The following is a 56110-nucleotide window of genomic DNA, read 5'->3' as shown; positions in this document are numbered from 1 at the left end:
AATGTGGGTTTGAATAAGCCGAATGGGATCCTGTACCGGATGAGGGTAGAAGGCGGGATCCAGCATCGCTTGGATCAAGGGGGGCAGGTGGGTATCGACCATGAAAAACGATAGAGATGGAAAAAGGGCTTGGACGGGGATCCCTATCTTCCGCCGACAGAGCAGATTGTCCTCCACCTATTCCTTAAAGGGCAAGGCGGCTTCTTGGGGGGAAAGACGGATGAGGCTGATCCCCTGCTGAATTAGCGTATCTTGAGCAGCGCTGGAAAGGGCGTAGGGCCAGACCAGATATTTGGTGTTGATGTAGTCTTGTCCGCGCTTGGCCAGGTTTACCTGTTCCGAGAGCATGCGCACGTCTGGCCCGCGGCTGATAGTGGCTTCGGCCCGGCGAATGCGCTGCATCAGTTGGCTGAACAGCTCTTGGGGCTGCTGCACAAACACCACAATGGCCAAGTCACAGGGGTTGTAATAGTTGCCGATGCCGCAGAGGAGCAGGGCTTCACTGGAGAGAACAAGGGTTTCTTGATCCCCCAGAGCCACCACCGGATACAGAAAGGTGCGCACATCTTCCAGTTGCCAGTGGTTGAAAGAACGGCTGTCCACCTCCCCCCGCACCCAAGAGGAGATGGCAGGAAAAACCGCTTCGCTCAACAGCCGATAGGCCGTTTGCGGTCGTCCCAGCCAGCAGAGGGCATTTTCGTAGAAGCTCTCGTTCTCCAGCAGGTGGGGGGTGAGAGGAGCAACCATGGGCAGATCCTCAACGGGCTTTCTCCAGCATGCCTACTCGGGGATGGTTAAGGCAATTTTGCCCAGAACGGATCCCTGCTCCAGCAACCGGTGGGCGGCAGCCGCTTCGGCCAGAGGAAAGGTGTGGCTGAGCTGGATCCGCAGTTGGCCTTGGTCGATGAGGCGGGCACATTGCCTGAGGATTTCCGCCTGATTTTGTTGGGCGTTGGTCAGGCTTTTCAGCATCGGGGTGAGCATCAGCTCAAATCCCACCCGCAAGTTGCGGTCGCGAGCCACCCGCCAGTCGATCTCTGGGGCCGGGGCCAGCAGGGTGACGATATCTCCGTACACGCGCACTGCGGGGAAGGTCTGCTCCAATAGCTTGCCGCCCAAGGTATCTAGGGCAAGATCCACCCCCTCTCCCCCTGTCCAGTCCAAAACGGCGCGCACAAAGTCTGTCTGCCGGTAGAAGATGGGCAAGCCGGCGCCTAGGGAATGGACAAACTCTGCCTTTTCCGGGGTGCTCACGGTGGTGGCCACTTTGGATCCCCGTAGACGGGCCAGTTGAATGGCCACATGGCCAACTCCACCCGCTCCCCCGTGGATGAGCACACTTTGGCCGGCCTGGAGACGCCCCCGGTCGTAAAGCGCTTCCCAGGCGGTGATCAGCACCAGCGGGGCAGCAGCAGCCTCCGCAAAGCTCAGAGTTCTGGGCTTGGGAGCCACAAAACGCTCGTCCACCACGATCAGCTCGGCGTAATTCCCCGCCTGCCTGCCCAGACCCCCGTGGCAGAAGTACACCTCGTCTCCCACTGTAAAGTGCCTAACTCCGGATCCCACGGCTTCCACAACGCCGGCACCGTCACACCCCAAAATGGCGGGCATCTCCTCTGGATAGAAGGTGCCCCGTTGCCGCAGTTTGGTGTCGATGGGGTTGACGCCGGCTGCCCTCAGACGGATGCGCAGCTCCCGCTCGCCGCGAATTTGGGGCTCAGGTACTTCTCGGAGCTGCAGAACCTCTGGCCCGCCGGGCACACTCATGACTACGGCTTTCATGCGCTCAAGTTGTCAGCTTCAGTTGGGTTGGCCCGCTCAAAGGATGCAGGGTAGAGTTTGTTCTGGTGATGAGAAGATGGGCATCTCCCCATTGGGGTGTTGCTTTGCAACCCTGCGGAGTCTTGCAGCTGCTCTCTAGCCTATTTTAGCTAAACCGCCGGGAAGCCCCGCGCTGTATGCGCAGGGTCAACATACCCACGCAAAACCGAAGCCGTCACCCCACTCCATGAAGCAATAAAAAGGCTAGTGACTAGTGACTAGTCACTACGCACTACTCTACAGGGCGGTGGGGCATCCCGTCCTTTTCGCGTCAGCGGGACGTAGTCCTTAAGCTCAGGAAATGTCTGAAGCGATAGCAGGGGTCACTGAGAAGCCCGCGCTGTGTGCGTAGCAACCCTGCGGGAAGCTAGCTACAGCGTCGGGAGTATGTCACGCAGCCTGCGACTTCATGGGCTCCGAGCAGGCCAAAATGAACTGAATGAACTGGTCGATCTCCAGCAGAATGTGTTCCGCCTCGGCCAGAGAGGTCGGTACGGTTGCCAGCACCTGGGCATCTACTTCTGCAGCCTGCCCCGCTTCTCGCAAGAGGTTCATCGAGTTATGGCTGAGCAGGAGCTCCAGCTCGTTCAGGGTTACCATGGCCAGCTGCTCCTCGGCTTGATGGAGCTTATTTTGCAAAGTCTGAACTTGTTCGGTTTGCACCTTCAGCCTAGCTTCCGCCTGCTCAGCGCGAGATACAGCCAGTTGTGCAGCTTGCTGGGCCTCATCCCGCTGAGCTTTCAGGAAGGCCATCTCTTGCTCCAATTGTGCCAATCGCTCTTGCAGGCTGTAAATGTGCTGATCCCGGTCTCCCAAAGCTCGCTCCAGCTCGCGATTTCGAGCCTCCATCTGCTGACGAGCTTCGTTCGCTTGGGCCAGCTGTTCCGCCAAGTTTGCCATTTCCTCTTCCATGTTGGTGAGCCGACTCAAGCGTTCCAAAACCTGAGCATTTTCGGCTTCCAGTTTCTCAATCAGCGCTTGAGCGCTCAACAGTTCTGCTTTGGTAGAGTCCAGCTCGCCGCAGACTTGGTCGTAGTTGGCGATTAGCTCGCCAAGCCGGGCCTCTTTGGCTTGCAGTTCTTCTCGCAAGGAGTTCATCCAGCGGTCGCTCTGCTCAATCCGCTGTTGCAAGAGCGGCAGTTGAACCAGAGCTTGTTGGGCAGCACTGAAATAGCCAAGGAGTCGTTTGATGTAGTGCTGTAGGCGGCTGTGGGACTGATCCAATTTGTCGAAGGCTTCGTTGAGAGAGAGATAGGCCTCGCACAGTTTCATGTAGCGCCGAGCCACAGAATCAGGATGATCCATAGGGTTATAGAGTCCAGGTGGGGGTGCCGTGTCTATTTTATGCTGTTCATTCTATTGGCCAAGCCTGGAGAAGGAGGCATTTGATACAACAACTGGGGGCTTAATTTTACTTTAATATCCGGTGCCCCAATCTCTCTTGCGAGCCAAGGCCAAAGAGTCTGCCCAAATCCAGCTTCAGACATTGCCCACGGGCCATACGGAGACTAGAGCTTCTCCCCCAAGGCAATCATTCTCTTGACCGCAAAATGTTTATCTACACATTTAGTGTCTACAAGAGGATGCCCGCGAGTCCTAACGCTAGATACGCTGCAAAAGCAGGGCTCTTCATGGCTCAGACCGGCTGGGCATCGGGGATCCCTAGCTTCTCCAAATAGGCGGCTGCCCGCAGCAGTTTGGCTTCTTGATAGGGGGCGGCCACCAGTTGTACGCCAAAGGGCAGGGATCCGCTCTCGCGCAACGGCACTGAAAGCACCGGCAGGCCGATAAACGAGAGGGGCTGAGTGTAGAGGCCGAGGTTGGGCCGAGTGAGAACCTCTACCCCATCGATCACCATCTTCTCTTGGCCAAGTAAGGGGGCAGAGCAGGGGGTGGTGGGGGCAATGAACAGATCGATCTCCTGAAAAATGGTCTGCACCTGCTGGCGGTACCAGCGGCGAAAGCGCTGTGCCTGCAAGATCCAACTGGCGGGCAGCAAAGCTCCGGCCAAAAAGCGATCCCGGGTGGCCGGGTCAAAGTCGTGGGGGCGAGTTCGCAGGTTGGGCAAGTGCAGGTTGGCTCCCTCGGCAGCCGTGATCAGGAAGGCGGCGGCGCGGGCGCGCTGGGCTTCCGGGATCCGCACAGTCTGGCGGGCCCCCAGGGCTTGGGCCACCTTTTCTACCCCGGCCAAGATGGGGGGCTCTGCCCCTCGGGCAAAGTAATCATCCGCCACCGCGATGCGCAAGCCCTCGATCCCCTGCCCCAATTGCCCAAAGGTGGGATCTACAGGACGCCGGGTACAGACGGGATCTTGGGGATCCGGCCCTTGCATGACATCGAAGCTGAGGGCAATATCGGCCACCGAACGGGCCAAGGGGCCCACGTGGTCAAAGCTGGCGGCAAACAGAGCCACCCCTGCCCGCGACAGACGGCCATAGGTGGGCTTGAGGCCGTAGACGCCACACAAAGAGGCCGGTACCCGAATCGAGCCGTTGGTGTCGCTGCCCAGGGCAAGGGGCACCAAACCTCCTGCCACCGCTGCTGCCGAGCCGCCGGAGGATCCCCCCGCACTGCGGTTGAGATCGTGGGGGTTGTGGGTGGGGCCGTAGTGGCTGTTTTCGGTGACGAAGCCGTAGGCGTACTCGTCCATGTTGAGGGTGCCCACCAAGATTGCCCCTGCCTGCTTGAGACGAGCCGCCACCGTTGCATCTTGGATGGCCGGGGGATTCTCGCGGTTGATCGCCGAGCCAGCCAGGGTGGTGAGGCCGGCCACGTCAAATAAGTTCTTGACGGCAAAAGGCACCCCTGCCAACGGGCCTACAGGGATCCCTTGAGCCACCTGTCGATCCACCTGCTCCGCCGCTTGTAAGGCCGATTCCTCCAAGACAGCTGTAAAGGCATTGAGCTGGGGATCCCGCCGGCGAATCCGCTCCAGACAGGCGGCCACCACCGCTTGGGCGCTCACGGATCCCTGGCGGACAGCCCTGGCAATAGAGACCGCGTCGGCGCTGCCGAGAAGATGGGGATCCCCGGTCATGGCTGAGGGTCAAAGGTGGGATCTGGCTCAACTATCGGCGGCAACGGGAACTCCAGCACCTGTTGAGCAATGGGCAGAAAGCGGGCAAAATTTTCGATCACCCCTGCTCGGTGTTCAGGATGCAGGGGCAGTTGCAGCAGTTGGGCCATTTGATCGACGTAGGTTTCGGGATCCCAGGGCTGCATGGTTTTGGGGTCAGGGAGCCGATTGCAGCAAAAATACCACCACTAGCCTCCAACAACAAGACCGTCGTCGACTAGGGAGCGGACATTTGCACAGTGTTGCCCTGCAGCGACCAGAGACGCTCGTTGGGCAAGACAGGGCGGGTTATCGCCTGCCGTTCCAGCTCATTCAAAGCAACGCGACGGCTATGTGCAGAGCGATTGGAAGCAGCGCTGGCTTGCAGGCGTTTGCGGAACAGACGCAACTGCTGCTGCTCTGCTTCGGGAGAAACATGCTGGGCAAAGAGGGGATGCAAGATTTTCTCCTCCTGATCAAACTGAGCCCGCAATTGCCGATAGAAGTGAAGGGCAGCAGAAGGATCCACCTGCTGCGGGGTGCGCTCTGATTGGTGCAAAAAGCGCGTCAGCTCTGGAATCTGATCCCGCAGATGTTGCTCCAGCCGCTCAATTTGGTCGCTAAGGTGGGGATCCCCCTGGAGAGCCGACCTGAGCAGGGGGTAGAGAACATGGCGCTCCAGTTGAATGTGGCGGGAGAGGCGCTGTCGCAACCTTTGTACACAGAGGCGTCGCTGCTCCAGATCCAACTCCGGCGCTCGAGACAGGCGAGTCAAAAACTGCAGGATGACGCGGTGCTGTTCAGCACAGAGGGCGATCAGCGTACCGGCAGAGGTTGCTCGCGTCAGCGGGAGGGACTCCTCAGAAGACATGGCAGTTGACAGCAGAGAAGTTTCATCTCAGCTTAACTTTGTCAAGAAATGATGGCCTGCGTAAGGGTACGGGAATAGCGCAGGTGTCTTGGATACACTCGGGCAGCAATCCTGGGAAAAGTTGTCCAGATCTGAACTCCGGCAACGCCACTCTCTAGGCTTGCACAGGCCAGCGGCGTTTCCAAGCAGAAGTGGGCTCCAAAGGGGATCCCTGCTGTTCCCGTTGGCGTTGCAGACGGATTTGCGCTCTATCTCCTTTCAAGGTGGGATCCCGGTAGGGCACGGCAGCGCGAGTTTTCAGGTGCTCCCACTCCATGGGGGAAAGAGGCGGCAGGTGGTCAGGTTGGGGCGAGGCCACTGTCCCCGGCCAAGGACGACCTACCGGGGGGGTAGAGCCGATGAAAAGCCCTGCTTCCAACAGAGCCGCTCGCACCGCCGCTGCACAGGAATAGGTGGCCAAAATGCCGGTTGGTCGCATCCGTTCAGCCACGGCCCGCAGGAAATCCACCGTCCACAGCTCTGGGCAAACCGAAGGGGAGAAGGGATCCAAAAACACCGCATCTGCCCATCCCAACGGCACCTGCATTAGAGTTTGGCGGGCATCGCCCCACAGCAGCGTTCCGCGCCAGCGCTCCGATTGCCAGGATCCCTGTTCAATCCAGTGTTGCCATTCTTGCCCAAAGCTCCAGTCGGATCCCACCCCCGCCTGCCAAGCCTGGCGAGGCACTTCCGGGGATCGCTCTAGGCCGATTACTTCTACAGAACAGTGGGGCCGGATTTGCCAAATGGTTTCTAGGGCAAGGCCGGAGTTGTAGCCCAAGCCAAAGCAAATATCCAAAAGGCAAATGGGCTGGGCGGGATCCCGCTCCAAAGGCAGCCGATCCAGCCGGCAAGGGCGGACAAACTTCTCCAAAGCCTCCTGGGCGGCACCACTGACGTTGTGAAAAGCCTGTCCAAACTCTTCCGAGAAAAAGGTCAGGGATCCATCCCCTGTGGTCAGCACCTGCCACCGAGTCTCCATTGCCTGCTGTTGTCTCTATTTTCAGTTGGGCGATTCTTTGATAGCTTGAGAACGTTGAGATGTGTTTCGCAGCTCACCGGCAGGGCTCTCAACATCCCTGAGTAGGGAGGATATTTCAACAGCTATGTCTCTACTGGATTGGTTTGCGGAGCGGCGCAGACAAACCTCTCTGAACCTGACAGGTAGCAGCCCCTTCGACAAAGAGCGTCAGGTGAGAGAAATTGCCGATGGCCTCTGGCAAAAGTGTCCTGCCTGTGACACCCTGACCTACACAAAGGATCTGCAGCAAAACTGGCAAGTTTGCCCCAGCTGTGGGCATCACCACCGCATTACAGCCCCAGAGCGTCTGGAACAGCTTTTGGATCCCGGATCCTGGCAGCCCCTGGACGAACACCTGGCTCCCACGGATCCCCTGCACTTTTTCGACCAAAAGCCCTACTCCGAGCGCTTGGCCACCTACCAGGAGCGCACCCAGCTCAAGGATGCCGTCCTGACAGGGCTGGGAAGCCTGGAAGGGATCCCGGTGGCGATTGGAGTGATGGACTTTCGCTTCATGGGCGGCAGCATGGGCTCGGTGGTAGGCGAGAAGATCGCCCGCCTCACGGAACGGGCCACCTGCGATCACCTGCCCTTGATCCTCTTTTCGGCTTCGGGGGGAGCCCGCATGCAGGAAGGGATCCTCAGCCTGATGCAGATGGCCAAAACCTCAGCCGCCCTACAAAGGCACCGCGACGCCAGACAATTGTTCATCTCCGTGCTCACCCATCCCACCTATGGCGGGGTAACTGCCAGCTTTGCCATGCTGGGAGATTTGATCCTGGCCGAGCCAGGCGTGCAGGTGGGGTTTGCCGGGCCGAATGTAATCGAGCAAACCATTGGCAAGGGCAAGCTTCCCGAAGGCTTCCAAACCGCCGAATATTTGCTGGCCCAAGGGCTCATCGACGCGATTGTGCCCCGCACCGAGTTGCGCAAGCGCCTGGCCCAGTTGCTCTCCATGCACCGTCCCCGTTTGCACATGTCCCTTCCCTCCATAGACTCGGAGGCTTTAACCCTGCAGCCCATGCTGTAGGTAGATCTGGCTGGAACCTGAGATGGGTGGCCGAGGCCGGATCCCTTCCCTGCGGGGGATGGAGTTCCTGCTAAGCTCTGGGGCGGCTCTTACTTCATGGGTTTACACGGCTTCCCTCTGGCTTGTTGGGAGAGGAGCTGGGGGCGAGAGGGCAGATGTTTTTGGAGGGAGCCGCGCTGTCCCTGGGGATCTTCACAAGATTTCCTGGTGGGCGGTAGCGGATGGTGTTAAGGTGGGGCATGAGGTCTTCACTGGAAACGATGGATTTCAAGCTGCGCATCCGTACTGCTGAGACTCCGCAAGGGCAAAAACTGGCAATTGTGCCCCTGGAAGGTCGTTTTGACGCCAAGGCCGCCTCAGAAGTTCGGCAATTGCTCCAGCAGGTTTTAGATTTCGGTTACACCAATATGTTGATCGATATGTCGTCGGTCACTTTTATGGACAGCTCTGGGCTGGGGGTGTTGATCTCTGCTTTGCGCAAGTGCCGTGCTGCTGGGGGCAACCTCAGCCTCTGTTGCGTGCCGGAAAATGTGGCCCTCGTCCTCAACCTCACCTCTATGGAAAAGGTATTGACCTGCTTTAGCGACCTGGAGACCGGCATTGCCAACTTTTCCAGCGCTCCCACTGCTCGTTAGGCCGACATTAGGCCTTACTTTTGGGGATCCCCCGATGCTCTTTTCAGCCCATCAGCGAATTCTGGTGATCCCTCTAGCAATTTTCTCAACAATCTTCAGCCATGCCCCAGACCGGCCTCGATACCTTTCAGCTTCTCTACCAGCACCACCGTGGCCCCAGCTTCTGCGAGCGCATGGTGGCGACGGCTCCTGGGCGCTTTAACGAGGCGTTTTGGCAGTTCTGGCAGATGCACATCGAGCCCTGTCTGCCTCCTGCACCGCGCTTGTTGGATCTGGGAACCGGGCCGGGGTTTGCTCTAGGTCAGTGGGCGCAACGCTATCCCGGAGGACACTTCATCGGGGTGGATGTGATGCCCTACATGTTGGAGCGAGCGGCGGCAGATTTGAAGGGGATCCCTGGAATCCAGCTGCTGCAGGCCGACCTGCACGACCCTCACTTGCCGCTTGCGGCCAACAGCATCGATGCAGCTCAGGCAGTGGTGGTGTTGCACGAGATGGTGCAGCCCTTGCGCTTGTTGCAGGAGGTGTTGCGTCTACTCAAGCCGGGGGGGCGATTTTTGCTGGTGGATTGGGTGCGCGCCCCGCTCAGCCTCTACTTCGATGCCGATACAGAGGCCCAACTCTTCCAGTCGGACACGCCTTTGGAAACGCTGCTGGATCAGTTTACCCACTTCTACGAGCACAATCGCTTCAGCGCCGAAGACCTGGTGTGGTTGCTGGAGAAGGTGGGTTTCGCAGTGGTGGCTCAGCAGCTCTACAACCAAAATCGCTTTGTGCGACTTGCAGCCGAAAAGCCTATCTCCTGAATGTCCAACTGCCCATAACGAGATGTTTTGGACTACGGAGTGCAGAATAGACCAATAAACAGAACAGTGTCCAAATCAATTCAGATTACTCTCGCTATTTTCGTTCATGGCTGCAGGGATCCAATGGGCAGGCTGCGCCTGGGCAAACACCTGCACTTCAGTGCTCATCTTGCGCAGTTGGCGGGCTAACTTGATTGCCTTGTCGCGGGGAAGGGGTGGGCTCACCACCGCCGGCAGACAGCCCAATAGGGGTTTCAGGGCCGTTTTGGGCAGGCGTGCGTAGAACGATAAAGCCGAGAGGATCTCCTCTTCAAAATAGGGGTTGCGATACTCTAGGAGGCGCACCTGATACAGCTCTGGGGGAAGAGGCCGTCCTTGGGTTAAGCGAATCAGGGATTCCACCGTTCCCATCACATAGAGTTGATCGCCTTCTTTCAACAGGGTCTTGCCCTCTTTTTGCCAGATCTTGGGAAAAACACAGGGTTTCCCCGGTCGGGAGCGATGCAGCAAGATCACCAGGTCATAGTCCTGGGCCAGTTGGCGCAAGGATAGCCCCAGGTAGTGGCAATCGGCCGAGACCTCCAGCAGTGTCACCAGCAGAGTTTCCCCCTGCCAAGCCAGGGTGCCGTAGACGGATCCCACCAGTGCTGCGGTGGCAAAAGCCCGTGCCCCCAGCCCGGTAGCGCTGTAGCTGATCCCCAGGGTCTGCATGTGGCGCTGCATGCGAGCCGCCAATTCGGGATCGGTAACCCGCAAAATGGTGCGGATCCCCGGCTGCAGGCTGTGGGCCGTCAGGGCCGTCTCCAGGTTGGTGAGATCGTCAGGGGTGGTGCAGATCAGGCAGCGGCTGCCCTGAATGCGAGCCTGTTGCAGCGTGCTTGCCAGGGCGTAATCCCCACGAATCACCACTGCCCCCTCCCGTTCCGCCGCCTCCAAGAGAGGGTTCTCGCTATTGGGATCCACCACCACCACCTCGTAGCCCATCTGCCGCAACAACTGCAGCACCAAATAGCTCAGCCGCCCCAACCCTGCGATCACCACATGATCCTCTTTGGGCATACGGGCAGCCCGACCCAAGCCAAAGCGACTGCTCACCAATTTGTCGGTCACCAAGCCGTAAATCAACCCCACCAGGGCAGCCCCCACCAAGGTCATCATCACCGCCAGCACCTTCACCCCCAGCGGTGTTTCCGGCTGTTGAAAAGCCTCAATATCCCCGTAGCCCCCTGTCAGCACCACGATCGTCAGCAAAAGTCCATCGATGAGGGGTTTGCCGATCATCCTGAAGTTGATCACCCCCAGCACCAGCATGGCCCCCAAGGTGAAGGTGAGGGTGCGCACGATGGGCTTGACCTGTAGGAGTCCCTGCACTCCTCTGCGCAACCAAGACCCAAGGGATCCCCGCCCCAACGACCTGCCTTGCCGTTGTTGTCGCTTATCCTGCACCTGTTCGCTGGCCCAGCGCTGCGCCCGTGAGGAGCCCCGTCGCCCGTTGCGTTCCAGCAGTTGCAGGTAGGCTCTGGGATCGCAAATGACCAAAACGCGATCCCCCTCCAGCAGCTCTGCCTCGTGGTCAAAGTCGTCGAAAACTCGCTGTTTGGAAAAGTTAGAAAGCCCATCCACCGGGTAATGAAACAGCACCCGCGCCCCAAAAGTTTCCTCCAGCTCCGAGAGGGGCATATGCAGCAGGCGGGAGTTGTATCCGATGGTCAGCTCTACCACGTTCCAGAGGGTGGTCTCTCGGTCTGAGACAAAGTAAGCCGGATCTGCCAGCTCTGGCGGAAGCGTGGCCGGCTGGGCTTCCAGCTGGGGCAGCTCAAAGTAGCCAACAAATTCGTCGGAAACAGCCTTAAGGGCAAAAGCCGGGGCAGCCAAAGCCGCCACCGATAGGGAAAAATGCTGCGGCAAAACCGAGTCGAGATAGCGGGCAAGGCTGTGGTTGAACAGACGGGAGACGACACGCACCTGTGGATTGAGATCTCGAATCAGCAAAGCCAGCTCGAAATTGGCTTGGTCGCTGTCCTCCAGGAGCAGCGCCACCCTAATCCGCTCGATCCCAGCCCGCTGCAACACCCCCGGCTGGCGGGGATCCGCCTGTAGGTATTGCCACTGCTCTTCCAAATGAGGGGGCAGATCGGGAGCAACTACTACAGCGCGATGTCCAAAAGCTTCTAGGGCTTGGAGAGTGAGCTCCACCAAATCGTTGTAGCCGCAGACCAGGATAGAGACACCTGGATCCCTGCTATTCTCTTGCACCTGTGCATGAGGCGATCTCGAAAGGGAGCTCACCATAGCTCTGTCATCTACCCTGCTCCCTTTATACCCGAAGCCTCTTCAGCTTTCGCGAGTGCTGTCAATACCGCTGACCGCAAAGCCCTGGGTAGAGACCCGTTGCTCAACAAGACCGGCTGCGTTGCTGGCCATCTCAGGCGCTGTCGAGGACAAGGGGAAGCCACCCAGTTTCATCCCAAAGGGTGAGAAGTGAGAACAACTCCCAAGAGCTTGACCTGGTACTTGAGATCTCCTATCATTGCCTCAAGGCAAAGTTCTTGAATAAAAGTCTCAATAAGGTTGGCCCAAGATAAGAGCCAACAGAGTGAGGCTTGCGGGGACTGTCTTTGTCCTTTGGGCTTGGCTTTCCGGTGCTTTCTCAGAGAGAGCCTGGCCGGTGGAGCTGTGTCTCTTGAGATGTTTTTGAACTTAGGAGTTGGGTATGCGCTTATCGCGACGGCAATTTGTCAGTGGAGCCACGCTGGGTTCTGCGGCTCTGGCAGCAGGGTCTCTTCTGCGTCCGGCCCATGGCGCCAATCGGGAAGTGAACCTCTACACCTCGCGACACTACAGCACAGACGAGAAATTGTACGAACTTTTCCAGCAGAAAACGGGCATTACCGTGAATTGGGTGCAGGGCAAAGCCGATGAGATCATCGAGCGCATCCGCAGCGAGGGATCCAACAGCCCCGCCGACATCTTCATGACGGTGGATGTTGCCCGGTTGTGGCGGGCTCAGAACGAGGGCTGGTTTCAACCCATCCAGTCGGAGACGCTCTCCAAAAATATTCCCGAGTCTCTGCGGGATCCAGAGGGGTACTGGTTTGGCCTCACCAAGCGGGCGCGGGTGATCATGTACAACAAAGACAAGGTGGATCCCAAGGAGTTGTCCACCTATGAGGACTTGGCAAACCCCAAATGGCGGGGCAAGGTGCTCACCCGCTCCTCCAGCAACGTTTACAGCCAATCCTTGACGGCTTCGATCATCTTGGCCCACGGGATCCCGGAAACGGAGCAATGGGCCCGAGGCTTGGTGGCCAACTTTGCCCGTCCGCCGGAAGGGGGAGACATAGATCAGATCAAGGCCGTGGCCGCCGGGGTGGGAGACGTGGCTTTGGCCAACACCTACTATTTGCCGCGTTTGATCAAATCCGACAATCCAGAAGAGCGCGCCGTAGCCGAGAAAATCGGCGTCTTCTTCCCCAACCAGCAGGATCGTGGCACCCACGTCAACATCAGCGGGGCCGGCATTCTGAAAACAGCTCCCAACAAAGAAGCGGCCATCCAATTTTTGGAGTTTCTCTCCGGGCCAGAGGCGCAGGCCATTTTTGCCCAGAGCAACAATGAGTACCCGGTACTGCCTGGGGCTGAGATCGACTCGTTGGTGGCCAGCTTTGGCACCTTTAAGGAAGATACGATCAACGCTGCCAGCATTGGCCGCGTCACCCCTGATGCCCTAAAGGTAATGGATCGGGCCGGTTGGAAGTAGATCAGGCCTCCAGGACAGGCCCTGAGTGCAGCCTTTCATTGCTTGACGCCGTGAACGTTAAGCAGCTTGACGGTTCTTGGCCAAGCGTCGATACTCTAGGACGGCGTTGCTTCCGTTCGAGGCCGCTCAGGCGTCCTGTCTTTCTTTTTCAAAAGCTTCTGGAGGTTTGCCAAATGAAACAACTGCGAACAGCAGGCTTGTTCTTGCTCCTGCTTTCTTTAGCTTCTTTCTACACCAATAGCCCGGCAAAGGCAATTGAAAACCTTCCCGAAAAGGCTCCTGTTCCAAAGCGGGATCTGCTTTTGAACACAGAAAACAAAGAAGAAGTATTTGACATTATGTCGATCCCCAATTATCCCCACGACAAGCCCGAGGGGTTGGCCATTCTCAACTCAACTACCCTAGCGATAGTTAACGACGACGACTTTGGCATCGTCTCGGAAAAGGGCGCGGTTCAAGAAAAAACTATGCCTTACCTTGGTAACAAGCAAGACGAGAACATCGTTTATTTCGTTAAGCTGCCCAAGAGCTTGTTTTGAGAGAAAACTTGGTTGGGGATCCCTGGAGGATCCCCTTTTCTTCCCCAGGAGTTGCTCAAGAGGTAGCTCCCGCCTGTTGAGATGGACAAAGAGATGAGGTTGAAGTTGTTGAGCAAATCTCTGCCGGGAAGTGGCTTCTTTCCTCTGAACGGCTGGGCGCTTCTGACTCTGACCCTCAGCGGTCTCATTCTCGTTCCTGTCCTTACGGTGTTGCTCAGCCTTTTTGCGGACGAGCGGCAGGTTTGGGAGCACCTGGCCGATACGGTCTTGGGGCTTTATGTGCGCAATAGCCTGGTGATGATGGCAGGGGTGGCGGCGGGGGTCATCCTGGTGGGCAGTGGCACTGCCTGGCTGGTGACCATGTGTCAGTTTTGGGGGCGGGCCTGGCTGGAGTGGATGTTGGTGCTGCCCCTGGCGGCCCCCACCTATGTGTTGGCCTACGCCTACACCGATTTTTTGCAGGTAACCGGCGGTTTCCAGATCTGGCTGCGGCGGGTAACAGGTTGGGGGATCGGCGACTACTGGTTCCCTAACATTCGCTCGTTGTGGGGGGCGATCCTGCTGCTGATCCTCACCCTCTATCCCTATGTTTACCTCTCGGCCCGGCTGGCCTTTCAGGAGCAATCGGTGGCCTGCTTAGAGGTAAGCCGCTCCTTGGGCTACGGGCCTTGGGCCAGCTTTTTCAAGGTGGCTTTGCCGCTGGCCCGACCGGGGATCGTGGCCGGCTGTCTGCTGGCCTTGATGGAAACCCTCAACGATTTCGGCACCGTCAGCTATTTCGGGGTAGATACCTTTACAACCGGCATCTACCGCACCTGGACGGCCCTGGGCAATCTGGTGGCGGCGGCTCAGCTTTCGGCGCTGCTGTTGCTGCTGGTGTTGCTGCTGATAACGATGGAGCAGGTCTCCCGCCGGCGGGCGCGCTACTATCGCCAAGGGTTCAAACCCACCCCAACCCGTTACCGCCTACAAGGGATCCGGGCGGTGGGGGCTTGGCTAGCCTGTGGGATCCCGATTGGGCTGGGCTTCGTCGTGCCGGCCTTGATTCTGCTCAATATGACCCTGCGCCAGGGGGAGCTGGGTCGCCGCTTTTGGAGCTACGCCCAGAACAGCTTTCTGCTATCGACCATCACGGCTGTCATTGCCGTTTCCGTGTCGGTGGTGGTGCTGTACGGGCTGCGCATGCAGGGGCTAGGACGGGCGGGATCCCCGTGGGGCCTGCGGCTGGCAGTGCAGTTGTCTTCTCTGGGCTATGCGCTGCCTGGGGTGGTGATTGCAGTGGGGGTTCTGATTCCCCTAGGGTGGTTGGATCAACTGCTGAGCTACCTGCGGCAGGTGGTGCTGCAACAGCCACCTGGCCTGGTGATCAGTGGCACCCTCACGGCTTTGGTGTTCGGCTACCTGGTGCGGTTTTTGGCCGTTTCTTTGGCCACCGTTGAGGCCACGCTGCTGCGCATTCCCCCCAGTTTGGATGAGGCAGCCCGCAGCCTGGGACAGGGATCCCTGGGTACCCTCTGGCGGGTGCATTTGCCCTTGATGAGCGGTGGCCTCTTGGGGGCCATGCTGCTGGTATTTGTGGATGTGATGAAGGAGCTGCCGGCCACGATGGTGCTGCGGCCCTTCAACTTCGACACCTTGGCGGTGCAAACCTACCGCTTGGCAGCCGATGAGCGTCTCGCGGAGGCAGGGGCACCGGCTTTGGCCATTGTCTTAGTGGGGATTTTGCCGGTGGTTCTGCTCAACTCCCAGATGGCGCGGCAACGCAACCTCGGCTCCTCAGGGGATCTCCTTTGAGAACCCTACAAGGCCTCCGCTCCGGCCACCACCTCCAGGATCTCCTGGGTAATAGCCGCCTGGCGAGCTTTGTTGTAGGCAAGACCCAGCGTGCGAATGAGCTCGCTGGCATTGTCGCTGGCGTTGTTCATGGCCGTCATGCGAGCTGCCAATTCGCTGGCCGCCGCCTCCTGCAAGGCCCGTAGCAACTGGTTGTTCAGGTACAGCGGCAGCAGTGCATCCAAAATCTGCACGGGATCCTGCTCAAAGATCATGTCCTGAGGTGGGGCCGAGACCGCTGCGATGACTTTGCTGCGCTCGACAGTAAACTCTCCGCCCCGCACCAAAAGACGAAAAATTTCATCGTCTTGAGTGGCCAACCGCGACGGATCGAGGGGCAACAGGGATTGCACCACCGGACGGGAGCTGATCAAAGAGACAAAGCGGGTGTAGAGCAGCTCTACCTTGTCCACCTTCTCCGACAAGAAGGCCGCCAGGAGCTGATCCCCAATCTGGGCAGCCTCAGCCGCCGTGGGGATCTGCGACAAATTCACGTAGGTCTTGGCGATGGGAGCGGAGCGCCGCTGGAAATACTGCACCGCCTTGCGGCCCACCAGGTAAAGCTGCACCTGCTGCCCTGTCTCCTGCAGCTCGCGAACCCGCTCCTCGGTGCGCTTAATCACGTTGGCGTTGTAGGCTCCGCATAAGCCCCGATCCCCGGCCACCACCAACAGCCCCACCGTCTGGATGGGCCGCTGCTTCAGCAGAGGCAAGTTGACATCCTCCAGTCGCAGCCGCGTCTGCAGCCGATAGAAAACCTGGGCCAGTCGGTCGGCAAAGGGACGGGTGGCCATCACTTGCTCTTGGGCGCGCCGCACCCGAGCTGCTGCCACCAGCCGCATGGCCTCGGTAATTTTGCGGGTGTTTTTCACCGCCTTGATGCGATCGCGGATGCGCTTGAGGTTTGCCATAACCTACTCCCTCTATTTTGGTGGTCGACAGGGATCCGGGCCAGGAGAGATCCGCGTCACCCTAGGCCGCCTTGGCCACGAAGCTCTGCTTGAACTCTGTGATGGCCGTTTTCAAGATTTCTTCTGCCTCGTCGGTGAGCTGCTTGGTGGAGAGGACGATCTCGCCGTACTTGGGATGGGTGGTGCCCAGGTAAGCCAAAAGGCCCTGTTTGAAGCTGGAGACCTTCTCCACCGGAATGTCATCCAAATAGCCTCGCGTCCCCGCATAGATAATGGCCACCTGCTGATCCAGAGACAGGGGAGAGTACTGTGGCTGCTTCAGCAACTCCTGCAGCCGTTGGCCGCGGGCCAGTTGCTTTTGGGTAGCCTCATCCAGGTCAGAGGCAAATTGGGCAAAGGCCTCCAGATCGCGGTATTGCGCCAGTTCCACCTTGATGGAGCCAGCCACCTTTTTCATCGCCTTGGTCTGAGCTGCCGAGCCGACGCGGCTGACGGAAATCCCGACGTTGATGGCCGGGCGGATGCCAGCGTTGAACAGATCCGATTCCAAGAAGATCTGCCCATCGGTGATGGAGATAACATTGGTGGGAATGTAGGCCGACACGTCATTGGCCTGGGTTTCCACGATCGGCAGCGCCGTCATGGATCCCTCTCCCAGTTGGCTGCTCAGCTTGGCGGCTCGCTCCAATAGCCGCGAGTGCAGGTAGAACACATCCCCAGGATAAGCTTCCCGACCGGGTGGACGGCGCAGCAGCAGCGACATTTGCCGATAAGCCACCGCCTGCTTGGAGAGGTCGTCATAGACCACCAGGGTGTGTTTGCCCTGGTACATGAAGTATTCAGCAATGGTGGCGCCACAGTAGGGGGCCAGCCACTGCAACGGGGCCGGGCTATCGGCGCCGGCAGCCACCACAATGCTGTAGTCCATAGCCCCTCGCTCGGTCAGGATGCCCACCACCTGGGCGATGGTGCTCTGCTTCTGACCAATGGCCACGTAAATGCAGATCACATCCTGCCCTTTTTGGTTCAGGATCGTGTCCACCGCAACGGTGGTCTTGCCGGTTTGGCGGTCGCCGATGATCAGTTCCCGCTGCCCCCGCCCGATGGGGATCAGGGCATCGATGGCGGTAATGCCGGTTTGCAGGGGCTCGTACACAGAGCGGCGATCGACAATGCCAGGTGCCGGAGATTCGATCAGGCGAGACTCCGTACACTGGATCGGGCCTTTGCCGTCGAGGGGGTTGCACAGGGGATCCACCACGCGGCCCAAGAGGGCTTCCCCCACGGGGATGCTGGCGATTTTGCCCGTAGATTTGACGGTGGATCCCTCCTGGATATTTCGCCCGGAGCCGATCAGCACGGCACCGATGTTGTCTTCTTCCAGGTTGAGGGCAATACCGGTGGTGCCATCCTCAAATTCCAGCAGCTCGCTGGCCATCACCTTATCCAAACCGTAGATGCGGGCAATGCCATCCCCCACCTGCAGAACTGTCCCCACGTTGGAGACCTGCATTTCCTGGTTGTACTGCTCGATCTGCTGTTTGATGATGGTGCTAATCTCGTCTGGGCGAATGGTAGGCATAGCAGTCCTCTCAAGGTAACGGGAAGGGATCCTCAAAAAACAACTTAGGCCAACTGCAAGGCCAGCCGGCGCAACTGTCCACGCAAGCTGAGGTCGATCACCTGGGATCCAATCTTGATGACCACCCCTCCCAGCAGCTCCGGATCCTGAGTGGCTTGCAACTCCACACCGCTGGCCTGGGTGAAGTCCATCACCCGCTCGCGAATTGACTGCTGCTGAGCTTCCGTCAAGGGTATCGCCGTCGTCACCTCGGCCAGGACGATGTTCTGGAGCTTCCGCTGCAGATCCAAAAAGCGCCGGCAAACAGTCCCGAGAAACATGATACGGCGGCGGTCGGTCAACAACTTCAGCGCATTCAGCAGCAGAGGGTGGATCTGATCGGCAAATACTTGCTGCAGCAGGTTCTTTTTGGCCTCGGCCTTGATCACCGGGTTGGCGAGAAACTGGCCCAGCTCCGGCGTAGCCCGCAAAACCTCGGCAATAAAGCGCATATCGGCGGCAAAAGTGTCCAGCAATCCCTGGCCTGACCCAAGAGCAATGAGAGCCTCGGCATAGGGATCCACCACCTTCTCAGCCATTGTGCTGCTGATCATACCTTTCTCCTCCTTGAGAGTTAGCGGGCAATCATTTGGATCCCTTTCTCGATCAGGCTGCGGTGAACCTCTTCGTTGAGGTGCTGCGGCAACTCCTGCTCCACCTTGCTCAGGGCTTGGCGAACGATCTGCCGACGCAACTCCTGAAAAACCCGCTCCTGCTCGCTGGACAACTCTTTCTCAGCATTGGCCCGCAGCCGCTCCACTTCCCGCTCCGCCTGCTCCAACAACTCTTGCCGACGGGCTTCGGCGTTGGCTTCCGCCTGCTTGCGGATACGTTCAGCCTCCTGCTGAGCCTGGGCCAGCTTTTGCTGCTCCTCCGCCAGCCTCTCGATGGCTTCCCGCTTGCGCTGCTCCGCTTGCCGCAGTTCTTCTAGGATCCCCTCCCGCCGCTTGGCCAGGGCTTCTCCCACCACTTTGCGACCCAAGATAAACAGCAAGGTGAGAATGATCGCGATGTTGATCAGGTTGCTCTCGAGAATCTTGGCCAAGAGATCCCCCTCTCCTGCCTTGGCTTCTGGGAGTAGCTCCGTGGTCTCGGCCACAGCCAAGATCCAACCGGCCACCCAACTCCACACAGGCATCGCAAGCTCCTCCAAAAGTACTTCCAACCAGCGATCTAACGAGCACTGCCCAACAGTTTCTGGGTAATCTGGGCGGCAATGGCATCCACCTGCTGCTGCAGCTGTTCGAGGGCTGCCTGCTTCTCTTGCTCGACCTGTAGCCGCGCCGCCTCCAGCTTCTGCTGGATCTCTGCCTGCACGGCAGCCAGTTTCTCGGAACGAATGCGAGCAGCTGCAGCCTCTGCCTCAGCGATCACCTGCTGGGCTTGCAAGCGGGCCTGGCTGATCTCAGACTCATACTGTCGGGTCAACGACACCGCCTTGTCCAACCGCTCTTGGGCTTCCGCTTGAGTGGTGCGGATGTAGTCGTTGCGGCTGTCGATAGCCCGCGTAACCGGCTCATAGAAGAGGGAGTTGAGCACTGCCACCAACAGCAAAAACTGAATGGCAATCAGGGGCAGGGTGGCATCCAGATCGAAAAGACCACCTTTTTCAGCCGCTTCAACAGCCAACAAGGTTGGAAAGAACATGACGTTGCAACCCCAACAGGAACTGAGTCTGAGATGGAGCTGGGTGAGGGGGCGGGCGGATGGGTAAATCAATGCAGTCCGCCCCCAATGAGAGTTAAGCAAAGGGGTTGGCGAACAAAAGCACCAGCGCCACCACCAAGCCGTAGATGGTCAAAGCTTCCATGAAAGCCAAGCTGACCAGCAAGTTGCCGCGGATCTTATCTTCCGCTTCGGGCTGACGGGCCAGCCCCTCCATGGCGGCAGCGGCAGCATTCCCCTGACCCAGACCGGGACCCAGGGATCCCAGGCCAATGGCCAGAGCAGCAGACAAAACAGAAGCAGCAGAGGTTAACGGATCCATAATGAGATGCTCCTTGTCATTCACAAACCATCGATACAAAAGCAACAGCGCTTTTCAGCCTTGGGATGATCCGGGCTCAGTAAATCGACCTCGCTCACCCCTTTGTCGGCGGCCTTCAGCATAACTTGTCGGCCCCAACAAACCTTACCAGAGAAGGGATCCCTTGCGCTGACCCCCTTGAGATGATTTTCCCGAAAAGGGCCAAGGTGGATCGACCGAACAGCGGCCTCAATCACGGTGATCCCCTCCTCCATGACCTTCCAGCGCCTCTCCAATGTAAGCTGCCGAGAGGGTTGAGAAGATCAAAGCCTGAATTGCCCCCGTAAACAGGAACAGAACCATCACCGGCACGGGGATAAACAAGGGCACCAGCAACACCAACACCGCAATCACCAGCTCTTCTGCCAGGATGTTGCCGAATAGACGGAAACTCAGGGAAAGGGGCTTGGTGAAATCTTCTAAAACGTTGATGGGCAGCAGAATCGGGGTAGGCTCGATGTACTTTTTGAAGTAAGACAGCCCCCGCTTGCTGATGCCGGCCACGAAATACATGATGCTGGTGAGCAGCGCCAACCCGGCAGTGGTGTTGATGTCGTTGGTGGGGGAGGCCAACTCCCCTTCCGGCAGAGGAATTAACTTCCACGGGAAGAGGTTGCCCATCCAGTTGGAGACAAAGATAAACAGGAACAAGGTGCCGACATAGGGTACCCAGGGCCGGAAGTTTTTCTCGCCAATCTGGGCTCGGGCAATGCTTTGCACAAATTCCAGGGCATACTCGACAAAGTTTTGCAGGCCAGCCGGCTCCCGCTGCAGTTGACGGGTGCCCAAAATGACCACCGTCAAGATCAGGGCAATGGCGATCCAGCTGGCGATCAAAACCTGCCCGTGAACCGTGAATTTGCCCAGGTGCCAGTAAAGGTGATGGCCGACCTCGAGTTCTGCCAAAAGAGGAGGAGAGGAGAAGGACAGGTTCATGGGCATCACACAGAAGAAGATGAACGGGTCAAGGTCTGGACAAGATGAATGAGCAGGGTGACCTTGTAGGTCATGAACCCCAGGAAAATGGGCAATATCTGTAAAGACTTCACCTGAGTGGCTAAAACGATCAGCCCGACAAACAGAGCCAAACGCGTCACCCCCAAACGGTTGCGGCTTTTGCCCAGCTCCGCTACGCCGCGGCCCAGCATGCGCAGATAAACCACGCCAACAACCGCCCCCAGCAAGTAGTTGGCAGCTACCCCCAGAGAGTAAACCAGGGCCACTCCCACGGCAATGGCCAGACTTACCCCCAAGGTAACCAGCACCAGCCACAGCTGCAGCGCTTCATAGCTCCCGCTGCCAGCAACTGCTGCCCCCCTAGCTCCACCCTTCACCTTCCTCGCCAAATCGGGCCTCCCCAGGGCAAGGGGTGGCTCTGACGCAACTGGATCCCCTGTCTCTTCCTCCCGCTTCGGAGAAGGAGGTGCATTCTCCAAGGGAGGCAGTGGTCTGGGCTTCCACTGGGTCGCCTTCCAACGGGTAGAACTGTGAGAGAGGAGTCTGGAAGAACGGGCCATGGTTTCGAGGTCATGCCTCTCAAGGTTTGACCTTAACCCAAGATAACACGATTAAGTAACAATACTTAATGAGATTAAGTTGGGCCAAGGTCTGAAGGAGACTCCGCTGGTCGCTCAGACAGGCAGCTGGCCTTCCGAACGACAGGGATACTCCTCTGAGGAGCTAGCTAAGAATCTACCACTTTCGGGGATCGGTAGCGGCAAAATGGAAAACTTTCTGAAAGCTGTCTGGTGTAAAGTTTTGCTGGGGATGGTCAGCAGGCGTTAACATTCCGTAACTCTCTGTGTCCCGTCCTGGATCCCCCAGGTTTCATATACTAAGGGGCAGGAGTGGCAGAGGGTGAGGATGACTCCCCAGAGTTGGCTGGTGGATGCAATCTGGCTGGACTACCGCTTGGCAGTGGCGCTGACGGTGGTGATGCCATTGCTGCTGCTGATTTGGGCTTTTGCGGTGGGGTTGCGGCCCTTGATTCAGCTATTGATCGTTTATTGGCGGGTATCGAGCCTCTTGGCGGTGACGGTGTACCTGATGATTGGGGGCCTGCCCGTCAGCTTTCTCAGTGGAGCAATGGCGCGGCTGTTGATCTTGGTTTGTCTTTGGTTTTGGCGGGACTGGAGTGCTGCTCTCGAGCAGTCGAGAACCTGGGCGGCGCGAGCCTTTTTGCTCTGGCGGTGGGGCCTGACTGGTTATATGGGGGCCGGGATCCTCTTTTCGGGGGCCTTTGTGCCCTGTGCTTTCCGCACTTCTCTGCCAGAGGAGTGCCGGGCTTGGTTTGGGCCACCGCTGGGGTTTCGGGAGATCTTCCATCCCAATGTATCGCCGGAGCTGCTGGGGAGCGTGGGGGCCTGGGGGCTGGTGGCCTACCTGCTCTACAGCCTCTACTTTGTCTGGCGGCTGCGACCCGGAACTGATAAGGGGGAACTGGAAGCATGAGGGCCCTGCCTTGGCCCTTGGCCTTGGAGCGCTATAGCCAAGACCACCCGCAAGAGGTGCTGCGGGTTGAGGTGGAAAGCGAGGGAGAGTCTGATCTGGTGCTGATCTACCGCGGCTACAGCAGCTCCTTGCGCCGACCCACTCCCCCCGATCCCGAAGCGGCGGTGATCCCTCCCCAGGCCCGCTTTTTGCAGTTGGAGCGCTTGGCTGCCCCCTATCACCCCGAGCGCTCACGGGTTCTGGCTGTCTATCGCAACTGGGGAGAGCTAACAGCATGGCTGGCCCAAGAAGGGATCCCAGTGACGGAGTAAGGGATCCCTGGCACCTACCGCCCCACAGGACTGGGTTGCCGCTGGAGGATGGTGTATTCTGCCGGCTGCAAAAGCGAACGTCCTGTCATTTCGGGGGGCTGAGGCAGGCCCAAGATCTCCAGCAGGGTGGGGGCCACATCAGCCAAAGTGCCGTTGGAGCGCAACTTGACATCGCCGCCACAGCCGGGGATTTTGCGCCTTTCCCCCTCCACCAGAATGCAGGGAACGGGGTTGGTGGTGTGGGCCGTCCAGGGGTTGCCGTTCTCATCCCACATCAGCTCTGCATTGCCATGATCCGCCAGGATCAAAGTAGTGCCTCCCGCATCTACCACTGCCGCCAGCAGCCGGCCCAAACAGCGATCCACCGTTTCCAGGGCGCGGATGGTGGCTTCGTAGTTGCCGGTGTGACCTACCATGTCGGGGTTGGCATAGTTGAGCACCACCAGGCTGTATTCGCGGCGGGCGATGGCCTCTATCGCCTTGTCGGTCACTTCCACTGCCGACATCTCCGGCGCCTGGTCGTAGGTGGTCACCAGCGGGCTTTGCACCAGGATGCGATCTTCGCCGGGGAAGGGCTGCTCGATGCCGCCGTTGAAGAAGTAGGTGACATGGGCGTATTTTTCCGTCTCGGCAATGCGCAATTGCTTGAGGCCGGCCTCGCTCACCACTTGGCCCAGCAGGTGATTCAGGTTCTGGGGCTTGAACAGCACCTGCACCGGCAGATCCGCCTCGTACTGAGTCATGGTGATGAAGGTGAGAGCCGGCAGCAAGGGGCGTTGAAAACCCGAAAAGTCTGGGCAGACAAAGGCTTGGGTAAGTTGGCGGGCGCGATCTGGGCGGAAGTTGAAGAAAAGCACCGCATCTCCCGGCTGCACAGCCCCCGGAGCCAGGCGGGTGGGCGGGATGAACTCGTCTGTGAGATCCTGGGCATAGAAAGCTTCCATCACCTCCGCGGCGCTTTGTCCACGGCCAGGGCCGTCTTGGGTCATGATCTCGTAGGCCTTTTGGGTGCGCTCCCAACGGCGATCCCGATCCATGGCGTAGTAGCGTCCGCTCAGGGTGGCGATGACGCCATTGCCCAGCCATTGCAGCTCTTTTTCCAGGGCGGCCAGAACCCTGGCACCATCGCGGGGCAAGGTGTCGCGGCCATCGGTGATGGCGTGGACATAGGCCGGAATCTCAGCCTGGGCCGCCAGCTTGAGCAACCCATAGAGATGGTCGATGTGGGAGTGAACCCCCCCCTCGGAGCAAAGGCCAACGAAGTGAAAACGGCCCCCTCGCTCTCTGAGCTGGCGACAAACTTGCATCAACAAGGGATCCTGGAAGAGGGATCCTGTCTCTATCGCGTCGCTGATGCGCACCAATTCCTGCGGCACCACCCGCCCTGCCCCCAAGGTCAGGTGCCCGACTTCAGAGTTGCCCATCTGTCCTGCCGGCAGGCCCACGGCCCGACCCGAAGCTTGCAGCAGGGTGTGGGGATAGGCAGCCCAAAGGCTATCCAGGACAGGGGTTTCCGCAGCCAGCACCGCGTTGCCATCGAGAGCATCCCGATAACCCCAGCCATCCAGGATCACCAAAACCACAGGTGCTACCGATTGCGAATCCATGAAATGGCCTCTCGTTTTATTTAAGACATAATACCAGCCCAGGCAACACGATACCGGATCTTACATTTGCGCTCAAGATTTCAGTATTATCAATCTTCTTTTGAGAGGATAAGGAAGTGCCTGCACAGGCAGGATGGAGTCTTTAGAGCCAACTCCTATGGACAACTGTGCTGCGGTCAAGAGTATTTCTGCGGATGGAATTGCAGATGGGATCCTCAGGGGCTGGGCTGCAACCGTTTGCGCAGAGACTCCGAGCGCCGCTTAGCAATGGCATTTCGGGGATCCAACTTCAGGGCAGTTTCGTAAGCTTCCAGGCTTGGGCCATAGAGATTTTTCTTCTCATAGGCATGGGCCAGATTGTTCCAAGCAGTTACATAACCGGGATCCGCAGCCACGGCATCCTTGTAGTAACGGATGGCCAAGTCGTACTGCCCCTGGCTGAAGTAGGCAAAACCGAGGGCGTTGCAGACGGGGGGAATGTTCTCCCCGGCCACTTCTAGGGCTTTTTTGAGCTGGGCAACCGCCTGGTCGTAGAGGCCTTTTTGCAAATAGACGCTGCCCAACTCGTAGTGCTCCTGCGGGGATCCCTTGCCTTTGCTCAGGCGGGGCTGCAGCTCACGGATGACCTTTTCCTGGGCCCGTACCCGCAGCACCTCCCGCAGGACAAAGAAGCCCGCCACGCCGAGGATACTGGCCAGAGCCACCAAATACAGGAGGGGAACGTTAACGCCCATTTTGCTTGATCCACTTGCCTGTGACTGGCCTCGCTGGCGTCACGCCTGCAGGTGAGCCTCGATAAACCAAAGATCTTTGTCAATCTGGCGCGAGATCTCGGTGAACAGGTCTGCTGTGTCGGCATCCCCCAGTTCGGTGGTGCGGTCAATGTTGCGGCGGACGGAAGCTGCATAGTGAGCGTAACGGGCTGCCAAAGCCTGCAGGTGATCCCGACCCTCTTCAGCGGCCAGATCGTACTCCGGCAAGGTGGAGGTTTGGGCAACGATGCGAGCCGTGCCGCGGGCGATGCCCCCCAGCGCCGTAACCCGTTCCGCCAGCATGTCCACGTAGTTTTCCAGGGTGCTGGCAAAAGTGTCGAACATCTCGTGCAAGGCGATGAAGTGCATGCCTTTAACGTTCCAGTGGGCCTGTTTCACCTGCGTCTTCAGATCCAACGTGTCTGCCAAGGACTGGTTGAGCAGCTCCACCAGTTGCGTGCGGGCCTCTGCCGGCAAGTCGATCCGGGTGGGGTACAAACGGGTTTTCTCGGCGGTAACCATGGCCAACCTCCTAACTGTGTTTCCATTATCGGGGATCCGCTTCGGCTTCCCAACTGAGCCCATAGTAACACAAACTCAAAATGAGTATGAGTTAGGAGGAGTCTATAGAGTTACTTACCGATGCAGAAGCGGCTGAAAATCTGATCCAGCACTGATTCCGAGATCTCCTCGCCGGTGATCTGGCCAAGGGCATGCAGGGCGCCCCGTAGGTCGATGCTCCAAAAGTCCAGGGGGAGCTGAGCTTGGATGGCCTGCCCCACCTGTTCCAGGCTGGCTTGGGCTTGTTGGAGGGCAGCAGCCTGCCGCTGGTTCAGGCTTATCTCCAGATTGGGCTGGGGACGTCCCTGGGTGACGAGCTGCTCCAGGGCTTCTTCCAGCTCCGGGATCCCTTTCCCTTGGGCGGCAACGGCGGGGACGCGGTGGGCAATCTCGGGGGGGAGGGGGATCCCCTCTGGCGGGGCGAGGTCGGTTTTGTTGATCACCAGGATGAGGGGGCGATGGCGGATCGACTCGTAGATGGCGGCGTCGGCAGCCGTCCAGCCCGCTTGGGCGTCGATGACCAGCACCAGCACATCGGCAGCCTGGGCTAGGCGTTGGGAGCGCTCCACCCCCAGCCGTTCCACCGGATCTTCGGTGGCGCGGATGCCGGCAGTGTCCAGCAGTTGAACGGGGATCCCTTTTACCACCAGGTGGGATTCCACCACGTCGCGGGTGGTGCCGGGCAGATCGGTGACGATGGCCCGATCCTGTCCTGACCAAGCATTGAGCAGGCTGGACTTGCCCACATTGGGCCTCCCGACAATGGCCACCTTCACCCCGGTGCGCAGCAGTTGTCCCCGTTCTGCCGTGGCCAGCAGGGCTTGCATCTGGGCTTGAATAGCTTGGAGCCGGGCCTGCCAAGCGGCAACATCCAAGGGGGGCAGATCCTCTTCAAAGTCGAGGCGAGCCTCAATTTCTGCCAACAAACTCAGCAGCTCCTGGCGCAGGGCGCGAATGGATCCCCCTAACTTACCCTGCAAGCCTGCTAGGGCCATCCGGGCCGCCTGAGGGGAGCGGGCCGCCACCAGATCGGCCACACTCTCGGCCTGGGTGAGGTCAATGCGGCCATTCAGAAAAGCGCGCAGGCTAAACTCCCCCGGCTGAGCCAGCCGCGCCCCCTGCCGCAGGCATTGTTGCAACGTGGCCTGAACCACCATGATGCCACCGTGGCAATGCAGCTCTGCCACATCTTCGCGGGTGTAAGAACGGGGGGCCTGCATCCAAACGGCCAGCGCTTCGTCTAGGATTTGGCCTTTCTCGTCGCGGATCCAGCCGTAGAGGAGCCGATGGCTCTCCCAGACTGCGTTGCGGCGGGCAGGGGTAAAGATGGCTTGGACAATGGGAAGGGCTCGTGACCCGGAAAGGCGTACAATCCCCACGCTGCCCTGTTCAGGCACCACCGCAGTGGCAATAGCAGCGATCGTATCGGCCAGTGGGGCAGTCGGATCCATCCCAAATAGAGCCCTGAGGGAGTTCGAGCAGCCGTTGGATTACAGCTCGGCATCCACTGGATTACAAATCGACATTCAAGTTAAAAAGCCACGCCCTCAGGCTGAGGGCAAGGTAGCCTGACAGTGGAAACAACGCTCCTCCCAGTCTTTATGAAGCCGCTACGCACGTTTAAGGTCACTCCCTACCTGCCTACTCCGCTGGAAAGTCTGCGCTTGTTGGCTTACAACCTGCATTTTAGTTGGAACGTAGAAACCCGCAGCCTATTCCGGCGCATGGATCCGGATCTGTGGGATGCCTGCAGCCACAACCCGGTGGCTCTTCTGGGCCGGATCCGGCAGGAACGGCTGGATGAGTTGGCGGAGGATCCCGGCTTTTTGGCCCAGTTGGAACGGGCCAGCCAACAACTGCAGAGCTATCTGCAGGAAGACACTTGGTACCGCAAGTATCGTTCGGCCCAAGCGGTGGAAGGGGAGTGCTACGCCTATTTTTCGGCAGAGTTTGGTTTGGCGGATTGTCTACCCCTCTACTCAGGCGGCTTGGGGGTTTTGGCCGGGGATCACCTCAAGGCGGCCAGCGACCTGGGCTTGCCCCTGGTGGGTGTGGGCTTGCTCTACCAAAAGGGGTATTTCCGCCAGTACCTCAACCCCGACGGCTGGCAGCAGGAACGCTACCCAGTTAACGATTTCTTTAACATGCCCCTGGAGCTGCAGAGAGATGCGGAGGGCCGCGAAATTCGCATTGAGGTGGATTATCCCAACCGCAAGGTGTTCGCCCGCATTTGGAAGGTGACGGTGGGGAGGGTGCCCCTCTATCTTCTGGACACCAACATCGAGCCCAACAGCCAGTACGACCAAGACATCACCGATGAGCTGTACGGTGGCGACCAAGATCTGCGCATCCACCAGGAGATCATGCTGGGGATCGGCGGCGTGCGGGCTTTGCGCGCCCTTGGCATCCATCCCACCGTCTACCACATGAACGAAGGGCACTCGGCCTTTTTGGCAGTAGAGCGGATTCGCCTGTTGATGGTGGAGCAGGGGCTGAGCTTTGAAGAGGCCTGGCAGGTGGCCAAGTCCAGCCAGATGTTTACCACCCACACGCCGGTGCCCGCCGGGATCGACCTATTCCCGCCCGACAAGATCGATTACTACCTCGGCTTCTACTACAGCCAGATGGGCCTGAGCCGGGAGCGCTTTTTGGCTTTGGGACGGGAAAATACCGGCGACTTCCAATCTCCCTTCAGCATGGCAGTGCTGGCCATCAACATGGCCTCTTTTGTGAACGGTGTGAGCAAGCTGCATGGGGCGGTTTCCCGCAAGATGTTCAGCCGGCTGTGGCCTGGGATCCCGCTGGAAGAAGTGCCGATTACTTCCATCACCAACGGGGTACATGTCCGCACCTGGGTGGGGGAGGAGAACCAAGCCCTCTACGACCGCTACCTGGGGCCGGATTGGGCAGAGGCTCCTCCTTCGGATCCCCTCTGGAAAAAGGTGGATCGGATTCCGGATGGGGAATTGTGGCGGGCCCACGAGCGCAGCCGCTCCCGCCTGATTAACTTTACCCGCGAGCGCTTGATGGAACAGCTCCAGAAACGGGCTGCCTCAGCGGCTGAGATCCAACGGGCCTCTGAGGCCCTCAACCCGGAGGTGCTCACCATTGGGTTTGCCCGCCGCTTTGCCACCTACAAGCGGGCCACCCTTTTGTTCCACAACCTGGAACGGCTCAAGGCTTTGCTCAACCATCCTCAGTACCCGATGCAGTTTATCTTTGCCGGCAAGGCCCACCCCCGCGACATACCCGGCAAAGAGCTGATCCGCCAGATCGTGCAGGTGTCGCGGCAGCCGGAGTTTCGCCAGCGCTTGGTTTTCATTGAGGACTACGACATGTATGTCACCAGCTTGATGGTGGCCGGGGTGGATGTGTGGCTGAACAACCCCTTGCGCCCCCGGGAGGCCAGCGGCACCAGTGGCATGAAGGCGGCAGCCAACGGTGGACAGAACCTCAGTATTTTGGACGGCTGGTGGGACGAGGCTGACTATTACCAGACCGGCTGGCCCATTGGCCGCGGTGAGGAGTATGAGGATCGCGCCTATCAAGATGAGGTGGAGTCGAATGCCCTCTACGACCTGCTGGAACAAGAGGTTGCCCCTCTCTTCTACCAGCGCGGCAGCGATGGCCTACCCCATCAGTGGATCCAGCGCATGAAGCAGGCGATTCGCCTCAATTGCCCCCAGTTCAGCACGCAGCGCATGGTGTTGGAGTACGTCCAGCGAGCCTACATTCCTCTCAGCAACTACTTCGACCGCATGCGCCGTGACCACTTCGAGTCGGCCCGCCAGTTCGTTCGTTGGCAAAACCACCTGCAGGAGCATTGGTACAACATCCAGGTTCTCAACGTCCAGATCGAAACCCCGAAGAAAGCTGCCGCTGCCGGCCTTGCCTTGGCACAGGATGACCAAGTGGTGATGGCCAGGGATCCCCTCACCGTGACGGTGGAGGTGCGGCTGGGATCCCTGCAACCTCAGGATGTGATCGTGCAAGCTTACCAGGGGCCGGTCAATGATGAGGGCCAGATTCAGAAAGGACAGGCAATCTCCCTGCGCTATGTGGAGACGCTGGAGGATCGGGCCATCTTTTCCGGCCAGATTTGCTATGAGGCCAGCGGCTTGCAAGGGTTAGCCATCCGCTTGCTCCCCTTCCACCCCGATATGCACGATCCCTATGAGCTGCGGTTGATGCTCTGGGCGTGACATACTCCCATCACTGACCCTACGGGTACAGTGTGGGCTTCTCGCTTCATCGGGGAGCCTACGCAAGAACCCTCTGCGAGCAGACACGGGATGTCCCACCGCGTAGCTGCACCAGATTCCGGCAAAGCCGCCTTGTGCAACTACTCTCATCATACACCATGTGGGGGTCTCTGTATCCCGACACTGACGCTACGGGTACAGTGCGGGGCTTAGCTACCCCCACACCCCCACAAGCTAAAGGGTTGGGAGGAGCACGGGGATCCCCTTTCTACTCTTGATCCAAGTGAGCTACGGGAGCTTTTTGGGCTTGAGCTGTTCGGCGTTTTTCGCTGCCAAATCGGGCAGAATCAGAGAGAAGCTCGCGAGCAGATTAAAAAAACAGGATACGCTCGTAACAGCGGTGCGGAGCAGTATGTTCAGAGCCCACGACTCTGCCGGTTTGCGCCTTTTGATTGCGGTTGCCCTGTTGCTGGGGAGCATGGCCAGCTGGCGGCAGGATCGTCTTTTGGCAGTGATGGGCCTGGTGGGTGCAGCCGCCATCTCTGCCTTTACCCGTCCGGCCATCTTGGCCTACAACCGTGGTCGAGAACGGTGGCTGAACCGGGATTTGCTGGGGGCTATTGAACAGCTCAGCTTGGCTCTGCAACGGGATCCCTGCCTGGCCAACGCCTACATTTTGCGGGGAGAAGCCTACTTTGCCCTCGGCCAAGTTCCCCAGGCCCTGGAGGATTTCGGCCAGGCGATCCGGTTGGCCCCGCGGCGACCAGAACCCTATTTTTATCGCGGGCTGATTCGTCAATCTCAGGGGGATCTCCAGGGAGCAACGGCGGAGTTTGCTGAGCTGGTGCGCCTACACCCCAATGTCCCCCACCACCTCAGCTTGGCCAACCTGCTCATGCAACAGGGATCCCTGCCTTTGGCCCTAGCTCATCTGGATGAAGCCATTCGCTTGGATCCCACCTCAGCGCTTGCCCATTCCCAGCGGGCCCGTTTACACAGCTACCTGGGCACCTGGGAGGCGGCTTTGTCCGATTGGTCGCAGGCTATTTACTGGGATCCCAGCCCAGCCCACTACTACCAGCGGGGGGTGACCTACGCCTGTGGTGATTACTTTGACGAGGCCATTGCCGACCTCAGCCGCAGCTTAGAAAGAGAACCCCAGCAGCCCAACGTTCTCTACATCAGGGGCAACCTTCTCTATGCGCTGGGGGAGATCAAAGCTGCTTTGGACGACTACGAGCGGGCCTTTCGCCTGGAAGCGGATATGAACCGGACTGACCTCTCCGACGAGTATGGCTTGTACGGACGAGGGCTGGCCTACTGGAATATGGGAGATAAAGCGACAGCTTTTTCGGATTTGCAAGCAGCTCTGCAGGTCAGCCGCCAACATCACAACCTGGCTCTGGAGCAGCGGGTGCGCCGGTCTCTGCTGCAACTGAGCGATCCCGACTGGGATCCTGCGCAATCTGCCTAGCGGGATTTGATTGATTGATTTGCAGGTGCCTCCCCTGACGCTGCGACTCCACGACGCTGCCGCTGAGGCCCAGATCCCGAAACGCCTGCAGCCACTGAAACGGTTTTCTGTTCCTGAGGCAGCGGGGGGTTGAGACCGAAGCAGTAGCCGACATTGCGCACTGTGTGGATCAAGCTGGGCTGGCGCGGATCCCGTTCCAGCTTTTTGCGCAACGAGAGGATATGGGTATCGACGGTGCGAGGGTTATCGGTGGAATCCGGCCATGCTCGCTCTAGTAGCTCTAGACGAGAGACGGGATCCCCGTCCGCCTGCACCAGCACCATCAGCAGGCTAAACTCCTGGGGCGTGAGGTCGATCTCTTCCCCAGCCAAGGCGACGCGCCGTTGCACCAGGTCAATTTTGAGATCCCCATACTGCAGAAAGGTGGGAGGAATATGACGCTGTCGCCGCCGAGCCAAGGCTAGAAGGTGGGCATCCAGCAGTTGCATACTGAAGGGCTTGGTGAGGTAATCGTCCGCTCCTGCCTCCAGGCCGGCGATGATATCCGCCTCGGATCCCCGGTGGGAGAGTAGCAGAATTAACAGATCACATTGGCGATGGGCCCACCGGCACAATTGCAGCCCGCCGCGGTTGGACAGCTCCGCATCCAAAATCAGCAGGTGAATGGGCTGGTGTTGCAGCAGGGTCTTTGCCTGGCGAAGGGTCTCTGCTGCCCAAACTTGGTGTCCGGCCTGTTGCAAATGCCAACACAGCAAGCTGCACAGATGAGGGTTGCCTTCTGCCAGCAAGATGTGCAAGGGTTGCATGGCTGTCCGGTTGGGATCCCGCCCACATCATAGTGCTCCGCACCGCTGACGCGACAGTGCTATGCCTCCGGCACCCTACCGGGAACCGCACTGCTGTCCCAGTAGATAGCGAGTCACCTTGGACTCCGTCCCGCTAGCGCGAACGGGCAATGCTGTTCGCTTTTGGCAGCGCGCGGCGTTATAGACTGACAATCTCTACCAAGACCAAGGTGCTCCGCACTGCTGACATGATGGCCGATTCTCTACCCCCCATTTCCGAGCGCAAACAGGATCACCTGGACATTGTTCTGCAGCAGGATGTGGCTGCCAAAGGGATCCGCACCGGCTTTGAGCGGTTTTTCTTTGAGCATGTGGCGCTGCCGGAGCTGCTGTTGCCGGAGATCGACCTAAGCTGCGAATTCTTGGGAAAACGCCTACAGGCACCCCTGCTCATCAGCAGCATGACGGGGGGAACAGAGGCTGCCCATGAGCTAAACCGACAACTGGCCGCCGCTGCCCAACAGTTGGGCATTGCCATGGGGGTGGGATCCCAGCGGGCAGCTTTGGAACATCCAGAGCTGGCCCGGACTTACCAGGTGCGCCAAGTGGCCCCGAATATTTTGCTGCTGGCCAACCTGGGTGCCGTTCAGCTCAACTACGGCTATGGGTTGGAGCAGGCGCGACGGGCGGTGGAGATGATCGAGGCGGATGCATTGATTCTGCACCTCAATCCTCTCCAGGAGGCGGTTCAACCCCAAGGGGATCCCGACTGGCGTGGATTGTATGGCCGCATCGAACAGTTGGTGGCGCAGTTGCCGGTGCCCGTGGTGGTGAAGGAAGTGGGCAATGGCCTCAGTGCTAAGGTAGCCCAGCGGCTGGCCGAATGCGGTGTGGCGGCCCTAGATGTGGCGGGAGCGGGCGGCACCAGTTGGAGCGAGGTGGAGGCCCATCGCCAACCAGATGCTCTCAAGAAACGCATCGCCCACAGCTTTAGGGATTGGGGGATCCCAACGGCTTTGTCCCTGCTGGAAATTCGTCGCCTGCTGCCGGACTTACCCCTGGTGGCCAGCGGTGGCATCCGCAATGGCATCGACGCGGCCAAAGCTATCCGTCTGGGAGCCGATGTGGTGGGTATGGCCGCCCCCGCTTTACACGCCGTCTCCCAAGGACAGATGCAGGCGGTGGTGGACACCTTTCGTGCCGTGATCGAGGAGCTACGTATTGCTGCCTTTTGCACCGGATCGGCCAACTTGGCCCGGCTGCGACAAGCTACTCTGCGGCGGCAGGATACCTGGGATCCCTTGCCCTAAACTCCAAGCACTTGCCACAAACTGAGGGTCAATACCAGAGCCCCCAGATGATAGGGCCACTGTATGCTTTGTCGAGATGCTTTGTCGAGATGCTTTGTCGAGCTATTTTGCCGGTCAGCACCCAGGAGAGAACCAGAGCCAAGATAGCGTGGATCCCTGGAAAAACCGAATCACCGCCCGGTAAACCTGCCAGAGATAGAAAGAGGGGATCCCGGCTGGGAGAAAGTTGCTCAGGTTACCAGCAGCACCTAACCTGCCTCCATCTGGACGGTCAAGGCAAGTGCAATTGTCGGCTAATCCGCACCATCGGCCCCAGTCCCAGTCCCGTTGGGTTCAAAGCCTGCATCTCAAACAAGGCCAGAATGTGGCGCACTTGCAGCTCTGGACGCGTAGAATTCACCCCCATCGCCACCACCAAGCCGCAATAGCCACCCGTATCCCGGCAACGCCGCTCCCAGCGCTTGCGAGCCATGGAGTGAACGGGATCATCTTCGGGAAACTCTCCAAACAGGTGCAGATCGCGATTGCCCGTTTGCACAATTTCCAAGTCGTAGCGATCGCCATCGAAGGGATCCACCCCTGTGTTGAAACAAACGCCTTGCGGCCCACCTTCCCCACGCAAATTCTCGATGAGCTGCTTTGCTTTTGATCGAGAGGTGCGCACAATCACCACCGGCAGCCCTTCTCCATTTTTCACCAGCTTGCTTTGGGGGAGGGGATGCCATTGCCCCGTGCGACGCAGCATTTCCACCGTTGTCCACGGCAAGACCCCCAGACCTATCTGCGCGCCCTCGGGCACCAAATCATCCCGCAGCAGGGTTTGGGCAGGTTCTTCCTCCTCCCCTTCCAGCTGCAGCAGCTCTTCGGCCACGTCCGGCAGAGTGCGCACCTGCACCGAAAGGGTTGCTCCCTTCTCTTGGGGGTTGGGAATGCGGTACCGACCTTGATAGGAGCGAAAGTCATCTTCCAGCTTGCGGTGGTACTGCTTGAAGAAGCGATGCAAGGCTTCCAGGGCCACCGATAAGACCGCTGCCTCGTCCTCCTGCAAAGTCACGCGCAAGCCTTCCAGGGGGTGAATGGTGCCGAAGTTCGGCTCAATTTCCTCGGGATCCAACTCTGCCAAGTCCAGATCCGGCAGTTCGTTGAGTTCAGGATTGCCAGCTTGGAAGGTGAGATAGAGACAATCTTGCCTGAGGAAAGCCTCCTCCATTTCTTCGGGAGTGGCCGGCTGGGCCGCATCCTGGCGAAACTGTTTAAGAGAGGGCAGCGAGCGATAAAAAAGCACCCCATACTCCATGCCCAACCGCCCCATCACCGAGACATAAAGGGTTTGGATGTCCCAGTGATTTAGGTCGATCGCCAGGATTTGGTGATCCTCTAGGTAATCCCAGGGAGCATCTCGCCAGAGGGTAAGGGCTTTGCCGGCCAGCAACTCAACATAGTGTTCCGGCAGAGGGGGAGGGATCCGTTCGTTGGCCTCTTCAAAGCTCTGAAGGATCTCATCGATTAGAGGCAATTCCGGCTGGCATTCCACCTTAATGTCCAGCTGGTGCAGAATGCCGCGCAAGAAAAATTGCACCTCTCGATCCCGCACGATGATCTTCTGGGGGCGAGCAGGTGAGGCAGCATGGGGCCGCTCCATGGCCACAATCAAGGTTCGCACCATCGGCTCAAAGCCAGAATCGGCGGACACCACTTCCATGGCCCGTACCACGCCCTGAACGCCATCTACCCAAAGAATGCACTCCCCTTCCGTTTGGGATCCCACGGGTGGCGATCCTGAGAGCTTGTGACGATCCCCTTCCCACACCGAGGGCACCTGGGGCAGCTTTTGCAATCGACGAACCGTAGCGGCTGGGAGACCGGACATAGACATCCAAGGAGAATCAGGAGAACAACCCAATCGGCTGAGTAGGTATGCCAAACTGAGCAGGGATCGGCCTTGGCCTCCTGTCAACAAGACCCAGGGATCCCGCTAATGCCAATCTAACCACCAGTGTAGAAGCTGAGTTCTGCTTCAGCGAGAGGAGACGGCAGAGCCCAGCTCTATAGCAACAAAAGCTGATGGTCAGATTCGAACTGACGACCGCTCGATTACAAGTCGAGTGCTCTACCAACTGAGCTACACCAGCAATTTCTGCTCACCGATTCTAGCATTTGTCCCCTGCGAACTGGGGCTCGCAGGGAAGGACGCCCAGCCGACTTCACGAGTCAGCTACTGCTGATCCACTGCCGGGCGAGCAATGGGAGCTAGGTAGATCACCAAAGCCCCTGCCAGAAACCCCAAGACGTTGCGCAAGACCGGGATCCAATCCTGCGTGCGTGTGACCACCGGCCCGATACCGAAGGCCCCGAACAGAATGAACCACAGGGGAGAAATGAGCAAGGCCCAACGCCAGTTAAACAGCTCCTCCGCATGGCGGGGCTTGCCGGCAAACCCGAAGACAATCCCGCCCAAAATCGAGGTCACCAGCGTTAGGATCCACTGCTCCTGAGGCAGGCCGGGCACCACACGGCAGCCCCCCTGATGAAAGCAGCGATCCAAGACATCAACGGTCTCTAAGATGGCGCGGTGGGTGCCGTGCTCCCGCACATAGAATTGGTTGCCAAAGCGAGATTGCAGCTCAATCCAAAAGGTACGTGGCAAGATCTCGCGCACAGCATCCCCCACATTAAACGCCAGTAAGTTGCCCCCCCTGGGATCCGCCACCATCAGAACGCTGCGCTCATTCAAGCCCCAGTATTCCTTCACCTGACGACCCGGTGTTTGGTCGAACTGAGTCAGCACCCGCAGCTTCCAGCCGGTGTCTTGCTCTAACTTGTTCAGATGCTGGGCCAGTTGAGCTTCCTGATTGCTGGTCAACTGATCCGCTAAGTCCAAGACCGGCACAGGCGGCTGGGGCAACTCCATCGGCACCACCGGCAGGGCAGGTTGCGCCCAGGTCAGGGATCCCCCGCCCACCGCAATCAACAGCCCAAGGCAAAAGCCCACCCCAACGCGGAGTATCCGTTGCCACTCGATGCTCATGCTGATCCCTCTCTTAGCTTTGACGCTGAGATACTGAGAAATGATGTTAAGAAATGTTTCAATTTCTTATAGATCTATCATGCACCGGAACAAGACGTTTGGCCAGAGGGATCCCGAGGAAGCAGCGGTGGCGAGGGCGATGTTTATATCAAGCTGGGGCTAAAGGTGCCGGCGGGGTCGAAGTGCTGCTTCAGCTTGCGCATTAGGCTGGCAACCGGGCCAAAGTCATGGGCAAGAGCCCTCTTCAGAGCCGGCGGCGCCTCCAGAAGCAGGAGAAATCCGCCTGCGGACTTGAGGTAGCGTTGCAGTTGCATTAGGGATCCCACTTCTGGCTGAACCAGCCAAGCCCGTCCTAGCCCACAGCCTCGGTGCAGTTGCACCTGAGCTCCAGGGAATAGGGTTTGAAACTGCTCCAATGTTGCCAGGCTCTGATTGGGCAGGCACCCGAACTTGGCCAGCACTGCTCCTGAGCCGGGTTGAGGCAGGGACAGAGAGCCGGGATTCACTTCCTGCAAAGTCAGCCCTGCAGGGGCCAGCCGCCGCGTTTGGGCCATCTGTTGGGCAATCGCTCGCTCCGAGCCGTGAAAGCTGAGCCAAACTTGGGATCCCTCTGCCCTCAGCCAGAGATCCACCCCCACAGGGTTAACGGGGCCGGTCAGCACCTGCCGACACAAAACCTCCAGCTCCGGCAGGGATCCTGTAGCCAGCAAAGCAGACTGAGCTGCCGGCAACGGGTAAAGCCGTAGGCTCACCTGGGTCAAAATTCCTAGGCTGCCCAAGGATCCGGTGAACAGCTTCATCAGGTCATAGCCGGCAACATTCTTGACAACCCGCCCGCCCGCTTTGGCCACTTCCCCATCCGCCCGCACCCAGGCTATGCCCAGCAGCAAGTCGCGGATCCCGCCGTAACGCCAGCGCAGAGAACCTGTATCGGCAGTGGCAATAATGCCCCCCAGGGTAGCCCGATCCGGATAGAGGGGATCCACCGGCCACCATTGCCCTCGCTCCGCCAAAATGGGTTGCAGTTCCGCCAAAGTCATACCGGCTTCCACCGTAACGGTGAGATCGGCGGCTGCATGGTCGATGAGCCGGCGTAAGCCACGTGTGCTGAGAACCAGATCCACCGGCTCCACAGAGTGGGCCCAGCCCCACTTGCTCCCCTGCCCCAGCGGCAGCACTTTCCGCCCTTGGCACTCCTTTAAGATTCCGGCCAATTCCGAGACCGTTGATGGAGTCTGGATCGGCAAGGGATCCCCTGGATCAGATAGCAAGGTCGCCAGTGAATGGGGAGAAGACATTGGGGAAAGCGAAGCAGAGATTAAACAGAAGCAGAGATTAAAGAGAGAAAACCTGTCCAAACCAGCCCAATTGCGGGGTTATCCCACCCTACCTCAGTCTACAGCCAGCAAAAATCTCAGCTTGGAGAGATGACCCTCAACCAGAGCCAGCCTTCAGTGCAGTACCGCCCTTGCGCAGGTCTGCCGAAAATCTCGGAACCAAAGCTCTGTCTCGTCACTGCTCACCCTGAAAGATCCTGAAGAGATCCATAAGCCTGCAGGGTTTCTCTCTCCCGCAGACTACTATCTGATACTAGTGGAGAAGCCGTGCGCAGCGAAGCAGACTCTACAATCGGAAAACTTTGTAAACTCCGTAAACAATGCAAACAAAAATAAAAAACGGCAACAGTAAAAAACGACGGATTAAGTTGAGCAAGGTAGTTTGCAGACGCTGTGAGCAGATTATCTGCTAGGATGGACGCTCTTTGTATTGGGGAAAAGCAGTCGTGAGTGCGCTGAGCAACATCATCTTGGTGGCTATGGGGATCCTCCTGACCCTTGCCAGCCTTTGGTACGGGCAAAACCACCATCTGCTTCCCGAATCTGCTGCCGAATCAGCCCCCTTGTTCGACAGCCTCTTTAACAGCACCATAACCATTGCCACAGGGATCTTTTTGGTGGTACAGGGTGTACTTCTCTACTGTATTGTCCGCTACCGCAAGCGGCGAGGCGACAAAGGCGACGGGGATCCCAGCCATGGCAATGTGCTGCTGGAGATCGTGTGGACGGCGGTGCCGGCGGTGATCATTCTTTGGTTGGGCTTGGCCAGCCTAGATGTCTATCAAGCTGTTTACGGGGGTGCTCATGTCGGCGGCCATATCCACGCGACCATGGCCGCGACCATGGCGATGGAGTCTTCCCACGAAGCTGAGGCGGGGGATCCCGGCTACGCTTATACCCCTGTAGTGCTACCCGGGAAGGAAATGGGCCAGCCGGATCTGGTCGTCCAAGTGCAGGGCATGCAATATGCTTGGATGTTCACCTACCCGGATTCCGGCCTGGTGGCCAGCGAGCTGCACCTTCCTCTAAACAAGCGGGTGCGCTTGGATATGACGGCTCTGGATGTGAACCATGCCTTCTGGGTGCCGCAGTTTCGCCTCAAGCAGGATGTCATCCCTGGCCGAGAGACCCACCTGGAGTTTGTGCCCACTCAACTGGGGCAGTACCCCATCATCTGCGCAGAGCTGTGCGGCCCCTATCATGGGGTGATGGCAGGGCAATTGTTTGTGGATACGCCGGAAGACTTCGAGCGCTGGCAGCAGGAGCAAGTTTTGGCCGCCCGTGGCGAGGGCAGCACCTTGGCCCTCGTTTCAGATTTCTCGCCAGTCCATCTCTCTCCTCGGCCAGGCTCCCCTGAGGCCGAGTCTGCCTTTGCCCATGTCCACCACCAGCGTTTGGGCGTCTCCCCCTCAGATTTGAAGTCTCTCCAGTCCCATTCTGGATCCCTTCCTTCCGCAGGTTAGCCGGGATCCCTGACGCCCCTTTGGCCTGCGCTTGTGGGAACAACATTCTGCCAACGCGATATAGGAGCTTTTGTGCAATGACCCAGCTGCAAGACAGCTCAAGACTTGTTGCTGCACCGAAGGTTGAACTTGAACTTCCTGCTGAGCCTTGGTGGCGCTTCTTTACCTTCTCCACCGATCACAAGGTCATCGGGATCCAGTACTTGGTGACCACCTTTTTCTTCTACTTGGTGGGAGGGGCGCTGGCGACGGCAGTACGGGCAGAGCTGGCTACTCCAGAGGCCGACTTTCTCGGCTTTGAGCGGTACAACGGCGCCTTTACCCTGCACGCCACGATCATGATCTTCTTGTGGATCGTGCCGGCGCTGACAGGGGGCTTTGGCAACTACCTGGTACCGCTGATGATTGGGGCGCGGGATATGGCCTTCCCCAAGCTGAATGCAGTGGCCTTTTGGCTGGTTCCGCCCACAGGGATCCTGCTTTTGGCCAGCCTGTTCATAGAGGCTCCGGCTGCCGGCTGGACTTCCTACCCGCCCCTCAGCTTGATCAGCGGCAAAGTGGGGGAAGAACTCTGGATCCTGAGCATTTTGTTGGCAGGAACCTCTTCCATCCTGGCGGCGGTTAACTTCATCACCACCATTCTGAAGATGCGCATGCCCGGCATGAAGATGGAAGACATGCCGCTGTTTTGCTGGGCCATGCTGGCAGCATCTATTCTTACCCTCATTGCAACACCGGTTCTGGCCGGTGCATTGATTTTGCTTAGCTTTGACCTGTTGGCGGGTACGGCCTTTTTCAACCCCAGCGGCGGCGGGGATCCGGTGGTGTACCAGCACATGTTCTGGTTCTACTCCCACCCGGCGGTGTACATCATGATCTTGCCGGTCTTTGGCATGATCTCGGAGATTTTGCCGGTGCATGCCCGCAAGCCCATCTTTGCCTACAAGGCCATCGCCTACTCCAGCTTGGCCATCTGCTTTTTGGGGTTGATCGTCTGGGCTCACCACATGTTCACCAGTGGCACCCCTGACTGGATGCGGGTGTTCTTCATGATCGCCACCATGGCCATTGCCGTTCCCACTGGGATCAAGGTGTTTAGCTGGCTGGCCACTTTGTGGGGCGGCAAAATCCACTTCCGCTCGGCCATGCTGTTTGGCATGGGTTTTGTCTCGATGTTTGTGATCGGCGGCTTGAGCGGGATTATCCTCGCCTCGGTGCCTCTGGATATCCACGTTCACGACACCTACTTTGTGGTAGCCCACCTGCACTATGTGTTGTTTGGCGGCAGCGTCTTTGGGATCTATGCCGGCATCTACCACTGGTTCCCCAAGATGACGGGGCGGCTGCTGAACGAGTTTTGGGGGCGGGTGCACTTTGTGTTGACCTTTGTCGGCTTTAACATGTGCTTCTTGCCGATGCACAAGCTGGGCCTGATGGGGATGCCCCGCCGGGTGGCCCAGTACGATCCCCAATTTGCCGACCTCAACTGGATCAGCTCGGTGGGGGCCTTTGTTCTGGCCATTTCCACCCTGCCCTTTTTGGTTAACGCCATCTACTCCTGGGTGGCCGGGCCCAAGGCGGGAGACAACCCCTGGCAGGCTCTCACCCTGGAGTGGACGACTGCTTCGCCGCCGCCTGCCCACAACTTCTATGGGGATCCCATTTTGCTGACCGGCCCCTATGACTACGGTTTGCACAGCAAGGAGACGCTGGACTACTTTGCTGCTCAGTTGCAGAGCTTGCGGGAGCTGGCACTGGCGGAAGCGGAGCCTACTTCTTCTTAGCAGGCCGGATGCCCGGTGGGCTGCTGATCCCCTGCTCACTGGGTATTCCAGTCTTGGCTGGGCTGCTTGTACAGCCTCAAGAAGTCTCAGGAATTCAGGAATTTAGGTGGAAAGGAATATGCAAGGATCCCTTGCCTCTGAAACGCTGATGGTTGGCCACTCAAGGGCCCACACTGCCCATGCTGAGCACCCAGATCATCGCGTCTTTGGCATCTTGATGTTTTTGGTGGCAGAAGGCTGTCTTTTCCTAGGGCTGTTCATGGCCTACCTGGCCTATAGCCTCACCGCCCCGGTGTGGCCGCCGGAGGGAACCCCAGAGCGGGAATTGCTTTTGCCTGGGATCAACACGGTGATTTTGCTCTCCAGCAGCTTCGTCATTCACAAAGCTGGGTCGGCCATCAAGGCCGATGATGTCAGGGGTCTGCGGCTGTGGTTTGCCCTCACAGCGCTGATGGGGGCGGTTTTCCTGGCAGGGCAACTCTATGAGTACAGCAACCTGGAGTTTGGCCTCACCACCAATTTGTTTGCCAGCACCTTCTATGTTTTAACGGGGTTTCATGGTCTCCACGTGATGGCAGGGTTGCTGTTTATTCTGGCAGTGCTCTGGCGCTCCTTTAAACCCGGCCACTACAGCGCCCAACATCATTTTGGCGTCGAAGCTGCCGAGATCTACTGGCACTTTGTGGATGGGGTTTGGGTTGTGCTGTTTATTCTGCTCTACTTGCTCTGAGCTCGGCCTTCACCCAATATAGCCACGATTTGGATCAGCGCTTCTTGAAAGGCATCTCGTTCCGGCTGTCCTTGCTTGAGGTTGTATTCCAATTGCAAAAGCTGCTGCATTGCTTTCAGTAAAGCTGTGGTCTTCAGGGATCCCACCTCTTTTTGCAGAAAGTAAACCCGATTGGGATTCCCGATTTCTGCTTTCTGGGCGATGACTTTGGGATCCCGTTCTCCCTGATCCAGCAGCAGCCGCACCCATAGCCAGGTGCGAAATTGGCCTACCAACACCGCCAGAATCCTCAGGGCCGGCTCGTTGTGATCCAGCAGATGGGTCAAGATGCGTAGGGCTTGTTCCAGATTCCCTTTGCGCAGGGATCCCGCCAATTGAAAGCTGTTGTAGGCGCTGGCGGGAACTAACGCCTCGACTTGTTCAGGAGAAATGGGATCCTGTTGGCCTGCCGTAAACAGGGCCAGCTTTTCCAATTCCATCGCCAAGCGACGGGAGTCATTGCCCACCGCCTCGGCCAATTTCTGGGCGGCTGCCGGGCTGAGGGCCAGATCCCGTTGTTCAGCTTCCCGCTGCACCTGCTGGAGAATACCCTCCTCATCCCAAGGGGCCAGTTGGGAAAACTCGCGGACAATGGCCGTTTTCTTGAGGATTTTGGTGGATTTCAGGCGCCCATCGGGTTTATTGCTGGTGGTCAAGAGCAGATGGGTGGTAGGGGGTAACTGGGCCAAGGTTCGCTCCACTTCTTCCCACAGATCTTCCGGGCAATGTTGGGTGAGTGTTGTCTCTTCCAGCCAAACCAAGCGGGCGTTGGATCCCAGCGGCGGGGTCATGGCTTGGTTGAGCCCGGCAACCGTGGATTCCGGCGGCAGGCGATCGTAGTTAAAAGCTGCCCAGTGGGGATCCAGCACTTGATCCCGCAACTGCTGCACCGCCTGCATCAGGCGATAGGTGTCATCTCCCCAGTACAGGTAAACGGGCACGCTTCGACCGAGTGATTTACGAGATGTTTTTCCCCTACTTCCTCCATTTTGCGTAGGTCAGCTCACCTTGTCTAAGCGATTTGGCTGGGATCCCTGCTCAGCTTGGTGGAGGGAGTCAGTCCAAGTGAAGATACCGAGCCCAGCTTGACTCAAGTTGTTTAAGAATAGGTCAAGTACTCGCCCTGTCTGGCGAAAACAAAGGCATCTTTACATAACTTTCATAATCCAGAAGTCTCCGCAGCTCAAAAAGTTCTGTATTCCCACTGAAGAGGTTTCGTAGACCTTCTCCTACAGTTGAATTAGGAGCAGAGACTGCAGGGTTAAAGATTATGGATGGCATTGGCGAGTTTGAGTTTAAGGTGCAAATCTTAGCCCGTTGCATGGGATCCGCCCTGGGTCTGGGCCGTCCTACTCGTATTCAGATTCACTATTCCAACTCCAATTCCCAGAACGCAGTTAGAGCCAAGGAAGGTTGGTCTGGATCCCGCTTAGGCGATCAAATCCCTTCTCCTAATGCCGAAGGTGAAAGAGGATCTCAAGGTCAAGTGTTAGCCTGTGTTGCCTGAAGAATCTTTTGAGAATCGGTCTGTGGTAGGTCAGGAGATCTTCGATTGCGGCAATCCAACATTTGATTGAAGATTGAGATAGAGCTTTTTGTAGTTTTTCCTGCTGTTCTTCTTTGCTTTTTACAGAGACTTGTTCTTAAGATTGAAAACCTAACTTTGATAACTCTTCGGTGCGTTTTGTCTTGTAGAGTCTTGTGAGTCAGCCGGTTCTTTGTTTTTGTTGAGGGGTACTTTGTCCGGCTGGCGCGATAAGAAGTTGCGCTCTTCTTCGTTGTCTCTTTGCCTCTGGGGATATAAGCTAGAACTTCGTCCCACCGACACAATCGGAAGGTGACTTGGGGCGTATGAACTTGTGCCCAACAGGCTCCGGAGGGTTATGGAACGAGCAACGCAACTGTGGCAGGGTTTTCTGCTGCGCGACTTTCCCATCAAGGCTTGGCAGCAGGGGAGCCTTTTGGGCCGCCTATTGGGATCCCTGCAAAGTTGGGGGAAGAGCAGCATATTGGTTCAAACTTCCGACCGGATTGGCCTGGGGCTAGTGCTGCTCTACTGGATTTTCTCTGCGCAAAGCTCCACCGGCATCCTGGGCCTGATTTTGCTGGCTATGGCCGCTCTGGTGGGCCTGGGCACTTTGGTGGAAACGCCGATTGGGCTGCCGCTGCATCTGCCCCTGGTCCTTTTCTGGGGAATCGCCACCTTGGCAACGATTCTCTCTCCGGTTGCCTACGCAGCACGGGATGGCTGGCTGAAGTTGACTCTCTACCTGGCTGGTTATCTGTTGTTGCATCGTCTGCTGCGCAAACCCCAATTCCGAGATGGGATTGTGGGATCCCTGCTTTTGGTCAGCTTGGTGATGGGGATCCATGGCCTGCGGCAATACTTTTATGGGGCAGCAGAACTGGCCACCTGGGTGGATCCGGAGTCGGGTTTGGCGGGTCTGACGCGGGTGTACAGCTATCTGCGCAATCCAAATCTGTATGGGGGCTACTTGATCCCGGTCATTCCCCTGGGGCTGGCCGCCACTTGGATTTGGCCCAGTTGGGGGGCGAAACTCCTGGCCGGGTTTACGACGGCGGTGAACCTGATTTGCCTGTTGCTCACCTACAGTCGTGGCGCCTGGATTGGGGGGCTGGCCATGCTCACCCTGATGGCCGTGCTGTTGGCACAGTGGCATTCTGTCGATTTGCCAGCCCGCTGGCGGCGTTGGGCCTTGCCGGCCCTGTTGGGCGGAGGGGGGGCTGCTCTGTTGCTCGGGATCCTGACGGTACGCTCCCTGCGGCTGCGGGTGCAGAGCCTTTTTTGGGGGCGGTTGGATACCAGCAACAACTTTCGCCTCAATGTCTGGGCGGCGGTGCTGGAGATGATCCGCGACTTTCCCATCTTGGGGATCGGCCCCGGCAATGTTGCCTTTAACCGCGTCTATCCCCTCTACCAACGAGGCAACTTCAGCGCCCTTGGAGCCTATTCGGTGCCGCTGCAGCTCACCGTAGAGACTGGCTTCATCGGATCTTTAACTTTCGCCTGGTTCCTCTTGGTGCTCTGGGATCACGGCTGGAGATGCTGGAAAACTTTGCTCAACTTGCGGGATCCCCAGGGTCTGTGGGTGGCAGCGGGCTTGGCCGCTTGCACCGGCATGATGGCCCACGGCTTGGTGGATACCATCTGGTATCGTCCCCAGGTACAAATGCTGTGGTGGCTTGCGGTAGCGCTCATTACAGCCAGCTTGGCCTCTCTTAGCCCTCAGCCGCCCGTGGATGTTGGTGAGACCCCATCGGAGGCTTCCTCCCGTTAGGGTAGCTTAAGCTTGACCTTCCAGTCTTGACGGGAGCCAACCCAGAGTGGTAAGCATCTTCAGTAGGAGATAAAAAATGTATCCGTTTTTACAATTCACAGGTGTTGGTAGTGTTAGAAATTAGCGGAACTGTTCAGGGTGCAGGAGGCAGATGAAAAAGATCGAGGCCGTGATCCGGCCATTTAAGTTGGATGAGGTCAAAATTGCTTTGGTCAATGCCGGGATTGTCGGCATGACCGTAAGTGAAGTACGGGGTTTTGGCCGGCAAAAGGGACAAACCGAGCGTTACCGGGGATCCGAGTACACGGTAGAGTTCCTACAAAAGCTGAAAGTGGAGATCGTGGTCGAAGATGACCTGGTGGATACGGTGGTGGAGAAGCTGATTGCAGCGGCTCGCACCGGCGAAATTGGGGACGGCAAGATTTTCATCAGCCCCGTCGAAAAAACCATCCGCATCCGCACTGGCGAACTCAACCAAGATGCCCTGTAAGGAGGGATCTTTGGGGTTTGGGCTACCCGTCCTGAGCCTTGTGGGGGTTTGCTGCATGTCTCTTTTGCTATATACCTGATGAGATGTTCTTGCCCCACTTTCCGGGTAATGTCTTTTGAGAAGTACTGTCCCTTTAGGTGAGTCGAAAAGCATGAGTACAACAATGATCCAAAAGCTCAAGAGCCAGGTGCCCCAGTGGCTCTGGCGACCGGCCAGGTGGAGTCTGACTGCTGCTCTAATGGCTGCGCTGGTCTTTCTATTCGGCCAGGGAACTGCCTTTGCTCAAGAGGCCGAGGCAGTTCAGAAACACGCTGACATTGTTTGGACGATCGTGGCAGCAGCCTTGGTGTTCTTCATGCAGGCAGGGTTCGCCATGGTGGAGACGGGCTTTACCCGCGCCAAGAATGCCGCCAACATCATGATGAAGAACTTGATGGACTTCTGCATGGGCTGTTGCGCCTTCTGGTTCATCGGGTTTGGCCTCATGTTCGGCAACAGTGGTGGCTTGTTCGGCACCGACTGGTTTGCTTTTGGCTGGCAGCAGGCTTACGAGGCAGATGGCTGGCCCTTTACTTTCTTTGTCTTCCAGATGGTGTTTGCCGCCACTGCCGCCACCATTGTTTCCGGAGCCATGGCGGAGCGCACCAAGTTCTTGGCCTACTTGATCTACTCCATCGTTATTTCTGGGCTAATCTACCCCATCTCTGGGGGTTGGGCCTGGAACGGGCTGTTCGGCGACTACAACGGCGGCACAGCCGGCTGGCTGGAAAATCTGGGCTACATTGATTTCGCTGGATCGGGGGTGGTGCATTTGGTAGGCGGCGCTGCGGCCTTGGCAGGCGCCTTTGTGCTCGGCCCTCGCATTGGCAAGTACGGCCCTAATGGAGAACCGCGGGCGATCCCTGGCCACAACCTGCCGCTGGGGATGTTGGGGGTGTTTATCCTCGCCTTGGGCTGGATCGGGTTTAATGCCGGTTCCACCACTGCAGCCTCTGTCGATATTGGCTGGATTGCCATGAATACGCTGCTGGCAGCTTCGGCTGGAGCAATTGGGGCGATGTTCACCTCTTGGGTTCATTTTGGCAAGCCGGATATGACCTTTGCCGCCAACGGTGTCCTGGCCGGCTTGGTGGGGATCACTGCCCCTTGCGATAGCGTCCATCCTTTGGGTGCTCTGATCATCGGCTCGGTGGCCGGGATTCTGGTGGTGATTTCGGTGGTGATCCTGGATACGGTGCTGAAAATTGATGACCCGGTGGGCGCGATTTCGGTACACGGCACCTGTGGTATCTGGGGGGTGTTGGCAGCAGGGATCCCCTTCTTTGCCAATGCCAACTATGCTGAAGAGGTCACCTGGGCCCAATTTGGGGTACAAGTGGTGGGCGCTCTGTTCTACTTCCTCTGGCCCTTTATTACCTGCTTGATCCTGTTCTATATCCTCAAGGCTGTAACCGGCCTGCGCACCAGCGCCGAGGAAGAGATCGCCGGTTTGGATGTGGGCGAGCATGGCAACGTGGCCTACCCCGACTTCGTTACTGCTGCCACCGATTCGGAGCAATCTTGAGCCGTTGTGCTCGGTCTGACCTGGGGTTGCCGGATCGGAGCATTGCTGAACTGAGCATCAAATGAGCATCAAAAGGGAGGGTCAGGGCTGGCCCTCTCTTTTATGGCTTGTTGACCTCAAGCAGTACACTGGGATCCGGTTGAATGCGCTTTTGGATCCCATGCACCTTCTGATCCCGGCGGCTGGCAGCGGCAAGCGAATGGGAGCTGCGGTCAATAAGCTGTTGCTGCCGCTCTTGGGTCAGCCGATTTTGGCTTGGACGTTGCAGGCTGCGGATCAGGCCAGCTCCATCGAGTGGATCGGCATTCTCTCCCAACCCGGCGATTGGCCAGCCATCGAGCAGATCCTGGCGGCAATGGATCTGTCCACGCCGGTGCAGCTTTTACAAGGGGGGGCGACGCGGCAGGAGTCGGTTTACAGGGGGGTTGAGTATCTCTATAACCTGGGAACAGTAGAGCGGGTGTTGATCCACGATGGGGCCCGCTGCCTAGCTACCCCTAAGTTGTTCGATCGCTGTAGTGCTGCTTTGCAGCAGGTGGATGGTCTCATCGCGGGGATCCCTGTCAAGGACACGATTAAAGTCGCTGAGGCAGGCCCAAAAGGGATCCAAATTCAGTCAACCCCAGAACGCAGCCGGCTGTGGGCAGCGCAAACGCCGCAGGGGTTTCGCCTGTCGATGCTATGGCAAGCCCATCGGGAGGCTCTGGCCCAGGGTTGGCAGGTAACCGATGATGCAGCCCTATTCGAGAAGCTGGGTTGGCCAGTCTACATCGTCGAAGGGGAGGAATCCAATCTGAAGCTAACCACCCCCCTAGATGTGTTGCTGGCCGCACAAATCTTGCAGCAGCGTCTCGGACCAGCGCGTTAGCTCAATTCAATCCCGGTAGGGCCAGTCTCAACCTTGGGAATTAAAAGTAGGAAGGAGGAAATCTAGGTTCACTAAGAGCACTTTGATCACCCCATCTCTTGTGGTCCGTTGGAAATGAAAATGATAAGTCTGGCTGTTTAGAATCTAATGCACCCAAGACACCTGAAACCAAGCAAAAGATGAGATTAATGCACTTTTCACTTTCTTCATAAACTTGCCGTTCTGAGAACCGAACTACAACCCAGCCTCTATCCGCTAGATAAGCATCACGCTTACTTTGCTTAGGATCATTCACAGTATGGGCTGGCCTACACAGATTACCTTCAAGAAACCATGGCTCATCAATTTCAATGTCAATGAGTAAAACGAGTGATCTTTTTCCATCTCTAGATACCTGCATTGCGATATCAGCTAGAAATCGCAGGAGCCCCGCACTGTACCCGTAGGGTCAGTGTCGGGAGGAATGCGCTTTGATGAAGTACAATGAACTTATGAGCCAAGTCCTGACCATCTCCTGCAAGCTCAAGGTGTCCCAGTCGCAAGCCGCTAAATTGGACGCGACGATGGATGCCTTTGTGCAGGCACTGAACTGGGTCAACCAGAACACGCCGGAGAAGATCGTCAATGCGGTCAAACTGCAATCCCTTTGCTACTACGAGATTCGCGCCCGATTCGGCTTGTCTAGCAACTTGGCCCAACAGGTCTGCAGACGGGTGGCAGGCGCTCGCAAAGTGGCGAGACAGCGCAACCGTCCAGTTAAAGAGTTCAAGCGTAGGTTCGTTACCTACGACGCACGCATCTTCTCGTTCCGTCAAAAAGACTGGACGGTGTCGCTGACCACGGTGGAAGGGAGAGAACGCTTTGAACTGGCCATTGGCAACTACCAGCGTGGGATGCTGGCTGGTTCCAACCCCAAATCTGCCACCCTGGTCAAGCGCAAAGATGGCTCCTACTACATCCAGATTTGCGTAGAGAAAAAACCACCCAAGCAACAAGATACCGACAAGGTGATCGGGGTGGACTTGGGGAGGACAGATATTGCCCATACGTCAGAGGGGGACAACTGGAATGGACAGCAGTTGAACAAAGTCCGCGACCACTACTCCCGGTTGAGGGCGGTACTCCAACGCAAAGCCAGTAAGGGCACACGCAGTTCGCGGCGCAGATGCAGAGAACTGTTGCAACGGCTGTCTGGCAAGGAGAGACGCTTTCAGTCGCGTCAGCGTTGCGTAGCAAAAACGTGGGTCAATCATCGCATCTCCAAAGCTATTGTCTCTAGGGCAAAAGCTACCAACAGCGCTATTGCTCTGGAAGACTTGACAGGGATCCGGGAAAGGGTCAATCAACAACCCCGCAGCAAAACCGAAAGGCGCAGGGCCAACAGTTGGGCGTTCTACCAACTACGTCAATTTCTGGAATACAAGGCGAGGGTTGCAGGGGTTTCTCTGATTCTTGTGCCGCCTGCCTACACGTCGCAGACCTGCCACCGGTGTTTGCACATCCATCCCGACCCTGCGCAATCCTACCGCAGTGGCAAGTCGTTCAAGTGTGGGCACTGTGGATGGGAAGGAGATGCGGACTTGAATGGTGCAAACGTAATTGCGCTCTTGGGGGCTGCCGTAAACCAGCCTAGAGGTTCGGGCCTGTTTTGTTCTCTGGTAGAGCAGAGCAGGCTCAGGGCTACTGAAAGCCCGCTCCGTACCGCTTAGCGGTCGGAGCCGGGTAGTTTACGGGTATAGCACCGGACACTAGACTGCTCTATGCACCAGCACCAGTTGCCCATGCCGATTGCAGCTTGCCCATCAAAGGCTGGGGTAGCTCGGGTAGATTTGGCCTAACAGGGCGTTCCGGCATTCGAGGTAGTTCAGGTTCCGTTGGGCGCTCCGGCATCTGTGGCGGCTCCGGCTCCAGCGGACGGGCAGGCATCTGTGGCGGCTCCGGCTCCGGCGGGCAAGGTGGGAGATCTGGCCCCCTCAAGAGGAGAGCAATCGGCTGGGGTAAAACAACGTAGGGATAATAGTCTTCCCGAACGTACCTTAAGATGGGATGCGAGTGCCTGTCGTGATCTTGCATGCTTGAGCCTCCAGATAAGTTCCCTTGGAATCCAGTTTGAAAAGACTTTGGAAAAGGGATCTTCAAAGAGGCCCTTGAAGGGGTAGGAAGCAAGCAAATGCGCGAACCGACGTCGTGGCCTGTCTACATTGTCGGGGCTGGCCCCGGGGATCCGGAGCTGATTACCCTGCGGGGGCAAAGACTGCTGGCGGAAGCCGATGTAGTGTTCTACACAGGTTCTTTGGTGCCAGAGGGAGTGCTGGCCCATTGTCGCCCTGGGGTTGAGGCCATTGACACCCGCTCCTTCACGCTGGAAACGCTGCTGCCGCAAATTGTGGAACGGGTCAAGGCGGGGCGGCGGGTGGTGCGGCTGCAGGATGGGGATCCCTGCCTTTACGGCGCTCTGCACGAGCTGCTGATCCGGCTGGCGGAGGCAGGGATCCCTTTTGAGATCGTGCCGGGAGTAAGCGCCTTTCAATTGGCAGCCGCCCGTTTGCAGGTGGAGTTGACCATACCCAAGTTGGTACAGACGATTATCCTCACCCGCGCCAGCGGTCGCACCCAGGTACCGGAAGCAGAAGCCCTGGCCAGTCTGGCAGCCCACCGCGCCTCTTTGTGTCTATATCTGAGCGCCCGCCACGTAGAACAAGCGCAGGCAGATCTGCTGGCTCACTACCCCGCCGATACCCCGGTTGCCGTTTGTTATCGCTTGGGTTGGCCGGACGAACAGATCTGGCTGGGATCCCTGGCCGAGATGGCCGCCCTCACCCGGCAAGCCGGCTTAGAACGCACAGTGCTCTATCTCGTCAGCCCTGCCTTGAAAGGCTTGTCAAGCTCCAGGTCTGCCCGCTCGCGGCTCTACAGCCCTGACCACACCCACCTCTTCCGTCCCAGAATGGGCCGGCAGCCCCGTTTGTAACAGGCTCTTTCAGTATATTGACGGACTCCGGCAGATTGAGCACAATGAGGCAGCAAGATGAGGTCAGAGGCCTGGACTTCTGGCGAGGGGGTACTCGTTTTTGCCGAGAGAAGTGGATCCCTCTTGGATTGGAGTTGTTACAAGACCATTTTTTCACTCTCTAACTTAACTTTGCTAACTCTAACTTTATGGCTGGCTCATCTGCTGCTCGCAGCGTGGAAACCCTGATCAAGGCTCTGCAGAAGGCCCTGGCCCCCCTGCCAACCCGTTCGGCCCTGAAGCAAGATGCCCTTTACCTCATGGTGGATCTCCCACGGCAGGGGATGTTTAGCTGCTCTATGGTGTTGCATCGAGTTGCCAGCCAATTGGGGGGCTTGCCTGTGCAGGGAGTTAGCCAACTGGTGGTGTACGGTCGGCTTCAGGGGGAAACACAGCCGCAGTGGAAAAAAGTCTTCTACTTGTCCTCTGGGGAAAGCAGTGCCGATGCCACGCAGATTGTATTACCGGGCACCAAGATTTCTGAGATCAAGGTGCTGGAGGCCCAAAAACCTGTTGTGGATCCCGACCACAACTCCGATTTTCGCAAAGTTAAAACTCTGGGGGCACCGGTTCCCAAAATTCAGAAAGAGCGCTGGCCAGAAGCGGCTCCAAGCCAGGCCTCGGTTGGCCATGCCCCTTCCCAAGACGGGATCCCGACCCCTCTGCCTACAACTGCTCGCCCCAGTTCTCCTATCGACGTTCTGGCCAACTTTCCGACACTTGATCAATGGTTGCACAGGCCTGCTCTAAGGCCCTTCTTGGGGGGAGCTCTGGCTTTGTCTCTCCTGCTGGGGGCTGGGTTGGTGGTGCGCTCTTTTGGGCAAGCCGATGTTCCTGCCCGAGCCAGATCGCTGGGGCTGGGGATCCCGCTGTTGATCTTGGCTGCAGGGGGGGGCTGGCTGGGTTGGCAAGGCCGGCGTGCCATCAACACCTTTGAGCGGGAGGGATCCCAGGATCCCTTTACAGAAGGGCTGTCCTTTTTACAGGCCAATCCAATTCCTGAGGCAGTGGAGCGGTTTCAGGAGGCTGTGCGGCGACAGCCAGATCACGTAGAGGCCCACATTGAACTGGCCCATCTGTTGGCGAAAACCAACCGACTGCAGGAGGCATTGAGCCACTACCAACAGGCCAAACACCTGAACCCGAACTGGAGCGGCATCAACACCCACCTGGTGGAAACCCTGAAGGCTCTAGCACGGCAGTGGCTGGCCCAGCATCAGCCGGATGAAGTTCTGGCCCACTTACCCGAAGCATTCCCCCTCACCCAGGGATCCGCCCAAGCTGAGATCTATAGCCTGCTCGGCCAAGCCTGGGCAGAGAAGGGCAACTGGGCAGAAGCGTTGGCCCAGCAACAAAAGGCCCTGGGGCTGGATCCCCACTTCAGCGAGGCCCATCTTTGCGTTGCTCAAATTCGCCTCAAGCTGGGGCAATGGGACGAGGCCATCGATTCCTGTTGGGCTGCTTTGGAGTTGAATGATCGCCTGGGCCTGGGCCACGCCGTGATGGGACAAGCGCTGATGCGCAAAGGACAGCTAAAAGCGGCAATCGCAGCCTTCCGAACTGCTCTCAACCTGGATCTCGCTCCTGAGTTGGCAGCCGGTGTGCGGGTGGATCTGGGTTTGGCAATGGTGCATGCAGGTCATCTGGCTCAAGCCAGCCAAGAGTTCAGCCAGGTGATCTTCAATGGCCAGTTCAAAAGACAGCAGGCTCGCGCCTACTACGGCTTGGGCCTGGTGTTGGCAAGCCAAGAGCAATACAGCGAAGCTGTGAAGAACTACCGGCGGGCTTTGGAGCTGGCCCCCGATCTGCACGAAGCGATGGCCGCCATTGGCCTAGCCTACTTGGGGCCCAAACAACGGGATGCCTCTGGGCGCAAGTTCATCCAGCCTCAACAGTTGCAGCAGGCTATACAGCAGTTTGAACAGGCTTTGAAAGGAGACCCAGATCTGCCCGAAGCTCACTTTGGCATGGGAGAGGCGTCGCGCATCAAGGGGGATCTAACCTCGGCGGAGGCCAGCTATCGACGGGCCATTCGCAGCAATGGCAGCTATGGAGCAGCTCACTATCGTCTGGGATCCATCCTTGCCCGCCAAGGCAAGCTGGAGCAGGCCATTGAACACTTTCGCTCGGCTTTGGAAATCGCTCCCAACTTCTCCGAAGCCAGAGTGAGCCTGCAACGGCTTCTCTCCAAACAGATGGAAGAGGCCCATACCGGCCTACTCGTCCCGTAAGGTGGGATAGGATCTTCCAGTTAAGGTTCTCTCAACCCATGACACCAACGCCAGGTTGGGTGGTCAGCCCTGCAACCGCCATCCAGCTCATCCAACAAGGGGCAACGCTTCTGGATGCACGCAGTGCGGAATTGCAAGCCGACGGGATCCTGAAGGGTTCAATTCCGGTGAACTGGACGGAGTTTACTCAACCAGAGGCTGCAAACAGCGGCAAGCTGTTGGCAGATGATGCCCTTCTCACCGAAAGGCTGCAGGGCCTTGGCGTGTTTCAGGGGCGTCCGGTGGTGGTGGTGGCCGATCCGCTGCGGGGCTGGGGAGAAGATGGCTGGATCGTTTGGATGTTGCGCAGCTTGGGTCATCCCCAGGCAGTCATGGTGGACGGGGGCTATCCGGCCCTGGTGAAGGAGGGAGTGCTGACCACAACCCGACAAAGCGCCGACGAACCGCAACGGGGCGACTTTGTAGTGCAGCGAACCGACCGGTGGGAGATCGACCGGGACACTCTGCGGGCCAGCCTTGGCTCCGACCGTGTGGCCATCCTCGACAGTCGCGAAGCCCAAGAATACAAGGGAGCCACCCCCTATGGTGAGGCGCGCGGTGGACACATCCCCGGCGCTGTGCATCTCTACTACAAGGAGCTGATGGATGCGGCGGGATCCCTATTGCCGCCCGATGAAATTCACGCCCGCCTGCAAAAAGCCGGGATCCCTCCAGAAGCCGAGATCATTGCCTACTGCACAGCTGGGGTTCGCTCCGCTTGGGTCACGGTGGTTTTAACCCATTTGGGCCGGCAGGCCAAAAGCTATTCCGGTTCCATCCTGGAATGGGCAGCCGGGGATCTCCAGAAGTTCCCGCTCCAGCCATGAGGGGATCCCTGCCCACTGTGATCTTGGCCGGATGTGGCTATGGAGCCATCGACGCCTTGCGGGCGCTCAAAGGGCAGGCACGGGTGATCGCCATCAACCCCTATCCCTACAGTGTTAATTCAGGCATGTCCACGCGGCTGCTGAGTGGTCGGTTTTCTCTGGAGCTGGTGCGGATCCCTTTGCTGGAGCATATTCAAGCCAACGGCGCCCAGTTTTTGCCGGGGCGAGTCACCCACATCCAACCCGAAGCTCGAACCCTGACCCTGGAGAGTGAAGCCGGGATCCAAACTCTGGCCTACGACTATCTGTTGGTGAATGTGGGCCGGGAGTTGCGCCCCATCGATGGGATCCAACATGCCTTCACCATTCGACCGGCAGAACAATTGGTGGCTGCCCAAACCTGGATCCGGCAGTGCTGGCAACGGTCAGCCCAGGGGGATCGGACGCCGGGCCTGCTGACCTTTGTGGTGGCGGGAGGAGGCTGTACCGGCACAGAGCTGATGGGGGAACTCTACGATCTTTGCCGGGAAATGAGCGCAGAAACAGGGATCCCCTTGGCTCAAGCCCGGCTGATCTTGATCCATCGCCAGGCCCATCTGGTCGAGGGCTTCTCGGAACCCTTCCGCCGGGCGGTGGAAAGGGAAATCCGCCATCTGGGGGTGGAAATCTGGGCCGGATGTCAGGTGAAAGCCTTTGGGCCGGAGCAGGTGTGGCTCTCGGATGGCACCGAGTTGATAGCTCAGACCCGCCTGTGGGCAGGTGGCTTCCAGGTGCCGAGCTGGTTGAGCACCTGCGGCTTGCCAACAGGGCCGACGGGAGCCCTGCTCGTGGACAAATACCTGCGGGTGCAAGGCTCAGAGCACATCTTGGCGGTGGGGGACTGCGCTGACTTTGTTTGGGGATCCCGCCTCTTGCCCAAGATCGGCGTGTACGCGGTGCGCCAGGGGCCGATTGCAGCCCAAAACCTGCTGCGGCTCATCCGCGGCCAACCTCTGATCCCCTACCGACCGCAGGCCACGGTTTTTGTTTGTGTAACGGTGGGGAACCGCGTTGCCGTTGCCGAGAAAGGCAGGCTGGTCTGGCGCGGCTATGCAGCCACGGTGCTGAAGAACTTTTTTGATTGGCTGTACATGCGCAAACTTAAGCCCCTGCGCTGGCAGGAGTTTTTCTACTGACTCAAGCTCTACCAAGAACGGGGTTAAGATCAAAACCAGATGGGCCAGGTCGGGCTCGCTTCCCAAATCCTGAATATCTGAGAACTATGGCTATTCCCGGCGGCAATGGGCTATGAGCGGATCGACTTTTGCCGACCGGCCAGAGCAGCGACCAACCAGGAGCAACAATGCCTCTAGATAACCTGCGCGGACTCTATCAGCAAGTCATTCTGGAGCGGTACAAAAAGCCCCACAACTTCGGCAGAGTGGATCCCGTCCACCGCCACCAACGTGGCCACAACCCCTCCTGTGGCGACACCATCGACCTCACCTTACAACTGGATCCCAGCCAGGAGCGGATTGTCGATATCAAATTCGAGGGGGCAGGCTGTGCCATTGCCCTGGCTTCTGCCGATCTCATGGCGGATGCGGTGCGGGGGCGCACCATCCCCGAAGCTCTGCAGTTGGTGGAGCGCTTCCAAGCCATGATGCGCGGTGGCGAAGAGTTCCCGCGGGAGCAACGGGCTTTGAACGCCATGAAAGGGGTAGCCCAATTTCCAGTGCGCATCAAATGCGCCAACCTGGCCTGGCATGCGCTCAAATACGCGCTGGAATCGCCCGAACCCCAGGCCAATGGGTCGGCCTTTGTGAGCAACGAAAACACCGACTGACCAAAAGGCGCGGCAAGCCCCGTCCTTCAGGGCAGGGAAGGATAGCGCGAACCGTAGCCTATATCGTTGTCATCACGCATAGGTCAAGAATACGATTGAGCGGTGCAACGACTTCAAGCCTTCAAGTACGAATTGCTGCCCAACGGCCAGCAGGA

General features: G+C 58.2%; 51 protein-coding genes and 1 tRNA gene (1 of these 52 cut by a window edge). 24 read left to right on the top strand and 28 right to left on the bottom strand.

From position 1 onward, the window contains the following. The 8 genes from ACVWZF_RS09405 to ACVWZF_RS09370 all read right to left on the bottom strand — a co-directional run. Nucleotides 1–102, bottom strand: the beginning of a protein-coding gene (locus ACVWZF_RS09405; protein WP_457411326.1) for a bifunctional aminoglycoside phosphotransferase/ATP-binding protein. 1494 nt of this gene lie to the left of the window's left edge; 102 of the gene's 1596 nt are visible here — the first part of the coding sequence; the start codon lies at nucleotides 100–102; its stop codon lies beyond the left edge, outside the window. 75 nt (nucleotides 103–177) lie between these two features. Then, nucleotides 178–747 carry a hypothetical protein gene (locus tag ACVWZF_RS09400; RefSeq protein ID WP_011434203.1) on the bottom strand — a complete coding sequence of 190 codons (570 nt, stop codon included), beginning with the start codon at nucleotides 745–747 and terminating at the stop codon, nucleotides 178–180. A gap of 33 nt (nucleotides 748–780) precedes the next feature. Beyond that, on the bottom strand, nucleotides 781–1782 hold the full coding sequence (locus ACVWZF_RS09395; RefSeq protein WP_011434204.1) for a zinc-dependent alcohol dehydrogenase family protein: 1002 nt from the start codon (nucleotides 1780–1782) through the stop codon (nucleotides 781–783). A 429-nt stretch (nucleotides 1783–2211) separates the two neighbouring features. After that, nucleotides 2212–3126: a coiled-coil domain-containing protein gene (locus ACVWZF_RS09390; protein WP_011434206.1), complete on the bottom strand. Its 915-nt coding sequence runs from the start codon at nucleotides 3124–3126 to the stop codon at nucleotides 2212–2214. A gap of 331 nt (nucleotides 3127–3457) precedes the next feature. Beyond that, a complete protein-coding gene (locus tag ACVWZF_RS09385) occupies nucleotides 3458–4858 on the bottom strand; it encodes an AtzE family amidohydrolase (protein WP_457411318.1) in 1401 nt (466 codons plus the stop codon). Then, the gene (locus ACVWZF_RS09380) at nucleotides 4855–5043 is read right to left on the bottom strand and encodes a DUF4089 domain-containing protein (RefSeq protein WP_011430915.1); all 189 of its coding nucleotides are present in this window, start codon (nucleotides 5041–5043) and stop codon (nucleotides 4855–4857) included. Before ACVWZF_RS09380 ends, ACVWZF_RS09385 begins: the two co-directional genes overlap by 4 nt. 71 nt (nucleotides 5044–5114) lie before the next feature. After that, nucleotides 5115–5747: a hemerythrin domain-containing protein gene (locus tag ACVWZF_RS09375; protein ID WP_011434208.1), complete on the bottom strand. Its 633-nt coding sequence runs from the start codon at nucleotides 5745–5747 to the stop codon at nucleotides 5115–5117. Between the two features lie 154 nt (nucleotides 5748–5901). Continuing rightward, nucleotides 5902–6768, bottom strand: a complete 867-nt coding sequence (locus ACVWZF_RS09370) for a tRNA (5-methylaminomethyl-2-thiouridine)(34)-methyltransferase MnmD (protein ID WP_011434209.1) — start codon at nucleotides 6766–6768, stop codon at nucleotides 5902–5904. A 124-nt stretch (nucleotides 6769–6892) separates the two neighbouring features. On the opposite strand from ACVWZF_RS09370, the gene accD reads away from it, so the two are divergent. The 3 genes from accD (at nucleotide 6893) to ACVWZF_RS09355 (ending at nucleotide 9278) form a co-directional block, all read left to right on the top strand. Continuing rightward, nucleotides 6893–7837, top strand: a complete 945-nt coding sequence (gene accD, locus ACVWZF_RS09365; protein WP_011434210.1) for an acetyl-CoA carboxylase, carboxyltransferase subunit beta — start codon at nucleotides 6893–6895, stop codon at nucleotides 7835–7837. A gap of 239 nt (nucleotides 7838–8076) precedes the next feature. Beyond that, entirely contained in the window at nucleotides 8077–8472 is a 396-nt protein-coding gene (locus ACVWZF_RS09360; protein WP_238376804.1) for an STAS domain-containing protein, read from the top strand. A 101-nt stretch (nucleotides 8473–8573) separates the two neighbouring features. After that, nucleotides 8574–9278 carry a class I SAM-dependent methyltransferase gene (locus ACVWZF_RS09355; RefSeq protein WP_414415895.1) on the top strand — a complete coding sequence of 235 codons (705 nt, stop codon included), beginning with the start codon at nucleotides 8574–8576 and terminating at the stop codon, nucleotides 9276–9278. A gap of 75 nt (nucleotides 9279–9353) precedes the next feature. Here ACVWZF_RS09355 and ACVWZF_RS09350 read toward each other — a convergent pair whose 3' ends face one another. Next, nucleotides 9354–11534: an NAD-binding protein gene (locus tag ACVWZF_RS09350; RefSeq protein WP_457411317.1), complete on the bottom strand. Its 2181-nt coding sequence runs from the start codon at nucleotides 11532–11534 to the stop codon at nucleotides 9354–9356. A 457-nt stretch (nucleotides 11535–11991) separates the two neighbouring features. Here ACVWZF_RS09350 and ACVWZF_RS09345 point away from each other — a divergent pair, with 457 nt between their 5' ends. The 3 genes from ACVWZF_RS09345 (at nucleotide 11992) to ACVWZF_RS09335 (ending at nucleotide 15371) form a co-directional block, all read left to right on the top strand. Then, the gene (locus ACVWZF_RS09345; RefSeq protein WP_011434214.1) at nucleotides 11992–13038 is read left to right on the top strand and encodes a Fe(3+) ABC transporter substrate-binding protein; all 1047 of its coding nucleotides are present in this window, start codon (nucleotides 11992–11994) and stop codon (nucleotides 13036–13038) included. A gap of 173 nt (nucleotides 13039–13211) precedes the next feature. Further along, the gene (locus ACVWZF_RS09340) at nucleotides 13212–13577 is read left to right on the top strand and encodes a hypothetical protein (protein ID WP_187147242.1); all 366 of its coding nucleotides are present in this window, start codon (nucleotides 13212–13214) and stop codon (nucleotides 13575–13577) included. A 93-nt stretch (nucleotides 13578–13670) separates the two neighbouring features. Further along, the gene (locus tag ACVWZF_RS09335; RefSeq protein WP_011434216.1) at nucleotides 13671–15371 is read left to right on the top strand and encodes an ABC transporter permease; all 1701 of its coding nucleotides are present in this window, start codon (nucleotides 13671–13673) and stop codon (nucleotides 15369–15371) included. A gap of 5 nt (nucleotides 15372–15376) precedes the next feature. Here the strand turns inward: ACVWZF_RS09335 and ACVWZF_RS09330 are convergent, their stop codons facing one another. The 8 genes from ACVWZF_RS09330 to ACVWZF_RS09295 form a co-directional block, all read right to left on the bottom strand. Continuing rightward, nucleotides 15377–16321 (bottom strand): F0F1 ATP synthase subunit gamma, encoded by a 945-nt coding sequence (locus ACVWZF_RS09330; RefSeq protein WP_011434217.1) that lies wholly within the window; start codon nucleotides 16319–16321, stop codon nucleotides 15377–15379. 61 nt (nucleotides 16322–16382) lie between these two features. Beyond that, nucleotides 16383–17903, bottom strand: coding sequence for a F0F1 ATP synthase subunit alpha (gene atpA, locus ACVWZF_RS09325; RefSeq protein WP_011434218.1), 1521 nt, complete (start codon nucleotides 17901–17903; stop codon nucleotides 16383–16385). 44 nt (nucleotides 17904–17947) lie between these two features. Then, nucleotides 17948–18496, bottom strand: a complete 549-nt coding sequence (gene atpH / locus ACVWZF_RS09320; protein WP_011434219.1) for an ATP synthase F1 subunit delta — start codon at nucleotides 18494–18496, stop codon at nucleotides 17948–17950. Between the two features lie 20 nt (nucleotides 18497–18516). Further along, on the bottom strand, nucleotides 18517–19080 hold the full coding sequence (locus ACVWZF_RS09315; protein WP_011434220.1) for a F0F1 ATP synthase subunit B: 564 nt from the start codon (nucleotides 19078–19080) through the stop codon (nucleotides 18517–18519). A 35-nt stretch (nucleotides 19081–19115) separates the two neighbouring features. Continuing rightward, the gene (locus tag ACVWZF_RS09310) at nucleotides 19116–19589 is read right to left on the bottom strand and encodes a F0F1 ATP synthase subunit B' (RefSeq protein ID WP_011434221.1); all 474 of its coding nucleotides are present in this window, start codon (nucleotides 19587–19589) and stop codon (nucleotides 19116–19118) included. Between the two features lie 94 nt (nucleotides 19590–19683). Further along, entirely contained in the window at nucleotides 19684–19929 is a 246-nt protein-coding gene (gene atpE / locus ACVWZF_RS09305) for an ATP synthase F0 subunit C (protein ID WP_011430931.1), read from the bottom strand. A 228-nt stretch (nucleotides 19930–20157) separates the two neighbouring features. Continuing rightward, nucleotides 20158–20904 carry a F0F1 ATP synthase subunit A gene (atpB, locus tag ACVWZF_RS09300; RefSeq protein WP_011434223.1) on the bottom strand — a complete coding sequence of 249 codons (747 nt, stop codon included), beginning with the start codon at nucleotides 20902–20904 and terminating at the stop codon, nucleotides 20158–20160. Nucleotides 20905–20909: 5 nt separating this feature from the next. Then, a complete protein-coding gene (locus ACVWZF_RS09295; RefSeq protein ID WP_238376806.1) occupies nucleotides 20910–21314 on the bottom strand; it encodes a hypothetical protein in 405 nt (134 codons plus the stop codon). A 517-nt stretch (nucleotides 21315–21831) separates the two neighbouring features. Between ACVWZF_RS09295 and ACVWZF_RS09290 the strand changes: the two genes are divergently transcribed. Together ACVWZF_RS09290 and ACVWZF_RS09285 are read left to right on the top strand one after the other, a co-directional pair. After that, entirely contained in the window at nucleotides 21832–22419 is a 588-nt protein-coding gene (locus tag ACVWZF_RS09290; RefSeq protein ID WP_011434226.1) for a DUF3177 family protein, read from the top strand. Next, nucleotides 22416–22730, top strand: a complete 315-nt coding sequence (locus tag ACVWZF_RS09285) for a DUF7734 family protein (RefSeq protein ID WP_011434227.1) — start codon at nucleotides 22416–22418, stop codon at nucleotides 22728–22730. Before ACVWZF_RS09290 ends, ACVWZF_RS09285 begins: the two co-directional genes overlap by 4 nt. Before the next feature lie 14 nt (nucleotides 22731–22744). Here the strand turns inward: ACVWZF_RS09285 and gpmI are convergent, their stop codons facing one another. The 4 genes from gpmI to mnmE all read right to left on the bottom strand — a co-directional run bounded on the left by gpmI (nucleotide 22745) and on the right by mnmE (nucleotide 27101). After that, the gene (gpmI, locus tag ACVWZF_RS09280) at nucleotides 22745–24337 is read right to left on the bottom strand and encodes a 2,3-bisphosphoglycerate-independent phosphoglycerate mutase (RefSeq protein ID WP_011434228.1); all 1593 of its coding nucleotides are present in this window, start codon (nucleotides 24335–24337) and stop codon (nucleotides 22745–22747) included. Nucleotides 24338–24552: 215 nt separating this feature from the next. Next, on the bottom strand, nucleotides 24553–25071 hold the full coding sequence (locus ACVWZF_RS09275) for a tetratricopeptide repeat protein (RefSeq protein WP_011434229.1): 519 nt from the start codon (nucleotides 25069–25071) through the stop codon (nucleotides 24553–24555). A gap of 39 nt (nucleotides 25072–25110) precedes the next feature. After that, complete coding sequence (gene dps / locus ACVWZF_RS09270; RefSeq protein ID WP_011434230.1) at nucleotides 25111–25611, bottom strand: DNA starvation/stationary phase protection protein Dps; 501 nt, start codon at nucleotides 25609–25611, stop codon at nucleotides 25111–25113. Nucleotides 25612–25721: 110 nt separating this feature from the next. Then, on the bottom strand, nucleotides 25722–27101 hold the full coding sequence (gene mnmE / locus ACVWZF_RS09265) for a tRNA uridine-5-carboxymethylaminomethyl(34) synthesis GTPase MnmE (protein ID WP_457411316.1): 1380 nt from the start codon (nucleotides 27099–27101) through the stop codon (nucleotides 25722–25724). 150 nt (nucleotides 27102–27251) lie between these two features. On the opposite strand from mnmE, the gene glgP reads away from it, so the two are divergent. Together glgP and ACVWZF_RS09255 are read left to right on the top strand one after the other, a co-directional pair. Further along, the gene (gene glgP / locus ACVWZF_RS09260; protein WP_457411315.1) at nucleotides 27252–29852 is read left to right on the top strand and encodes an alpha-glucan family phosphorylase; all 2601 of its coding nucleotides are present in this window, start codon (nucleotides 27252–27254) and stop codon (nucleotides 29850–29852) included. A gap of 412 nt (nucleotides 29853–30264) precedes the next feature. Beyond that, entirely contained in the window at nucleotides 30265–31326 is a 1062-nt protein-coding gene (locus tag ACVWZF_RS09255; protein ID WP_457411314.1) for a tetratricopeptide repeat protein, read from the top strand. On the opposite strand, the gene ACVWZF_RS09250 is transcribed toward ACVWZF_RS09255, so the two are convergent. Beyond that, a complete protein-coding gene (locus ACVWZF_RS09250) occupies nucleotides 31323–32132 on the bottom strand; it encodes a response regulator transcription factor (RefSeq protein ID WP_011434234.1) in 810 nt (269 codons plus the stop codon). The genes ACVWZF_RS09255 and ACVWZF_RS09250 overlap by 4 nt on opposite strands. Before the next feature lie 230 nt (nucleotides 32133–32362). On the opposite strand from ACVWZF_RS09250, the gene fni reads away from it, so the two are divergent. Further along, on the top strand, nucleotides 32363–33421 hold the full coding sequence (fni, locus tag ACVWZF_RS09245) for a type 2 isopentenyl-diphosphate Delta-isomerase (protein ID WP_041437648.1): 1059 nt from the start codon (nucleotides 32363–32365) through the stop codon (nucleotides 33419–33421). A gap of 271 nt (nucleotides 33422–33692) precedes the next feature. On the opposite strand, the gene ACVWZF_RS09240 is transcribed toward fni, so the two are convergent. The 4 genes from ACVWZF_RS09240 to ACVWZF_RS09225 all read right to left on the bottom strand — a co-directional run bounded on the left by ACVWZF_RS09240 (nucleotide 33693) and on the right by ACVWZF_RS09225 (nucleotide 37720). Further along, nucleotides 33693–35291, bottom strand: coding sequence for a DUF6930 domain-containing protein (locus ACVWZF_RS09240; RefSeq protein ID WP_457411312.1), 1599 nt, complete (start codon nucleotides 35289–35291; stop codon nucleotides 33693–33695). Between the two features lie 189 nt (nucleotides 35292–35480). Further along, nucleotides 35481–35553 (bottom strand) — tRNA-Thr (locus tag ACVWZF_RS09235). A gap of 83 nt (nucleotides 35554–35636) precedes the next feature. Next, nucleotides 35637–36449 (bottom strand): TPM domain-containing protein, encoded by an 813-nt coding sequence (locus ACVWZF_RS09230; RefSeq protein ID WP_457411311.1) that lies wholly within the window; start codon nucleotides 36447–36449, stop codon nucleotides 35637–35639. Between the two features lie 143 nt (nucleotides 36450–36592). Further along, entirely contained in the window at nucleotides 36593–37720 is a 1128-nt protein-coding gene (locus ACVWZF_RS09225; protein ID WP_457411309.1) for an FAD-binding oxidoreductase, read from the bottom strand. Between the two features lie 512 nt (nucleotides 37721–38232). Here ACVWZF_RS09225 and ACVWZF_RS09220 point away from each other — a divergent pair. The 3 genes from ACVWZF_RS09220 (at nucleotide 38233) to ACVWZF_RS09210 (ending at nucleotide 41763) form a co-directional block, all read left to right on the top strand. Beyond that, nucleotides 38233–39249, top strand: coding sequence for a cytochrome c oxidase subunit II (locus ACVWZF_RS09220; RefSeq protein ID WP_457411307.1), 1017 nt, complete (start codon nucleotides 38233–38235; stop codon nucleotides 39247–39249). Nucleotides 39250–39326: 77 nt separating this feature from the next. After that, a complete protein-coding gene (gene ctaD, locus ACVWZF_RS09215) occupies nucleotides 39327–41033 on the top strand; it encodes a cytochrome c oxidase subunit I (RefSeq protein ID WP_457411305.1) in 1707 nt (568 codons plus the stop codon). Nucleotides 41034–41151: 118 nt separating this feature from the next. Then, a complete protein-coding gene (locus tag ACVWZF_RS09210; RefSeq protein WP_414351249.1) occupies nucleotides 41152–41763 on the top strand; it encodes a cytochrome c oxidase subunit 3 in 612 nt (203 codons plus the stop codon). Here ACVWZF_RS09210 and holA read toward each other — a convergent pair. After that, nucleotides 41751–42743, bottom strand: a complete 993-nt coding sequence (gene holA, locus ACVWZF_RS09205; protein ID WP_457395271.1) for a DNA polymerase III subunit delta — start codon at nucleotides 42741–42743, stop codon at nucleotides 41751–41753. The genes ACVWZF_RS09210 and holA overlap by 13 nt on opposite strands. A 942-nt stretch (nucleotides 42744–43685) precedes the next feature. Here holA and ACVWZF_RS09200 point away from each other — a divergent pair. The 4 genes from ACVWZF_RS09200 to ispD all read left to right on the top strand — a co-directional run bounded on the left by ACVWZF_RS09200 (nucleotide 43686) and on the right by ispD (nucleotide 48023). Beyond that, on the top strand, nucleotides 43686–45101 hold the full coding sequence (locus ACVWZF_RS09200; protein WP_011434246.1) for an IctB family putative bicarbonate transporter: 1416 nt from the start codon (nucleotides 43686–43688) through the stop codon (nucleotides 45099–45101). A gap of 151 nt (nucleotides 45102–45252) precedes the next feature. Next, nucleotides 45253–45591, top strand: a complete 339-nt coding sequence (locus ACVWZF_RS09195; protein ID WP_011430352.1) for a P-II family nitrogen regulator — start codon at nucleotides 45253–45255, stop codon at nucleotides 45589–45591. Nucleotides 45592–45742: 151 nt separating this feature from the next. Next, nucleotides 45743–47155, top strand: coding sequence for an ammonium transporter (locus ACVWZF_RS09190; RefSeq protein WP_011434247.1), 1413 nt, complete (start codon nucleotides 45743–45745; stop codon nucleotides 47153–47155). Nucleotides 47156–47315: 160 nt separating this feature from the next. Continuing rightward, complete coding sequence (gene ispD / locus ACVWZF_RS09185; protein WP_041437650.1) at nucleotides 47316–48023, top strand: 2-C-methyl-D-erythritol 4-phosphate cytidylyltransferase; 708 nt, start codon at nucleotides 47316–47318, stop codon at nucleotides 48021–48023. 40 nt (nucleotides 48024–48063) lie between these two features. Here ispD and ACVWZF_RS09180 read toward each other — a convergent pair whose 3' ends face one another. Beyond that, a complete protein-coding gene (locus ACVWZF_RS09180) occupies nucleotides 48064–48423 on the bottom strand; it encodes a DUF559 domain-containing protein (RefSeq protein WP_148202775.1) in 360 nt (119 codons plus the stop codon). 91 nt (nucleotides 48424–48514) lie between these two features. Here ACVWZF_RS09180 and ACVWZF_RS09175 point away from each other — a divergent pair, with 91 nt between their 5' ends. The 6 genes from ACVWZF_RS09175 to sufU all read left to right on the top strand — a co-directional run bounded on the left by ACVWZF_RS09175 (nucleotide 48515) and on the right by sufU (nucleotide 55955). Continuing rightward, nucleotides 48515–49732: an RNA-guided endonuclease InsQ/TnpB family protein gene (locus ACVWZF_RS09175; protein WP_011434249.1), complete on the top strand. Its 1218-nt coding sequence runs from the start codon at nucleotides 48515–48517 to the stop codon at nucleotides 49730–49732. 461 nt (nucleotides 49733–50193) lie between these two features. Further along, complete coding sequence (gene cobM, locus ACVWZF_RS09170; protein ID WP_011434250.1) at nucleotides 50194–50994, top strand: precorrin-4 C(11)-methyltransferase; 801 nt, start codon at nucleotides 50194–50196, stop codon at nucleotides 50992–50994. Nucleotides 50995–51182: 188 nt separating this feature from the next. After that, the gene (locus ACVWZF_RS09165) at nucleotides 51183–53264 is read left to right on the top strand and encodes a tetratricopeptide repeat protein (RefSeq protein ID WP_041436843.1); all 2082 of its coding nucleotides are present in this window, start codon (nucleotides 51183–51185) and stop codon (nucleotides 53262–53264) included. Nucleotides 53265–53302: 38 nt separating this feature from the next. Next, nucleotides 53303–54130, top strand: coding sequence for a sulfurtransferase (locus ACVWZF_RS09160; protein WP_011434252.1), 828 nt, complete (start codon nucleotides 53303–53305; stop codon nucleotides 54128–54130). Then, a complete protein-coding gene (locus ACVWZF_RS09155) occupies nucleotides 54088–55305 on the top strand; it encodes an FAD-dependent oxidoreductase (RefSeq protein ID WP_083757668.1) in 1218 nt (405 codons plus the stop codon). Before ACVWZF_RS09160 ends, ACVWZF_RS09155 begins: the two co-directional genes overlap by 43 nt. Nucleotides 55306–55472: 167 nt before the next feature. After that, entirely contained in the window at nucleotides 55473–55955 is a 483-nt protein-coding gene (sufU, locus tag ACVWZF_RS09150; protein ID WP_011434254.1) for a Fe-S cluster assembly sulfur transfer protein SufU, read from the top strand. Nucleotides 55956–56110: the final 155 nt, after the last annotated feature.

The organism is Thermostichus sp. OS-CIW-30, assembly GCF_054060215.1.
Note: the sequence above shows the minus strand (reverse complement) of the source record. Positions and strands in the feature narration are given on the sequence as shown.

What these genes read in the sequence shown, in the direction of transcription:
- ACVWZF_RS09315 (WP_011434220.1), bottom strand. Translation starts at nt 19,080, where the DNA reads ATGCCTGTGTGGAGTTGGGTGGCCGGTTGGATCTTGGCTGTGGCCGAG.
- gpmI (WP_011434228.1), bottom strand. Translation starts at nt 24,337, where the DNA reads ATGGATTCGCAATCGGTAGCACCTGTGGTTTTGGTGATCCTGGATGGC.
- atpH (WP_011434219.1), bottom strand. Translation starts at nt 18,496, where the DNA reads ATGATCAGCAGCACAATGGCTGAGAAGGTGGTGGATCCCTATGCCGAG.
- ispD (WP_041437650.1), top strand. Translation starts at nt 47,316, where the DNA reads ATGCACCTTCTGATCCCGGCGGCTGGCAGCGGCAAGCGAATGGGAGCT.
- ACVWZF_RS09385 (WP_457411318.1), bottom strand. Translation starts at nt 4,858, where the DNA reads ATGACCGGGGATCCCCATCTTCTCGGCAGCGCCGACGCGGTCTCTATT.
- ACVWZF_RS09250 (WP_011434234.1), bottom strand. Translation starts at nt 32,132, where the DNA reads ATGCAACCCTTGCACATCTTGCTGGCAGAAGGCAACCCTCATCTGTGC.
- ACVWZF_RS09275 (WP_011434229.1), bottom strand. Translation starts at nt 25,071, where the DNA reads ATGGGCGTTAACGTTCCCCTCCTGTATTTGGTGGCTCTGGCCAGTATC.
- fni (WP_041437648.1), top strand. Translation starts at nt 32,363, where the DNA reads ATGGCCGATTCTCTACCCCCCATTTCCGAGCGCAAACAGGATCACCTG.
- ACVWZF_RS09240 (WP_457411312.1), bottom strand. Translation starts at nt 35,291, where the DNA reads ATGTCCGGTCTCCCAGCCGCTACGGTTCGTCGATTGCAAAAGCTGCCC.
- ACVWZF_RS09200 (WP_011434246.1), top strand. Translation starts at nt 43,686, where the DNA reads ATGGAACGAGCAACGCAACTGTGGCAGGGTTTTCTGCTGCGCGACTTT.
- ACVWZF_RS09255 (WP_457411314.1), top strand. Translation starts at nt 30,265, where the DNA reads ATGTTCAGAGCCCACGACTCTGCCGGTTTGCGCCTTTTGATTGCGGTT.
- ACVWZF_RS09230 (WP_457411311.1), bottom strand. Translation starts at nt 36,449, where the DNA reads ATGAGCATCGAGTGGCAACGGATACTCCGCGTTGGGGTGGGCTTTTGC.
- ACVWZF_RS09400 (WP_011434203.1), bottom strand. Translation starts at nt 747, where the DNA reads ATGGTTGCTCCTCTCACCCCCCACCTGCTGGAGAACGAGAGCTTCTAC.
- ACVWZF_RS09165 (WP_041436843.1), top strand. Translation starts at nt 51,183, where the DNA reads ATGGCTGGCTCATCTGCTGCTCGCAGCGTGGAAACCCTGATCAAGGCT.
- ACVWZF_RS09155 (WP_083757668.1), top strand. Translation starts at nt 54,088, where the DNA reads ATGGGCAGCCGGGGATCTCCAGAAGTTCCCGCTCCAGCCATGAGGGGA.
- ACVWZF_RS09355 (WP_414415895.1), top strand. Translation starts at nt 8,574, where the DNA reads ATGCCCCAGACCGGCCTCGATACCTTTCAGCTTCTCTACCAGCACCAC.
- ACVWZF_RS09375 (WP_011434208.1), bottom strand. Translation starts at nt 5,747, where the DNA reads ATGTCTTCTGAGGAGTCCCTCCCGCTGACGCGAGCAACCTCTGCCGGT.
- ACVWZF_RS09330 (WP_011434217.1), bottom strand. Translation starts at nt 16,321, where the DNA reads ATGGCAAACCTCAAGCGCATCCGCGATCGCATCAAGGCGGTGAAAAAC.
- atpE (WP_011430931.1), bottom strand. Translation starts at nt 19,929, where the DNA reads ATGGATCCGTTAACCTCTGCTGCTTCTGTTTTGTCTGCTGCTCTGGCC.
- ACVWZF_RS09395 (WP_011434204.1), bottom strand. Translation starts at nt 1,782, where the DNA reads ATGAAAGCCGTAGTCATGAGTGTGCCCGGCGGGCCAGAGGTTCTGCAG.
- glgP (WP_457411315.1), top strand. Translation starts at nt 27,252, where the DNA reads ATGAAGCCGCTACGCACGTTTAAGGTCACTCCCTACCTGCCTACTCCG.
- mnmE (WP_457411316.1), bottom strand. Translation starts at nt 27,101, where the DNA reads ATGGATCCGACTGCCCCACTGGCCGATACGATCGCTGCTATTGCCACT.
- cobM (WP_011434250.1), top strand. Translation starts at nt 50,194, where the DNA reads ATGCGCGAACCGACGTCGTGGCCTGTCTACATTGTCGGGGCTGGCCCC.
- ACVWZF_RS09180 (WP_148202775.1), bottom strand. Translation starts at nt 48,423, where the DNA reads ATGCAGGTATCTAGAGATGGAAAAAGATCACTCGTTTTACTCATTGAC.
- ACVWZF_RS09335 (WP_011434216.1), top strand. Translation starts at nt 13,671, where the DNA reads ATGAGGTTGAAGTTGTTGAGCAAATCTCTGCCGGGAAGTGGCTTCTTT.
- ACVWZF_RS09285 (WP_011434227.1), top strand. Translation starts at nt 22,416, where the DNA reads ATGAGGGCCCTGCCTTGGCCCTTGGCCTTGGAGCGCTATAGCCAAGAC.
- ACVWZF_RS09195 (WP_011430352.1), top strand. Translation starts at nt 45,253, where the DNA reads ATGAAAAAGATCGAGGCCGTGATCCGGCCATTTAAGTTGGATGAGGTC.
- sufU (WP_011434254.1), top strand. Translation starts at nt 55,473, where the DNA reads ATGCCTCTAGATAACCTGCGCGGACTCTATCAGCAAGTCATTCTGGAG.
- ACVWZF_RS09370 (WP_011434209.1), bottom strand. Translation starts at nt 6,768, where the DNA reads ATGGAGACTCGGTGGCAGGTGCTGACCACAGGGGATGGATCCCTGACC.
- ACVWZF_RS09360 (WP_238376804.1), top strand. Translation starts at nt 8,077, where the DNA reads ATGAGGTCTTCACTGGAAACGATGGATTTCAAGCTGCGCATCCGTACT.
- ctaD (WP_457411305.1), top strand. Translation starts at nt 39,327, where the DNA reads ATGACCCAGCTGCAAGACAGCTCAAGACTTGTTGCTGCACCGAAGGTT.
- ACVWZF_RS09310 (WP_011434221.1), bottom strand. Translation starts at nt 19,589, where the DNA reads ATGTTCTTTCCAACCTTGTTGGCTGTTGAAGCGGCTGAAAAAGGTGGT.
- ACVWZF_RS09290 (WP_011434226.1), top strand. Translation starts at nt 21,832, where the DNA reads ATGACTCCCCAGAGTTGGCTGGTGGATGCAATCTGGCTGGACTACCGC.
- ACVWZF_RS09380 (WP_011430915.1), bottom strand. Translation starts at nt 5,043, where the DNA reads ATGCAGCCCTGGGATCCCGAAACCTACGTCGATCAAATGGCCCAACTG.
- ACVWZF_RS09160 (WP_011434252.1), top strand. Translation starts at nt 53,303, where the DNA reads ATGACACCAACGCCAGGTTGGGTGGTCAGCCCTGCAACCGCCATCCAG.
- ACVWZF_RS09210 (WP_414351249.1), top strand. Translation starts at nt 41,152, where the DNA reads ATGCAAGGATCCCTTGCCTCTGAAACGCTGATGGTTGGCCACTCAAGG.
- ACVWZF_RS09345 (WP_011434214.1), top strand. Translation starts at nt 11,992, where the DNA reads ATGCGCTTATCGCGACGGCAATTTGTCAGTGGAGCCACGCTGGGTTCT.
- ACVWZF_RS09340 (WP_187147242.1), top strand. Translation starts at nt 13,212, where the DNA reads ATGAAACAACTGCGAACAGCAGGCTTGTTCTTGCTCCTGCTTTCTTTA.
- dps (WP_011434230.1), bottom strand. Translation starts at nt 25,611, where the DNA reads ATGGTTACCGCCGAGAAAACCCGTTTGTACCCCACCCGGATCGACTTG.
- ACVWZF_RS09390 (WP_011434206.1), bottom strand. Translation starts at nt 3,126, where the DNA reads ATGGATCATCCTGATTCTGTGGCTCGGCGCTACATGAAACTGTGCGAG.
- atpB (WP_011434223.1), bottom strand. Translation starts at nt 20,904, where the DNA reads ATGAACCTGTCCTTCTCCTCTCCTCCTCTTTTGGCAGAACTCGAGGTC.
- ACVWZF_RS09175 (WP_011434249.1), top strand. Translation starts at nt 48,515, where the DNA reads ATGAGCCAAGTCCTGACCATCTCCTGCAAGCTCAAGGTGTCCCAGTCG.
- ACVWZF_RS09190 (WP_011434247.1), top strand. Translation starts at nt 45,743, where the DNA reads ATGAGTACAACAATGATCCAAAAGCTCAAGAGCCAGGTGCCCCAGTGG.
- accD (WP_011434210.1), top strand. Translation starts at nt 6,893, where the DNA reads ATGTCTCTACTGGATTGGTTTGCGGAGCGGCGCAGACAAACCTCTCTG.
- atpA (WP_011434218.1), bottom strand. Translation starts at nt 17,903, where the DNA reads ATGCCTACCATTCGCCCAGACGAGATTAGCACCATCATCAAACAGCAG.